This window comes from Bordetella tumbae (assembly GCF_965139195.1).
GTDB lineage: Bacteria > Pseudomonadota > Gammaproteobacteria > Burkholderiales > Burkholderiaceae_B > Bordetella_A > Bordetella_A tumbae.
Genome location: NZ_CBCSJH010000012.1, coordinates 57672 through 115342, shown reverse-complemented (window position 1 = coordinate 115342; position 57671 = coordinate 57672). Strand labels below are relative to the sequence as shown.

At 60.2% G+C, this 57671-nt stretch carries 51 protein-coding genes, 1 tRNA gene and 1 pseudogene (2 of these 53 cut by a window edge); 25 read left to right on the top strand and 28 right to left on the bottom strand.

Annotated elements, in window-relative coordinates; all coding sequences use genetic code 11:
- A protein-coding gene (locus ACNA0J_RS15005) for a hypothetical protein (protein WP_415819673.1) crosses the window boundary here: on the bottom strand, positions 1–43 show its start. Its footprint begins 275 nt before the window's first position; 43 of the gene's 318 nt are visible here — the first part of the coding sequence; it begins with the start codon at positions 41–43; its stop codon lies beyond the left edge, outside the window.
- A gap of 215 nt (positions 44–258) precedes the next feature.
- Here ACNA0J_RS15005 and ACNA0J_RS15000 point away from each other — a divergent pair, with 215 nt between their 5' ends.
- Positions 259–582, top strand: a complete 324-nt coding sequence (locus tag ACNA0J_RS15000; RefSeq protein WP_415819672.1) for a DUF2513 domain-containing protein — start codon at positions 259–261, stop codon at positions 580–582.
- Positions 583–666: 84 nt separating this feature from the next.
- Here the strand turns inward: ACNA0J_RS15000 and ACNA0J_RS14995 are convergent, their stop codons facing one another.
- The gene (locus ACNA0J_RS14995) at positions 667–957 is read right to left on the bottom strand and encodes a hypothetical protein (protein WP_415819671.1); all 291 of its coding nucleotides are present in this window, start codon (positions 955–957) and stop codon (positions 667–669) included.
- 108 nt (positions 958–1065) lie between these two features.
- On the opposite strand from ACNA0J_RS14995, the gene ACNA0J_RS14990 reads away from it, so the two are divergent.
- The gene (locus ACNA0J_RS14990; protein ID WP_415819670.1) at positions 1066–1689 is read left to right on the top strand and encodes a TetR/AcrR family transcriptional regulator; all 624 of its coding nucleotides are present in this window, start codon (positions 1066–1068) and stop codon (positions 1687–1689) included.
- 63 nt (positions 1690–1752) lie between these two features.
- A complete protein-coding gene (locus tag ACNA0J_RS14985; RefSeq protein ID WP_415819669.1) occupies positions 1753–2631 on the top strand; it encodes an NAD(P)-dependent oxidoreductase in 879 nt (292 codons plus the stop codon).
- Positions 2632–2664: 33 nt separating this feature from the next.
- Here the strand turns inward: ACNA0J_RS14985 and ACNA0J_RS14980 are convergent, their stop codons facing one another.
- Positions 2665–3201 (bottom strand): PaaI family thioesterase, encoded by a 537-nt coding sequence (locus tag ACNA0J_RS14980; protein WP_415819668.1) that lies wholly within the window; start codon positions 3199–3201, stop codon positions 2665–2667.
- 172 nt (positions 3202–3373) lie between these two features.
- Here ACNA0J_RS14980 and ACNA0J_RS14975 point away from each other — a divergent pair, with 172 nt between their 5' ends.
- Positions 3374–3925: a TIGR00645 family protein gene (locus tag ACNA0J_RS14975; RefSeq protein ID WP_415819667.1), complete on the top strand. Its 552-nt coding sequence runs from the start codon at positions 3374–3376 to the stop codon at positions 3923–3925.
- 252 nt (positions 3926–4177) lie between these two features.
- Here the strand turns inward: ACNA0J_RS14975 and ACNA0J_RS14970 are convergent.
- A tRNA-Leu gene (locus tag ACNA0J_RS14970) sits at positions 4178–4264 on the bottom strand.
- Between the two features lie 44 nt (positions 4265–4308).
- On the opposite strand from ACNA0J_RS14970, the gene dapC reads away from it, so the two are divergent.
- Genes dapC through ACNA0J_RS14945 form a run of 5 tightly spaced genes read left to right on the top strand, consistent with a single transcriptional unit; the run spans position 4309 to position 10343 of the window.
- A complete protein-coding gene (gene dapC, locus ACNA0J_RS14965) occupies positions 4309–5505 on the top strand; it encodes a succinyldiaminopimelate transaminase (protein ID WP_415819666.1) in 1197 nt (398 codons plus the stop codon).
- 28 nt (positions 5506–5533) lie between these two features.
- On the top strand, positions 5534–6355 hold the full coding sequence (dapD, locus tag ACNA0J_RS14960; protein WP_415819665.1) for a 2,3,4,5-tetrahydropyridine-2,6-dicarboxylate N-succinyltransferase: 822 nt from the start codon (positions 5534–5536) through the stop codon (positions 6353–6355).
- Positions 6355–7494, top strand: a complete 1140-nt coding sequence (dapE, locus tag ACNA0J_RS14955; protein ID WP_415819664.1) for a succinyl-diaminopimelate desuccinylase — start codon at positions 6355–6357, stop codon at positions 7492–7494. The genes dapD and dapE overlap by 1 nt, the downstream gene beginning before the upstream one ends.
- 6 nt (positions 7495–7500) lie before the next feature.
- The gene (gene prmB / locus ACNA0J_RS14950; protein WP_415819663.1) at positions 7501–8391 is read left to right on the top strand and encodes a 50S ribosomal protein L3 N(5)-glutamine methyltransferase; all 891 of its coding nucleotides are present in this window, start codon (positions 7501–7503) and stop codon (positions 8389–8391) included.
- A complete protein-coding gene (locus ACNA0J_RS14945; RefSeq protein ID WP_415819662.1) occupies positions 8388–10343 on the top strand; it encodes an ABC-F family ATP-binding cassette domain-containing protein in 1956 nt (651 codons plus the stop codon). The genes prmB and ACNA0J_RS14945 overlap by 4 nt, the downstream gene beginning before the upstream one ends.
- A gap of 133 nt (positions 10344–10476) precedes the next feature.
- Here ACNA0J_RS14945 and ACNA0J_RS14940 read toward each other — a convergent pair whose 3' ends face one another.
- The 4 genes from ACNA0J_RS14940 to ACNA0J_RS14925 all read right to left on the bottom strand — a co-directional run bounded on the left by ACNA0J_RS14940 (position 10477) and on the right by ACNA0J_RS14925 (position 18017).
- On the bottom strand, positions 10477–12453 hold the full coding sequence (locus tag ACNA0J_RS14940; protein WP_415819661.1) for an aconitase family protein: 1977 nt from the start codon (positions 12451–12453) through the stop codon (positions 10477–10479).
- A gap of 1 nt (position 12454) precedes the next feature.
- On the bottom strand, positions 12455–13429 hold the full coding sequence (locus tag ACNA0J_RS14935; RefSeq protein ID WP_415819660.1) for a Bug family tripartite tricarboxylate transporter substrate binding protein: 975 nt from the start codon (positions 13427–13429) through the stop codon (positions 12455–12457).
- Between the two features lie 117 nt (positions 13430–13546).
- Positions 13547–14449 (bottom strand): LysR family transcriptional regulator, encoded by a 903-nt coding sequence (locus ACNA0J_RS14930; protein WP_415819659.1) that lies wholly within the window; start codon positions 14447–14449, stop codon positions 13547–13549.
- Between the two features lie 73 nt (positions 14450–14522).
- Positions 14523–18017 (bottom strand): indolepyruvate ferredoxin oxidoreductase family protein, encoded by a 3495-nt coding sequence (locus ACNA0J_RS14925; protein ID WP_415819658.1) that lies wholly within the window; start codon positions 18015–18017, stop codon positions 14523–14525.
- A gap of 114 nt (positions 18018–18131) precedes the next feature.
- Between ACNA0J_RS14925 and ACNA0J_RS14920 the strand changes: the two are divergent.
- A pseudogene (locus ACNA0J_RS14920) lies at positions 18132–19038 on the top strand (LysR family transcriptional regulator).
- Between the two features lie 130 nt (positions 19039–19168).
- Here ACNA0J_RS14920 and ACNA0J_RS14915 read toward each other — a convergent pair.
- The gene (locus ACNA0J_RS14915; protein ID WP_415819657.1) at positions 19169–20026 is read right to left on the bottom strand and encodes a fumarylacetoacetate hydrolase family protein; all 858 of its coding nucleotides are present in this window, start codon (positions 20024–20026) and stop codon (positions 19169–19171) included.
- A gap of 34 nt (positions 20027–20060) precedes the next feature.
- A complete protein-coding gene (locus ACNA0J_RS14910; RefSeq protein ID WP_415819699.1) occupies positions 20061–20807 on the bottom strand; it encodes an SDR family oxidoreductase in 747 nt (248 codons plus the stop codon).
- Between the two features lie 263 nt (positions 20808–21070).
- Here ACNA0J_RS14910 and ACNA0J_RS14905 point away from each other — a divergent pair, with 263 nt between their 5' ends.
- The 3 genes from ACNA0J_RS14905 to ACNA0J_RS14895 all read left to right on the top strand — a co-directional run bounded on the left by ACNA0J_RS14905 (position 21071) and on the right by ACNA0J_RS14895 (position 25195).
- The gene (locus ACNA0J_RS14905; protein ID WP_415819656.1) at positions 21071–21916 is read left to right on the top strand and encodes an IclR family transcriptional regulator; all 846 of its coding nucleotides are present in this window, start codon (positions 21071–21073) and stop codon (positions 21914–21916) included.
- Between the two features lie 198 nt (positions 21917–22114).
- Complete coding sequence (locus ACNA0J_RS14900; protein WP_415819655.1) at positions 22115–23077, top strand: TAXI family TRAP transporter solute-binding subunit; 963 nt, start codon at positions 22115–22117, stop codon at positions 23075–23077.
- Between the two features lie 90 nt (positions 23078–23167).
- Positions 23168–25195, top strand: a complete 2028-nt coding sequence (locus ACNA0J_RS14895) for a TRAP transporter permease (protein WP_415819654.1) — start codon at positions 23168–23170, stop codon at positions 25193–25195.
- A 78-nt stretch (positions 25196–25273) separates the two neighbouring features.
- Here ACNA0J_RS14895 and ACNA0J_RS14890 read toward each other — a convergent pair whose 3' ends face one another.
- From ACNA0J_RS14890 to purN, 4 genes are all read right to left on the bottom strand, one after another.
- On the bottom strand, positions 25274–27571 hold the full coding sequence (locus tag ACNA0J_RS14890; protein WP_415819653.1) for a UvrD-helicase domain-containing protein: 2298 nt from the start codon (positions 27569–27571) through the stop codon (positions 25274–25276).
- The gene (locus tag ACNA0J_RS14885; protein WP_415819652.1) at positions 27568–28746 is read right to left on the bottom strand and encodes a DesA family fatty acid desaturase; all 1179 of its coding nucleotides are present in this window, start codon (positions 28744–28746) and stop codon (positions 27568–27570) included. The genes ACNA0J_RS14890 and ACNA0J_RS14885 overlap by 4 nt, the downstream gene beginning before the upstream one ends.
- A gap of 256 nt (positions 28747–29002) precedes the next feature.
- Positions 29003–30466: an RsmB/NOP family class I SAM-dependent RNA methyltransferase gene (locus tag ACNA0J_RS14880; RefSeq protein WP_415819698.1), complete on the bottom strand. Its 1464-nt coding sequence runs from the start codon at positions 30464–30466 to the stop codon at positions 29003–29005.
- A gap of 503 nt (positions 30467–30969) precedes the next feature.
- Positions 30970–31632, bottom strand: coding sequence for a phosphoribosylglycinamide formyltransferase (gene purN, locus ACNA0J_RS14875; protein WP_415819651.1), 663 nt, complete (start codon positions 31630–31632; stop codon positions 30970–30972).
- A 48-nt stretch (positions 31633–31680) separates the two neighbouring features.
- Here purN and ACNA0J_RS14870 point away from each other — a divergent pair, with 48 nt between their 5' ends.
- Genes ACNA0J_RS14870 through lspA form a run of 3 tightly spaced genes read left to right on the top strand, consistent with a single transcriptional unit; the run spans position 31681 to position 36067 of the window.
- Positions 31681–32646, top strand: a complete 966-nt coding sequence (locus ACNA0J_RS14870) for a bifunctional riboflavin kinase/FAD synthetase (protein WP_415819650.1) — start codon at positions 31681–31683, stop codon at positions 32644–32646.
- Positions 32636–35491 carry an isoleucine--tRNA ligase gene (ileS, locus tag ACNA0J_RS14865; protein WP_415819697.1) on the top strand — a complete coding sequence of 952 codons (2856 nt, stop codon included), beginning with the start codon at positions 32636–32638 and terminating at the stop codon, positions 35489–35491. Before ACNA0J_RS14870 ends, ileS begins: the two co-directional genes overlap by 11 nt.
- A 42-nt stretch (positions 35492–35533) precedes the next feature.
- Positions 35534–36067 carry a signal peptidase II gene (gene lspA / locus ACNA0J_RS14860; RefSeq protein ID WP_415819649.1) on the top strand — a complete coding sequence of 178 codons (534 nt, stop codon included), beginning with the start codon at positions 35534–35536 and terminating at the stop codon, positions 36065–36067.
- A 21-nt stretch (positions 36068–36088) separates the two neighbouring features.
- Here lspA and ACNA0J_RS14855 read toward each other — a convergent pair whose 3' ends face one another.
- Positions 36089–36796: a GntR family transcriptional regulator gene (locus ACNA0J_RS14855; RefSeq protein ID WP_415819648.1), complete on the bottom strand. Its 708-nt coding sequence runs from the start codon at positions 36794–36796 to the stop codon at positions 36089–36091.
- A gap of 160 nt (positions 36797–36956) precedes the next feature.
- On the opposite strand from ACNA0J_RS14855, the gene ACNA0J_RS14850 reads away from it, so the two are divergent.
- From ACNA0J_RS14850 to coaBC, 6 genes are all read left to right on the top strand, one after another.
- Positions 36957–37922, top strand: a complete 966-nt coding sequence (locus tag ACNA0J_RS14850) for a Bug family tripartite tricarboxylate transporter substrate binding protein (protein ID WP_415819647.1) — start codon at positions 36957–36959, stop codon at positions 37920–37922.
- An 8-nt stretch (positions 37923–37930) separates the two neighbouring features.
- Complete coding sequence (locus ACNA0J_RS14845; protein WP_415819646.1) at positions 37931–39073, top strand: mandelate racemase/muconate lactonizing enzyme family protein; 1143 nt, start codon at positions 37931–37933, stop codon at positions 39071–39073.
- A gap of 5 nt (positions 39074–39078) precedes the next feature.
- The gene (locus ACNA0J_RS14840; protein ID WP_415819645.1) at positions 39079–39990 is read left to right on the top strand and encodes a fumarylacetoacetate hydrolase family protein; all 912 of its coding nucleotides are present in this window, start codon (positions 39079–39081) and stop codon (positions 39988–39990) included.
- Positions 39980–40954, top strand: coding sequence for an NAD(P)-dependent oxidoreductase (locus ACNA0J_RS14835; protein ID WP_415819644.1), 975 nt, complete (start codon positions 39980–39982; stop codon positions 40952–40954). Before ACNA0J_RS14840 ends, ACNA0J_RS14835 begins: the two co-directional genes overlap by 11 nt.
- A gap of 8 nt (positions 40955–40962) precedes the next feature.
- A complete protein-coding gene (locus tag ACNA0J_RS14830; protein ID WP_415819643.1) occupies positions 40963–42105 on the top strand; it encodes a mandelate racemase/muconate lactonizing enzyme family protein in 1143 nt (380 codons plus the stop codon).
- A gap of 82 nt (positions 42106–42187) precedes the next feature.
- Positions 42188–43393, top strand: a complete 1206-nt coding sequence (coaBC, locus tag ACNA0J_RS14825) for a bifunctional phosphopantothenoylcysteine decarboxylase/phosphopantothenate--cysteine ligase CoaBC (RefSeq protein WP_415819642.1) — start codon at positions 42188–42190, stop codon at positions 43391–43393.
- Between the two features lie 58 nt (positions 43394–43451).
- Here coaBC and ACNA0J_RS14820 read toward each other — a convergent pair whose 3' ends face one another.
- Complete coding sequence (locus tag ACNA0J_RS14820) at positions 43452–44537, bottom strand: metal-dependent hydrolase (protein WP_415819641.1); 1086 nt, start codon at positions 44535–44537, stop codon at positions 43452–43454.
- Between the two features lie 123 nt (positions 44538–44660).
- On the opposite strand from ACNA0J_RS14820, the gene ACNA0J_RS14815 reads away from it, so the two are divergent.
- Together ACNA0J_RS14815 and ACNA0J_RS14810 are read left to right on the top strand one after the other, a co-directional pair.
- Positions 44661–45224 (top strand): hypothetical protein, encoded by a 564-nt coding sequence (locus tag ACNA0J_RS14815; protein ID WP_415819640.1) that lies wholly within the window; start codon positions 44661–44663, stop codon positions 45222–45224.
- 136 nt (positions 45225–45360) lie between these two features.
- Complete coding sequence (locus tag ACNA0J_RS14810; protein WP_415819696.1) at positions 45361–45993, top strand: dUTP diphosphatase; 633 nt, start codon at positions 45361–45363, stop codon at positions 45991–45993.
- A gap of 62 nt (positions 45994–46055) precedes the next feature.
- On the opposite strand, the gene ehuA is transcribed toward ACNA0J_RS14810, so the two are convergent.
- From ehuA to thrS, 12 genes are all read right to left on the bottom strand, one after another.
- Positions 46056–46826 (bottom strand): ectoine/hydroxyectoine ABC transporter ATP-binding protein EhuA, encoded by a 771-nt coding sequence (gene ehuA / locus ACNA0J_RS14805; RefSeq protein WP_415819639.1) that lies wholly within the window; start codon positions 46824–46826, stop codon positions 46056–46058.
- Positions 46823–47494 (bottom strand): ectoine/hydroxyectoine ABC transporter permease subunit EhuD, encoded by a 672-nt coding sequence (ehuD, locus tag ACNA0J_RS14800; RefSeq protein WP_415819638.1) that lies wholly within the window; start codon positions 47492–47494, stop codon positions 46823–46825. The genes ehuA and ehuD overlap by 4 nt, the downstream gene beginning before the upstream one ends.
- Positions 47491–48132 carry an ectoine/hydroxyectoine ABC transporter permease subunit EhuC gene (gene ehuC / locus ACNA0J_RS14795; protein WP_415819695.1) on the bottom strand — a complete coding sequence of 214 codons (642 nt, stop codon included), beginning with the start codon at positions 48130–48132 and terminating at the stop codon, positions 47491–47493. Before ehuC ends, ehuD begins: the two co-directional genes overlap by 4 nt.
- A 15-nt stretch (positions 48133–48147) precedes the next feature.
- A complete protein-coding gene (gene ehuB, locus ACNA0J_RS14790; RefSeq protein ID WP_415819637.1) occupies positions 48148–49086 on the bottom strand; it encodes an ectoine/hydroxyectoine ABC transporter substrate-binding protein EhuB in 939 nt (312 codons plus the stop codon).
- Between the two features lie 231 nt (positions 49087–49317).
- The gene (locus ACNA0J_RS14785) at positions 49318–50478 is read right to left on the bottom strand and encodes an ABC transporter substrate-binding protein (RefSeq protein ID WP_415819636.1); all 1161 of its coding nucleotides are present in this window, start codon (positions 50476–50478) and stop codon (positions 49318–49320) included.
- Positions 50479–50713: 235 nt separating this feature from the next.
- The gene (locus ACNA0J_RS14780) at positions 50714–50899 is read right to left on the bottom strand and encodes a hypothetical protein (RefSeq protein ID WP_415819635.1); all 186 of its coding nucleotides are present in this window, start codon (positions 50897–50899) and stop codon (positions 50714–50716) included.
- 153 nt (positions 50900–51052) lie between these two features.
- Positions 51053–52756 (bottom strand): phosphoenolpyruvate--protein phosphotransferase, encoded by a 1704-nt coding sequence (gene ptsP / locus ACNA0J_RS14775; RefSeq protein ID WP_415819694.1) that lies wholly within the window; start codon positions 52754–52756, stop codon positions 51053–51055.
- A gap of 61 nt (positions 52757–52817) precedes the next feature.
- Positions 52818–53087 (bottom strand): HPr family phosphocarrier protein, encoded by a 270-nt coding sequence (locus tag ACNA0J_RS14770; protein WP_415819634.1) that lies wholly within the window; start codon positions 53085–53087, stop codon positions 52818–52820.
- A 4-nt stretch (positions 53088–53091) separates the two neighbouring features.
- Positions 53092–53490, bottom strand: a complete 399-nt coding sequence (locus ACNA0J_RS14765) for a PTS sugar transporter subunit IIA (protein WP_415819633.1) — start codon at positions 53488–53490, stop codon at positions 53092–53094.
- Between the two features lie 10 nt (positions 53491–53500).
- Positions 53501–54457: a glutathione synthase gene (gene gshB / locus ACNA0J_RS14760; protein WP_415819632.1), complete on the bottom strand. Its 957-nt coding sequence runs from the start codon at positions 54455–54457 to the stop codon at positions 53501–53503.
- 149 nt (positions 54458–54606) lie between these two features.
- Positions 54607–55155, bottom strand: coding sequence for a translation initiation factor IF-3 (gene infC, locus ACNA0J_RS14755; protein ID WP_209156465.1), 549 nt, complete (start codon positions 55153–55155; stop codon positions 54607–54609).
- Between the two features lie 20 nt (positions 55156–55175).
- Positions 55176–57128: a threonine--tRNA ligase gene (thrS, locus tag ACNA0J_RS14750; protein WP_415819631.1), complete on the bottom strand. Its 1953-nt coding sequence runs from the start codon at positions 57126–57128 to the stop codon at positions 55176–55178.
- 377 nt (positions 57129–57505) lie between these two features.
- Between thrS and ACNA0J_RS14745 the strand changes: the two genes are divergently transcribed.
- A protein-coding gene (locus ACNA0J_RS14745) for a response regulator transcription factor (protein ID WP_415819630.1) crosses the window boundary here: on the top strand, positions 57506–57671 show its 5' end (the start). It continues 566 nt past the right edge of the window; the window shows 166 of its 732 coding nt (coding positions 1–166); the start codon lies at positions 57506–57508; its stop codon lies beyond the right edge, outside the window.

Genomic DNA, 57671 nt, shown 5'->3' with positions numbered 1-57671 from the left:
CGCCGCCTGTGATCTCGGCGGTCTTGGTGCTGATAATGTCCATGTGCGTGCCCCTCCTTCATGCTTTGGTACGCAAGGGACGCGACTATACCAGTCTCAGGCGGACTATGTAGTCATAATCGGCCTTTATATGGGGTTCGGATTTACCCTAATTCATCGCGGAATCTGTTTTTCCTGGACCGCCTTCGCCCCATACTTGGCTGTGTTGTCGCCCAAAGGGTTGGACAGCGCGTTCAATAACTAAAAGGACTTGAGACTATGCAACGTGATTTCGATCTGGTTGTGACCATTCTGGGCGAACTGCGTGACGCCGATACAGCGGCACTGTCGCAAGAAGACATCGAGGCCGCTGTGCAAGCCAGCATGCCCGATGCGCCTCCCGCCCCGCTGATCGCGCACCATCTGGATATCTTGTCGGACGCAGGATTGATCACGCTGGTGCCGGCCACCGATGGCAGTGATGCTGAAACCTACTGGCGCCTGACCTGGAAGGGCCACGATGCGCTGGAGCAAGAAGAAGACGATGAGGATGAAGACGAGGATGACTATGAAGATGAGGACGAAGACGACGACGAAAACTGACAGCGTCCCGTATTGACCCAATCAACACGCGCTGCACGGGTCCGCCCCGGACACGTGCATGACTGGATCGGCCCTGCGGCCGAATCAATCAATACAGGCCCGCCGTTCGCGCAATACGCGGCGGGCCAGCAAGGCGGCTGCCGTGCCGATCACTAACGAAAACATGGCGGCGGCAATGGCCAGCAGCGCCACCATGCCCCCTGCCCCGGCGTCAGCCGCCAAATAAGCCACTAGCGCCAACACAACCAGGGACTGCGCGGCCACGCCCGCCAGACTGTGCGTGACGCGGGCCAACCGCCCCATCAACGCGCCGCCAGCCAATGCCAGCAGCACCACAATCGCCATTCCCCAGAAGATGGATTCGTAAGACTGCACGATGGTGACTCGCCTTGTGAACGATAGTAGCGTCCAGAATAGCATGGGCGTTGCAAACGGCGGCGATTTGAACTAATTTAGAAAACGATCGTTTTCTAAATTACCGATATGACTGCAATCCGGCAAGCATCAGACACCTCGGCTCGTTCGCGAGGCCGCCCCCGCGAATTCGACATGGACCAGGCGTTGGATCGAGCTGTGCGCGTGTTCAGCAAACGCGGCTATCACGGCGCGTCGATCAGCGACCTGACGACAGAGATGGGCTTGACGCAAGGCAGTCTCTACAAAGCATTCAAGGACAAGCAATCGCTATTTCTGGCGGCGTTTGAGCACTATCGTGCGGCGCGCGCCCGCAAGCTGCAGGGTTTTGTTGGCGAGACGGGAAATGGCTTGGCGAGACTGCGCGGGGTACTGGAGTTCTATGTCGCGTCCTCGCAGGGTGCGGCTGGCCGCCAAGGCTGCCTGGTCGTCGCCAGTGCGACGGAATTATCAGCATTTGAGCGCGATGTCGCCCGGCATATCACGGATGCGCTCAGTCGCAATGAAAGCCTGTTGATGGGCTTGATTGAACTAGGGCAAGCCGATGGTTCGATTGCCGCGCACGTCGATAGCGCCGCGGCGGCGCGCATGCTGTTGTGTCTCGCACAAGGTATGCGCGTTGTCGGCAAGACTGGACGCTCGCGCCAGGACATGCAGGCCGTTGTCGACGTGGCGTTGAAAGCACTGGGCTGATAGCTGGCTCAATGGGCTAGCGAAGCGTTGAAAAATTTCCCAACTTCCACAAGGAACCCCCTAATGAAAATCGCCTTTCTCGGCCTGGGTACCATGGGCCTGCCCATGGCGAGCAATCTGCTCAAGGCCGGCTATACGGTCTACGCCTGGAATCGATCCCCTGCCCCGGTAGCGATGCTGGCTGAACGTGGCGCCATTGCGGCGGCGAACGCACGCGAGGCGGCCACGGATGCAGATATCCTGGTTTCCATATTGGCTGACGATGATGCGGTACGCGCAACGATTCTCGACGGACAAGTCCTCTCCGCCCTCAAGGCGGGAGCGTTGCATATCAACATGGCAACTATTTCGGTCGAGTTGGCCAGCAACCTGGCACAGGAGCATCAAAACAAGGGAGTGCATTATGTCGCCGCCCCTGTGCTCGGCCGGGTGAATGTGGCCGAAGCAGGCCAACTCAATATTCTGGCAGCCGGCGATGCACAGGCGCTGGCGACGGCGCAACCGCTATTCGACGTATTAGGTCAAAAGACCTGGAAATGCGGCGCTCGCCCCGAGCAGGCCAATGCCGTCAAGCTCGCTGTGAATTTCATGATCGCCAGCGCCATCGGCACGATGGGCGAAGCCGTCGCACTGGTGCAAGGCCATGATGTGGCCAAGACGGAGTTTCTGGACCTGATCACATCCACCGTATTCGCAGCTCCCGTTTACCAAGGTTATGGCGGGGCCATCGCTCAGGATCGGTACGAACCGGCAGGTTTCAAATTGTCGCTCGGATTGAAGGATGTGCGCCTGACCTTGGCGGCAGGAGAAGGTGCGAACGTCCCCTTGCCTATCGCCAGTGCGCTGCGTGACACACATATCGAGAGCCTGGCGCATGGAGAGGGACATCTGGATTGGGCCGCGCTGTCGCGCACGGCCGCTCGGCGCGCAGGCCAGCTATGACCCAAACCGCCTCATGCCGCGGACATCAGGACGCTAGGCCGCCTCGGGCTGATCAAAAATCAAACACGTAGTCGTGGCATGGGCGTACAGCTTGCCATCGGGGCCGACTAGCCGGCCCTCGGCCGTCGCCACCTGACGCCCGGCGTGGACGACTTTGCCTTCCGCCCGCACCAGAGGCACTCGGTCGCTCAAGGCCCGCACCATGTTGACCTTGAGCTCCAACGTGGTGTAGCCCTTGCCGGCGGGCAAGATCGAATGGACGGCGCAACCGACCGCCGAATCCAGCAATGTGGCAAACCAGCCGCCGTGCACGCTGCCCATCGGGTTGTAATGTTTGCGCTGGGGCCGTCCCTGGAATACGGCAAGACCCGGCTCGATATGGATGGGCACGAAATCCAGCGTCGCACCGATGGGGGCAGGCGGCAATTCCCCGGCAAAAATCGCCTGCAGCAGCGCCATCCCGGTCTTGCCGGCTATGGCCGTGGACGGTCGGCTGTCTTCGGGCAACAGACGCGCGCGCACGGCTTGTTCTTCGGATTCCCATTGGGCGATTTGTTGTTCTATGTCCATCGGCACTCCTGTTCATCAGCATCGTTAGATTTACAAGAGCTTAATCGACCTGGACGCCAGCCCGATGGCGCTCGGTCCCGAAGTGACTTTTCGCACACGGCGATCACACTACCGACGCTCGCGCTTGGTAGAATCGCTCCCTGCCTGTTTTCTTACAGATTCCTGAAACACCATGAATTCGTCCGATCGTACGTCCCGCCCCCTGACCCCCATGGCGGCATTGATTTTCAGCTCGCGCTGGCTGCAACTCCCGCTTTATCTGGGCTTGATCATTGCCCAGGGTGTCTATGTGATGCTTTTTCTCAAAGAGCTGTGGCACCTGGTCTCACACGCCTCAAGCTTTGGGGAAATGGAGATCATGCTGATCGTGCTGGGGCTGATCGATGTGGTCATGATCTCCAACCTGCTGGTCATGGTCATCGTCGGCGGCTATGAGACTTTTGTGTCCAGGTTGCGCCTGGAGGGGCACCCCGACAGTCCTGAGTGGTTAAGCCACGTCAATGCCAGCGTGCTGAAGGTCAAGCTGGCCATGGCCATCATCGGGATCTCGTCGATCCACCTGCTGCGCACCTTTATCGAGGCGGGCAACATCGGCTCGCCCAATTCCCGATTCACCGAGACCGGAGTCATGTGGCAAACCATCATCCATGTGACGTTCATTCTGTCGGCAATCGGTATTGCCTATGTCGACAAGCTGCTGGCGGCGCCTGTCAAGGAGCATTGAGCCTGCATTGCCTCGAAGGATCAGTAGTAAAAAACCCGCCAGGGCTGTGGATGGAAGCGCAGCCCTGGCGGGTTTCTCTTTGTTTGGGGCTGGCAGGTAGCCGGCATGAATGCCGAGGCTTCTCGGAGCAATGGACGAAACGACGCGCGGCCCCATCACGAGCGCACCAAAAGAAAATCCCCCAAAGACACCGAAATGCCTGGGGGATCACCAGAAAGTCAGCACAAGGCCAACCGAGTCGTACATAATTCGTGGTGCGAAGGGGGGGACTCGAACCCCCACACCTGTTACGGCGTCAGGACCTAAACCTGGTGCGTCTACCAATTTCGCCACCTTCGCGGTACCAAGCCCGCTATTGTAGCTTGCTTGTTAAAATCTTGCTTATGAATCCCCGATTACATTCCCTGCACCCCTATCCCTTTGAAAAGTTGCGGGCTTTGCTGGCCGAGGCCGGCACCCCGCCAGAGGGGCTGACGCCAATCAATTTGTCGATCGGCGAGCCCAAGCACGCGGCGCCCGCACGCGTGGGCGAAGCCCTGTGCGGCGCTCTGCAAGGCCTGTCGGTCTATCCGGCGACCAAAGGCGACGCGGCGTTGCGTCAGGCAATCGCTCAATGGCTGGCACAGCGCTACAGCATTCCCGCGCCGGACGCCGACCGGGAAGTCCTGCCGGTGCTGGGATCTCGGGAGGCCTTGTTTGCCTTTACGCAAACCGTCGTGGACCCGAATGCAGACGCACTGGTGGTCTGCCCGAATCCGTTTTATCAGATCTATGAAGGCGCGGCGCTGCTCGCCGGCGCGACGCCGTATTACGTCAATGCCGACCCGGCGCGCGATTTCGGCTGCGATTGGGGCAGCGTGCCCGAGGATGTCTGGAAACGGACACAATTGGTTTTTGTGTGCTCGCCCGGCAACCCGGCTGGCAACGTCATGTCTCTGGACGAATGGCGTGTGCTGTTTGAGCTGTCGGATCGGCATGGTTTCGTGATTGCCTCGGATGAATGCTATTCCGAGATCTATTTCGACGAGGGCAACCCACCGCTAGGCGGCATGCAGGCGGCGCGCCGCCTGGGGCGCGATGACTATGCCAATCTGGTGGCGTTTTCCAGCCTGTCCAAACGCTCGAACGTGCCGGGCATGCGCTCGGGCTTTGTCGCGGGCGATGCCAAGCTGATCGGGCAGTTCCTGCTGTATCGCACCTATCATGGCAGCGCGATGAGCCCGGTGATTGCCACGGCCAGCGTGGCCGCCTGGACGGACGAGACTCACGTTGCCGATAATCGCCGGCAATATCGGGCGAAATTCGAGGCCGTCGTGCCGATTCTGCAGCGCGTGCTGGACGTGCGCATGCCGCAGGCGTCTTTTTATCTATGGGTGCCGACGCCGGCGTCCGACACCAGCTTTGCACGCGACCTCTACGGCCGTACTGGTGTTACCGTACTGCCCGGCAGTTTCCTCGGCCGCGAGGCGCACGGCGTCAATCCGGGTGCGGGCCGTGTCCGCATCGCGCTGGTGGCTCCTTTGGCGCAATGCGTCGAGGCGGCCGAGCGCATCGCCCATTTTGTCAAAACCTCTGTTTGATCAACCCTTTCTACGTAAATAAAGCGTCATGACTCTCGACCTGCAAACCACTATCGAACAAGCCTGGGAAGCCCGGGCCAACCTGTCGCCCTCCGACGCAAGCGCCGAAGTGCGTGATGCGGTCGAGCACACCATCGCCGCCCTGGATCAGGGCCGCCTGCGCGTGGCCGACAAATCGACCGGCGAATGGATCGTGCATCAGTGGATCAAAAAGGCCGTGCTGCTGTCGTTTCGCCTGCACGACAACGCCGTCATGGGCCAAGCTCCGTTGACGTTCTACGACAAAGTGCCGACGAAATTCGCGGACTTCGGCAATACCGCCTTTCAGGCAGGCGGCTATCGCGTCGTGCCGCCGGCAGTGGCCCGCCGTGGCGCCTTTATCGGCAAGAACGTGGTGTTGATGCCGTCGTACGTAAACATCGGCGCCTACGTTGACGAAGGCACGATGGTCGATACGTGGGCTACGGTCGGCTCGTGCGCGCAGATCGGCAAAAACGTGCACCTGTCGGGCGGCGTCGGCATCGGCGGCGTACTGGAACCCCTGCAAGCCAATCCCACCATCATCGAAGACAACTGCTTTATCGGCGCCCGTTCCGAAGTCGTCGAAGGTGTCGTGGTCGAAGAAAACTCGGTGCTGGCCATGGGCGTGTTCCTGTCGCAAAGCACCAAGATCTACGACCGCGCCACGGGCAAGGTCACCTATGGCCGCGTGCCCTCGGGTTCGGTGGTCGTGCCCGGCTCGCTGCCCTCGGAAGACGGCTCGCACAGCCTGGCTTGCGCTGTCATCGTCAAGCGTGTCGATGCGCAAACGCGCGCCAAGACCAGCATTAACGATCTGCTGAGAGCCTAATGCATCAATCCGCCGTACTGGATCTGGTCAAAGACCTGATCGCCCGCCCCTCGGTCACGCCTGTTGACGAGGATTGCCAAAGCCTGTTGGCCGAGCGCCTGTCGCGCGTCGGCTTTCATTGCGAAACCATCGCGCAAGGCGGCGTGACGAATCTCTGGGCCCGTCGCGGCACCGAAGGTCCGCTCACCGTCTTTGCCGGACACACGGATGTGGTACCGCCCGGTCCGCGCGAAAAATGGAATAGCGATCCCTTTGTGCCGACCGAGCGTGACGGGTTTCTGTACGGCCGCGGTGCCGCCGACATGAAAAGCTCGATCGCTGCCTTTGTGGTGGCGGTCGAGGAATTCGTGGCGGCCCATCCGCAGCATTCCGGCTCGATTGCTTTTCTGATCACTTCGGACGAAGAAGGCCCTGCCATCGATGGCACGGTGATCGTCTGCGAAGCCTTGAAAGCACGGGGCGAGCAGCTCGACTACTGCATCGTGGGCGAGCCCACCTCGACCGATGCGATCGGCGATGTCTGCAAGAACGGCCGCCGTGGCTCGCTGTCGGGCACGTTGACGGTCAAAGGCATCCAAGGCCATGTAGCCTATCCGCATCTGGCTCGTAATCCGGTCCATCAACTGGCGCCGGCACTGGCCGAGATCGTGAATATCGAGTGGGATCAGGGCAATGAATATTTCCCACCTACGACGTTCCAGGTGTCGAATCTGAATGCCGGCACGGGTGCGACCAATGTGGTGCCTGGTGAGGCAGTGGCGCAATTCAATTTCCGTTTTTCCACGGCCAGCACGCCGGACTCGCTCAAGGCACGCGTGCACGAGGTGCTGGATCGGCATGGTTTGGAATACGAGTTGCAGTGGAATCTGGGCGGCGAGCCGTTCCTGACGCCACGCGGCTCGCTGACCGACGCGCTGTCTGCGGCCATCGAAGCCGAAACCGGCCGTCGGACCGAACTGTCAACGACTGGCGGAACCTCGGATGGACGCTTCATCGCCAAGATCTGTCCTCAGGTCATTGAGTTTGGTCCCTGCAATGCCACGATCCACAAGGTCAACGAGTGCATCGCACTCGATAGCCTGGATCCCTTGAAGAATATTTACCGGCGCACGTTGGAAAACCTGCTGCTGGCTCACTGAGGCGCTATGTCGTCATCTGATCGCCAAGAATTGCAGACCCTGCGTGACTTGATCCGCTATGGCGTGTCGCGCTTTAACGAAGCGCAAGTCGCGCTGGGCCATGGTTCCGATAACGCGTGGGACGAGGCCGTCTATCTGGTGTTGCACGGACTGCATTTGCCGCCCGACACGCTGGATCCGTTTCTGGATGCCCGTGTCACCAGCGACGAGCGTGCGAAAGTACTGCAATTGATTGATCGGCGCGTGACTGAACGCCTGCCTGCCGCCTACCTGACTCAGGAGGCCTGGCTGCGCGGCCATCGTTTTTATGTCGACCAACGCGTCATCGTGCCCCGCTCACCCATTGCAGAATTGCTGGATCAGGGGTTGTCGCCCTGGTTGCGAGATCCGTTTGAGGTCACGCGTGCATTGGATATGTGTACCGGCTCCGGGTGTCTGGCAATTCTGACGGCTCTGGCCTTTCCGAATGCCGACGTGGACGCTGTCGATGTCTCAACGGACGCGTTGGAAGTGGCCCGCCGTAACGTGGATGAATATGGCTTGCAGGATCGTTTGACACTGCATCACAGCAATCTGTTTGATGCGCTGCCCCACGCGGCCTACGACGTCATCGTCTGCAATCCGCCTTATGTGAATAGCCAATCGATGGATGAACTGCCTCACGAGTATCGGCATGAACCATCACTCGCGTTGGCAGGTGGCACGGATGGCATGGACTTGGTGCGCCGCATTTTGCAGGCCGCACCGAAATACCTGTCGCCCGAGGGTGTGCTGGTATTGGAAATCGGCTACGAGCGCGATCATTTCGAAGCCGCGTTCCCCGAGCTTGAACCCGTTTGGCTGGATACCGAAGAGGCGTCGGACCAGATCTTGCTACTGACCCGCGAGCAGTTGTGATACGAGCATCAGGATTGACGCTGCGACGCGGTACCAAGGTACTGCTCGATGGCGCGGAATTTGTAGTGAACCCCGGCGAGCGGGTGGGTTTTGTCGGCAAGAACGGGGCGGGAAAGTCCTCGTTGTTTGCTTTATTGACCGGTACTCTGGATCAGGATGCGGGCACGCTGGACGTGCCCGCAGGCTGGCGCATCGCCAGCGTGCAGCAGGAAATCGCCGCCGATGACCGCCCTGCCCGCGAATTCGTAATCGATGGCGACACGCATCTGCGTGCGCTGCAGGCCGAGCGCGCAGCGGTGCATGATGATCACGGCACCCGCATTGCCGAACTCGAGGCAGCACTGGCCGAGGCTGGCGTGTGGAGCGCGAATTCCCGTGCAGAACAGTTGCTGGCAGGCCTGGGGTTTGCGCCGGATGAATGGATGAAACCGGTCGCCAGTTTTTCGGGTGGCTGGCGTATGCGCCTGGCCTTGGCCCGGGCGCTGATGGCCCCATCGGAATTACTGCTGCTGGACGAGCCGACCAACCACCTGGATCTGGACGCCATGTTGTGGCTGGAAAAGTGGCTGGCGGCGTATCCCGGCACGGTGCTGTTGATCTCGCACGATACCGAGTTCCTGGATGCCGTGGCGCGGATCATTTTGCATTTTGATCATGGCAAGCTGGTGCGCTATCGCGGCGGCTATCAGGATTTCCTGACGCAACGCGCCGAGCGTCTGCGCCTGGTCAGCATCGCGCATGAACGCCAGTCTCGCGAAGCAGCACGGCTGCAGAGTTTTATTGATCGCTTCAAGGCTAAAGCGTCCAAGGCTAAACAAGCGCAAAGCCGGGTCAAGGCTCTGGCGCGCATGGAAACGCTGGCGCCGCTGCATGCCGAGGCCGGCATCGACATACGTATTCCTTCGCCTGAACATACGCCGGATCCATTATTGGTGTTGGAAAAGGTCGCGGCGGGCTATACGAGCACGGATGGGCAGCAAGTTTCCATTCTGAAAGATGTCACGCTGATGGTACGCGCAGGCGCTCGTGTCGGCGTACTGGGCGCAAACGGCGCGGGCAAAAGTACGCTGATCAAGACCTTGGCCGAGGAAATTCCGGTACAAGCCGGAGAGCGTCGCGCCTCCAAAGGTCTGGCAATTGGCTATTTCCACCAGCATCAATTGGATATGCTGGACCTGGACGGCACGCCGCTGGAGCATCTGGCCAGATTGGCGCCTGACGCACGCGAACAGGAACTGCGCAATTATCTGGGGGGCTTTGGTTTTTCCGGCGACACCGTCAATGGCAAGGTCGGCCCCATGTCGGGCGGCGAAAAAGCACGCCTGGCGCTCTCGTTGATCGTATGGCAAAAGCCCAATCTGCTGCTGCTGGACGAACCCAGCAACCACTTGGATGTGGAAACACGCGAAGCGCTGGCCGCAGCATTGGCCGAGTTTTCGGGCAGCATGCTATTGGTCTCGCACGATCGTCATTTGTTGCGCACGACCGTAGATAGTTTCTGGATCGTTGCCGATGGGCAGATGCGCGAGTTCGATGGTGATCTGGAGGATTATCGGGACTGGTTGAACGCACGTCAGGCCGAATCACGCGCGGAAACTCGGGCGCAAGCGCGCGGGGAGGCCGCATCGAGCGGCGCAGACAATGCAAATGTAGACCGTAAAACCCAGCGCCGCCTGGAAGCCGAACAACGCCAGAGACTGGCCGCGTTACGCAAACCCCTGCAGGGCAAGCTGACGAAAGTGGAAAGCGAGATGGACAAGCTGCGGGCACGGTTGCAGGTGTTGGATGCACTGATTGCCGATGCAGACCTGTATTCCGACGCGCGCCGTACCGAGCGCCAACAGGTGATGGCCGAGCACGGCGAGCTGGGCAAACGGATGGACACTCTCGAAGAACAATGGCTGGAGATCCAGACGGAGCTCGAAGAGATTGAGCAGGGAACGAGCGACTAGGCAGGCTCAACCTGTCCGAGACCGCATCGACCTAGGACCATATCATGCTCGTGTCGATAGCCAACTGCGGTGAGGGCGTCTAGATTGACGCACTCGATCTGATGGATTTTTCATCAATCGCAGTTGCTGCAGCTCAAGCCGCCTGGTAACGTGCCTTGATCTCGTCAAAGGATACCAATTCCCCAGCCAACGCACTGGCGATCACCGTCGGCGGGCTAGCCAGCCATACGCTGCCGGGTCCCGAGCGGCCCGGAAAGTTGCGATTGATCGCACTGACGGTGATTTGGTTCGCATCGGTGGATGAGCCTGGACCACAGTTGGCACACGCGCCACAGGATGGCTGCAGAATGCGCGCCCCCATGCGGGCAAAAGTCTGGTCATAGCCTTTTGCCTGGCAGTAATCGCGTACGGCCGTCGTCCCGTACTGCAAAAAAAGCGTCACGCCCTCGGCGATACGTACGTTGTTTTCCAAGGCCCACGCCAGCACTTCGTGATAGTGGTCGAAATCCTCGCGTTTTCCGGCCGTGCATGAGCCACCATACGCGATATCCACGTGCGGGCGTTCTCTGAGTTCGGTCAATGGCACGCCATTGCCGGGATCACCGGGCGCGGCAACATAGGGCGATAGCGCCGCACAATCGACGGTGAACGTCGCAGCATACTCGGCGCCCTCGTCGCTATGCATCCACGATTCGAGCTCTGTTTGCACGCCTCGACGCTCACGCAGAAAGGCACAGGTCACCTCATCGGGGGCAACGATTCCAGTCAGACCGCCCAACTCTGCCGTCATATTGGTCAACGTCGCACGTTCATCGATCGACATGGCCCGGACAGCAGGCCCTGTGAACTCGAATACTTTCCCTACCCCTGCCCCGGTCCGGATTTCCGGCAGCGCCAATAGATGCAGTACGACATCCTTTGCCGTCACACCGGCTGGCAAACGGCCGCGCAAGTCGATCTTCAGACTCGCCGGCATCGTCAATCGGATGGTGCCGGTCATAAAAGCGTTGGCCATATCCGTCGTACCGACCCCAAACGCGACGCAACCCAGCGCCCCGCTATGCGGCGTATGCGAATCGGTCCCCACGACTACTTGCCCCGGCGAGGCGTAATGCTCGGCCATCATCGCGTGCGAAATACCGGCAACATTCGTGCCCGGATCCAGGGCGGCCTCGGCATCAGTCAAGGTGCGATGCTGTCGCAAACCATAGTCATGGATGAAGTCACGTTGTGCCTGGCACATGAAGCGCACCTTGGGCACAAAACCCATACGCACGTGATTCGGGCTCTCGTCGACATACGAGGTGTGGTCTTCGAATACGACGATGCTGTCGGTATCGATGAGCGTCAATGGACGGCCGAAACGCGCGTGCAACATATGCGCGGCCATCCCGGTGTAGTACTCGTGGATGAATCGCCAATCCGCACGAACGAAGACGCCTTCGCCGGTCGACAATGCCGTCGACGTCACGGGCGTACTCAACAAGTGGCGTCGAATGATTTTTTCGAACAGGGTTTGTGGCGCCGGATCTATCGAATCCACCCGCGCTGCTGTCCGCAGATGCTGTTGCCCAAAGGCCAGCAATCCACCCTCGCGCACAATCGCTGCCGCCAACTGGTCGCGATCCGCGACGATGTCATCGACAGTAATGCGCTCACCGCGTTGCAGGCGTTCCACCAGACTCATATCGGTGCTGGTGTACAGGCCTATGTTGTCGGCGTTCTGCCGATAGATACGCTCGAAACTCTCGGCAATGACCAGACGTACCCCCGCTGACTTTTCTGCCATGGGGCTGTGTTCGCGGGATGAGCCCTTGCCGTAGCGGTTGCCTCCGACGACGACGTTGACGCCTGACTCCCGAACCGCATTCTCTGCAATGGGGCGCTGGCCCGCGACCTGCAGCCCGGTGTACGGAAACTGTCCCAGGCTCTCGTCAAAGTGCGTGAGGATAGTCACCGGCGTGATCTCGTCGGTGGACACATCGTCGCGCAAAGGGCTCGCCTGACTCAGGGCCACGGCATTCCCCGCGAGCTGCGCGGTAATTAACGCAGGGTCGCGCGACAGAAATAGAAACCGCGCAGGACGATCTAGTACCAGAGTTTCAGACATACTATTCAACAGAGATCCCCGCGGCGGATACCAGCCCTTGGGTCTTACTGATTTCATCGACCAGGACTTTACGAGCCTGCTCTGTCGTGCTGCCTTGTGACACGAATCCGAGGGGTTGCAAGGCTTTCAATACGGCGGGGTCTTTCATCACACGCGCCGTGGCGGATTGCAGTTGACTGACTTGCTCTGGCGCCATGCCCGCGGGGCCGATCAAGGCGATCCAGGCATCATACGAATAATTTTTCACCCCGGATTCGGCCAATGTCGGCACATTTGGCAGTACCTCCAAGCGCTCAGGTGTGCTGACCGCCAAGGCACGGAGCTTGCCCGCTTGAATCTGTGCCAATACCGAGGGCACAGCCAGGAACGCCGTTTGAATCTGGCCGGACATCACATCGGTAATCAAGGCGTTACCGCCGCGATATGGGATGTGGGTCATATCGACGTTCGCGTGTGACTTGAGCAGTTCACCGGCCAGCTGCAAAACGCTGCCCGTGCCCGATGAACCGTAGTTGATCTCTTTGGGATGGGCTCGGGCAGCCGAGAGCAGAGCCCCGATATCGCGATACGGCGAGGTGTCTGATACGACAACGACGAGCGGCGTGGTGCCGATCATCGAGATAGGCGTGATGTCGCGCACGCTGTCGTAAGGCATGTCTTTGTACAAGCTGGGATTGATGGCGTGATTCGACGACACAATCGCCAGGGTATAGCCATCGGGTTTGGCGGACACCAGTTGTCGGGTACCTGGAATACCGGCAGCGCCTGACAGGTTTTCAACGATCAGGGGCTGGGCCAACGCCTTGCCCAGATTTTCCGCTACCACCCGCGCAACGACATCCGCCGTGGAACCAGGCGAGGTCGGTACGATCAGCCGTATCGGGTGATCGGGATAGTTCGCGGCCTGCGCGGCGGGCACGTGAAACAACGTGGTGGCGATGGCGAGCGTACAGGCCGCCAAAGTTCGAGCGATCATCAAGCGAGTCTCCTCATTTGGTGCAAACGGGGTCTATTGCCCTGTGGCTGAGACTATAAGGAGACGATGAGGGGATCCGAAGTGCCGTCTCGGCATGACCGACATCTTGAACCGAGATTACGCGTCCTGCGCCAGGAACCGCAGCAATACCGAGGCGCTGGCCGATAATTGCTCTGGATCGATACAGACGATGCGCATTTCGCGCCGCGCCCAGGGATCGGACAAGGGCTTTACCACCACATCCAACGCGGAGAGATATAGCTCTGCCACCTGCTGCGGCATGATGGCGATGCCCAATCCGGCATGCGCCATCCGGCACAATGCATCCAGGCTGGTGACGCGGATCTTGACTGCCAAAGTCGTGCCCATGGCTTGCGCTCGAGCGGTCAACATCTGCGTCAATGCGCTGTCGGGCCCCAGGCCCACAAAGGGTTCTCCCGCAATATCCTGCAAACTCAGTTGCCGGGCCGCGGCCTTGGGATGCGAGGCTGGCAACATGACGGACAGTCTGTCGCGACGGTACGGCAACGAATGCAGGCCCTCGATATCGGCCGTCTTATTACAGATACCGAAATCGACGTCACGCTCTCGTACGCGCCGCAACACATCGGGACTGTGGCGTTCCTCGAGCTCTATATCGATGTCGGGAAACAGCCGCTGAAAGGCAGCGACGTCCTCAGGCAAAAATTGCACGATGGCCGACAGGTTGGCTGCGATGTGCACATGCCCCTTGGCGCCGGAGTACAACCGCGAGAGGTCCGCCCCCATGGCCTCGACGTCACCGATGAGCTTGCCGGCATGGCGCAGGACCGTCTGCCCTGCCTGTGTAATGGTCACACCGCGCGTATGCCGTTGAATGAGCGGCAGGCCGATGAGGGATTCGAGTTCTGCGATGCGGCGGCTGACCGCCGAGGGCGCGATGAACTCACGCTCAGCCGCTCGCGCGATGCTGTGTTCTTGGCAAACGGCTACGAAGAGCCGCAACGACGTCAGGTCGAGTTTGCGTAGTAAATTTTCCATGCCGTTGCCAGGCGTGCGCCGTCCTCGTCAGAGGAGATGATCGTACTACACAGGCAGCGGCTTTCTCGATGACCTATGCCGCCTTTGCGACGCTTGAACCCTCTCGATATTGCCTCAGCAAGGTCTCGCGCTGCGCAGCGGCCCGCTCTGCGTTGCGCGCCTTGACATGGCCATAGCCGCGGATGCTATCGGGCAGTTCAGCCAACTGGACAGCGGCATCACGATTCAGCGCATCGAGGCTCTGGGCGAACTCATTGACCAGGTCGAAATAATCGCGCACTAATGCTTGTTCCATGCGGCGCTCGGCCGTTTTGCCAAAAAAGTCCAGGCCTGTTCCGCGCAAGCGCTTCATTGGCGCCAACGCACGAAACACCCATTCCACCCAGGGCCCGAAAGCCCGTTTCTTGCCGCCGGAGAGTGCGGGGGGAGCCAAGTGGTAAATCACACGGTAGTCCTTGCCCGGCTCACCCTCGAACTGTTCCCGCAAACGTTGCTTGAATGTGGGATCGGTGTGCAGGCGCGCGACTTCGTATTCGTCTTTGTAGGCCATCAATTTGGCCAGGTTCTTTGCCACTGCGCGCGTCAATATCGCCTCGCCCGGCAAACGGGACTCGCGATCACGAAGCGCGGCTACGGCATTCATATAGCGTTGTGCATAGGCCTCGTCCTGATAGGCACGCAAATGATCGGCCAGACGGCGAATCGTGGTGTCCAGCGACTCGGGCAATACCGCTACCGGCTGGGCGGGACGCAGTGCCGCTACGCCATGATGCGCTGCCTGACGGCCGAGCTCAAAGGCTGCGAGGTTCTTTTCTACCGATACCCCATTGAGTTTGATGGCCTGGTGCAGACTGTCGCGCGATAGCGGGATGCTGCCCTTTTGCCATGCATAGCCCAACAACAGAGGATTTGCATAGATGCCGTCGCCCAGCAAAGCCTCTGCCAGGGGACCCGCCTCGATGAAATCGCATTGCCCCGAGGTGCTGCGGCGCAAAGCGGCCTCGGCCTGGCCACCAGGGAATGTCCACGCGGGCTGAGAAAGCAGCGAGGCCGTCGGTGCAGCCGTGCTGTTGACCACGGCTCGGCCGCCATCTGGGCGTAAACGGGACAAGACCTCGGGCGAGGCCGCGACCAAAGCATCACAACCGATCACCAAATCCGCTTCGCCCAAGGCAACACGCGTGGCCTGCAGGTCCTCGGGTGTTGAGGCCAACTGTACATGACTGAGCACGGCGCCACCCTTTTGGGCGAGCCCGGCCATGTCCAGTACGGTGACGCCCTTGCCTTCGATATGAGCGGCCACGCCCAGCAATGCGCCGATGGTGACCACGCCTGTACCGCCAACGCCAGCCACCACCAGGCGATGCGCATGGCCGGCTTTCAGCGGCACGATGGCAGGCTCGGGGGCCTCGGCCAACGCCGTCGCCGTCTTTACCGGACGGGGCTTGCGCACCGTGGCACCCTCTGCGGTGATAAAGCTCGGGCAGAACCCCTGTACACAGGAAAAATCCTTGTTGCAGGACGACTGGTTGATGCGCCGTTTACTGCCCATCGGCGTCTCCAGGGGCTCGACCGACAGACAGTTGGATTGCACGGAACAATCGCCACAGCCCTCGCATACGGCCTCGTTGATAAAGGCGCGGCGCAGCGGATCAGGATAATCGCCACGCTTGCGGCGGCGGCGTTTCTCAGTAGCGCACGTCTGATCGTAGATCAACACCGTCGTGGCCAAGATGTCGCGCAATTCGCGCTGCACGGCGTCGAGTTCCTGGCGATGGTGGACCGCCACATTGGCGGGCAGTTGCAGCGCGCCATGATATTTACCGGGCTCGTCGCTGACGACCACGACACGGTTGACCCCCTCGGCCAGGACCTGCGCGGCAATCTGAGGCACGGTCAATGTGCCATCCACGGGTTGGCCGCCCGTCATCGCAACGGCATCGTTGTACAGGATCTTGTAGGTGATGGGTGCGTTGGCCGCCACTGCGGCGCGAATGGCCAACAGCCCCGAATGGAAATACGTGCCGTCCCCCAGATTGGCAAAGATATGGCGCTCGCTGGTGAAGTCTTTTTGCCCTAGCCAGGCGACGCCCTCGCCGCCCATCTGGCTGAAGGTATCAGTATTGCGATCCATCCATATCGCCATGTAGTGGCAACCAATGCCGGCCACGGCGCGCGAGCCCTCGGGAACGCGCGTCGAGGTATTGTGCGGGCAGCCCGAGCAGAACCAGGGCTTGCGCTCCTCGACCATGATGGGCTTGGCAGCCTCGCGCTCTTTGGCATCGATGATGGCCAGGCGTGCGGCGATGCGAGCTTTGAGTTCATCGGGCAAGGTTGCCTTGTCCAGGCGCGCAGCAATCGCGCGGGCGATCAATGCGGGGGAAAGCTCGTATTCCGTGGGCAATAGCGGTGTGCCGCGCGGCATGGACCACTCGCCGCCGCCATTGTCGCGCTCATCGAATTTGCCGAATATGCGGGGCCGCACATCATCGCGCCAGTTGTAGAGTTCTTCTTTTAGTGCGTATTCGAGGATCTGGCGTTTTTCTTCGACCACCAGGATTTCTTTCAGGCCTGTCGCAAACGCGCGCGCGCCCTGGGCATCGAGAGGCCAGACACAGCCGACCTTCATCAAGCGAATGCCCGCGATCTGACAGGCCTCGTCGTCCAGCCCCAGGTCGGTCAGCGCCTGACGCACGTCGAGATAGGCCTTGCCCGCAGTCATGATGCCAAAGTGTGCATCCGGCGCGTCCAGCACTACCCGGTTCAGTCCATTGGCGCGCACGTAATCCAACGCGGCATACCATTTGTGATTCAACAAGCGGGCTTCTTGGGCCACCGGGGTATCCGGCCAACGAATGTTCAGGCCGCCGGCTGGTAACTCGGTATCAGGCAACACCACGCGCACACGTGCCGGATCGAGTTCGACCGAAGCGCTGGATTCAACCACGTCCGTGACACATTTCATCGCCACCCACAAACCGGTATAGCGGCTCATCGCCCAACCGTGCAGGCCGTAGTCGAGATATTCCTGCACGTTCGACGGATACAGCACGGGAATGCCTGCAGCGATCAAGACATGTTCGGATTGGTGCGCCACGGTGGACGATTTGGCGGCATGATCATCGCCCGCCAACAGCAGCACGCCTCCATGGGCTGCGGTACCCGCGGAATTGGCGTGCTTGAGCACATCAATAGAGCGATCGACGCCCGGCCCTTTGCCGTACCACATGCCGAATACCCCATCTCGCGTCGCGTTGGGGAATAGATTCAACTGCTGCGTTCCCCAGACGGCCGTCGCGGCCAGGTCTTCGTTCAGGCCAGGCTGGAACACGATGTCGTTCGACTGTAAATGGCCTTTGGCCTTCCAGAGCGCCAGGTCCAGTCCACCCAATGGCGAACCACGGTATCCAGAGATATAACCTGCCGTGTTCAATCCCATCGCCTGGTCGCGAGCCCGTTGCAGCATGGGCAGCCGTACCAGGGCCTGGGTGCCGCTCAGATAGATGCGGCCGCTTTCTTGCGTGTATTTATCGTCCAGCGTGACATGGGTGGGCAATGGGGCGTTCACTGTGTCTCCTGATGCCTATTGATTGGCTTGATAGGAGTGTAGAAAGCCCGCTGGTTATCGTATATTCATATATTCAGTTAGCTGGTATATATAAAATTAATACCCGGAGACCGCATGACTAAAGACGTCACCGTACGGCAATTGCGCTATTTCACCGCGGCGGGCCCGCACGGGCCGCCTGTCGATGGCGGCGACTGACGAACATGTGTCGCAGTCGGCCGTGACCAACGCCATTCTGGCGCTGGAGGCTCAATTGGGTATTCGGCTGTTTGATCGTCATCCTCACGGCGTCACGCTGACACCCGAGGGTCATCATTTTCATCAGCGCGCGCGGGAAATCCTGGACGCCCTGGATGATGCCCTGCGTGAGCCTGGATTCCAGCGTTATACCCTGCGCGGCTCGGTACGCATCGCCGCGTCCTATACGGTGCTGGGCTATTTTCTGCCCGAGTTGCTGGCGCGCTTTCGCCGCCGCTATCCGGATATTGTGCTGGACCTCGTAGACATGGACCGGCCCGAGATCGAGACTGCCATTGCCAGCGGCGATGTGGAGCTCGGCGTGACACTGCTGTCGAATTCGGATACGCGCAACACGCTGAGCAAACATGTATTGGTCAAATCGCGCCGGCAATTGTGGGTGCCGGCAGGCCATCCGTTATTGGAACAAGCCGCACCGTCGCTGGCCGATGTGTCCAAGCTACCGTATATTTTGCTCGAGATGGATGAGGGCGAACGCTCTACGCTTGGGTATTGGCGGGCCCATGGCCTGCAGCCCGATATCGCGTTTCGCACGCGATCCATGGAGGCATTGCGAGGCTTGGTGGCGCATGGATTTGGCGTCACGATTTTGTCGGATATGGTTTATCGGCCCTGGTCGCTAGAGGGCAAGAAGATCGAAGCGATTCCGTTGACCGATGCGGTGCCGCCAATGGATGCCGGGCTGCTCTGGCATCCTCGCGCGGCCATGGCCCGGCCGGCCAGCGCGTTTCGGGATTTCATGATTCATGCGGCGGGCAGTTGACCGGCGTGCGCACGCATCAATGAAATCAACAACCATCCTGGAAAACGCCAGGGCACGAAGCAACGCGAGCGGCATTGCTTCGTGCCGTACAGCTTTCACCACAGACACATGCCTGCGGTGAAAACATCCATCAATCCAGCAACTCGGCGTTCCACGCATGGACGCGTTGCGTTTGCTCGCCCAGCCCTTCGATTCCCAGCCGGACCACGTCGCCGTCCTTGAGATACACCGGCGGCTTTTGACCCAGGCCGACACCAGGCGGCGTTCCGGTCGAAATCAGATCACCGGGGTACAAGGTGATGAATTGGCTGACGTAGTGAATGAGATACGCCACGTCGAAAATCATGGTCTTGGTGCTGCCGTTCTGGAAGCGCTTGCCATTGACCTCGAGCCACATGGCCAGGTTTTGCGGATCGGCAATCTCATCGGACGTCACGAGCCACGGACCGATCGGGCCGAACGTATCGCAGCCTTTGCCCTTGTCCCAGGTACCGCCACGCTCGATCTGATATTCACGCTCGGACACGTCGTTGATCACGCAGTAGCCGGCCACGTGTTTGAGCGCATCCTCTAGCGTGACGTACCGCGCCTTGGTGCCGATCACCACGCCCAACTCGACTTCCCAGTCCGTTTTCACGGAACCTTTGGGCAGCACGATGGGATCGTTGGCGCCCGACGCTCGCGACCATTTGTTGAACAGGATGGGCTCGGCCGGCGGCTCGGCGCCAGTCTCGGCGGCGTGATCGCTGTAGTTCAAGCCTATGCAGACAAACTTGCCGGGATCGGCATAGGGCGTCCCGATGCGACCGGGCTGAGCCACAACGGGCAGATTGGCCGGATCGACCTTGCGCAACGTGTCCAGCGCCTGGGGGGACAAGGTCTGGGCCGTGATATCCAGCAGCACGCCCGACAGATCACGGACGGCGCCCTGAGCATCCAACAGACCGGGCTTTTCCTGGCCCACAGGGCCGTATCGCAACAGTTTCAACACAAACTCCTTATCAAGATGCAGGACTATCTACTCAGTTCGACCAGCCGCCGTCAATGATCTGCGTCGTGCCGGTCGTGAAGCTGGACTCGTCTGACGCAAGATACAACGCCAAGGCGGCAATCTCTTGCGGCTTGCCTACTCGCCCAATGGGTTGGCGGGACACGAAATCTGCCCGCACCTGTTCTACGGATTTTCCATATTTGTCCGCCTGCCCGGCAATGCGCTCTTGCAAGGACGGGGACTCGACCGTACCGGGACAAATACTATTGCAGCGGATACCCTGCCCGACAAAATCCGCGGCGATGGATTTGGTCAGGCCGACCACAGCGGCCTTGCTCGCGCCGTATGCGAATCGATTGGGCACCCCTTTGACGCTGGATGCGGCTGAGGCCATGTTGATGATAGAGCCACGGCCCTGGCGCAGCATACCCGGTAAAAATGCACGGATCGTCTCGTACATGGCAGTGACGTTTAACGTAAAAGAAAAATCCCAAGCCTGGCGATCGCAACTCAGAATGTTGCCGTCATGCACATAGCCCGCGCAATTGAACAGCACGTCGATATCGCCCAACTCGGCCGCCAACGCGCTAATCGCCTGGGAATCCATCACATCCAGCTGCCGTGTTTCGCAACCGCGGAGATCACTTAACAACGCTGGCTTGATATCGGTGGCGATGACGCGTGCCCCCTCAGCAATGAACAACTCCGCCGTCGCGCGGCCGATACCCCGCCCCGCAGCCGTCACCAAAGCAATTTTTCCTGCCAAACGATCAGCCATCATGTCTCCGGTCTATTGATTGAATAGATTTTATTTTTATATATGAAAAATGCTTTCTATCATATATTGCGTGTTATCACGTTATTACTATAGTATTTTTTTGTTTTCCTTGGGAGAAAAACGCATGTCCTCCATCAAAATTTCCCTCTATTATTTTTACATATAAGATATATTTTTAAATATAAAATATCGTTCCAGACTCACATCCGCACATCGATAAAGCAGTGCCGTTTTCCGCTCCCCTGCCACTTCGTTCCCCACAGATGAATACCTCCATCCCTTCCGCAGAGACCTTGCCGACGCACCACGCCGCAGATGAAGCGCTGGCCGAAAAGGCCGCACGCTACAGCGCGCCCGCGCTGGAAAAAGGCCTGGACATCCTGGAAGCGCTCAGCGCCAGTGCGCAGGGCTATACGTTGAATCAGCTCAGCCAGGTCCTCGGACGCAACGTCAACGAGATTTTCCGCATGGTCGTGACACTGCAGCATCGCGGCTATATCCAGGCCGACGAAAACGACCGCTACACGCTGACGCTGAAAATGTTCACCCTGGCAAACCGCCAACCGCCACTCAAATCGCTCGTGAGTGCGGCATTGCCGTTGCTGCAAGAGTTGGCCGAGCGCACACGTCAATCCGCCCATCTGGCCATCTATCAAAACGGCCGCGTCGTCGTCGTGGCGCAGGCCGACAGCCCGGAACGCTGGTCGTTCGGCCTGAAGGTCGGTGTCGTGATGGGGCTGACCGATACGTCCTCCGGCCACGTCCTGTTGGCCCATCAAGACGAGGTGACGCGCACGCGCATGCTGAGCAGCCACATCCATGTTGAAGGCGAGCTCGACATGGATCCGGGGCAATTGTTCTCATTGCTGGAGACGGTGCGCCAGACGGGCTACGCCATGATGCCCAGCATCCAGATCCAAGGCGTGACGAATATCGCTCATCCTGTGTGGGGCCAAGGGCAACGCGTGGTCGCCGCCATCAATATCCCGCATATTGCCCGCATCGACGGTACGCCTACACCGAATACCGAGCAGATCAAACAGATGCTGGCTGAGATTTGCACGCGCCTGTCTCAGCGGATCAGCGACGCGTCGGCTCCTCAGTCCTGAAGCAGGCTGCAAAAATGCGGCGCTCGGGGATATCTCCGCGTTGTTGTGACACCCTTCGGCGAGAAAGTCCCGATTGACGCTTCGCTTGCACGCGAGTTAAACAGGGGCAGGACTCGCCCGAGTCCACACAAGCAAAAAGCGCAAACAGGCAGGCATTCCTCTCGCGACGATGCCTGACCCAGCGCACGAGGAGACCACATGAAGCTTTCAGTAAAGAGGTTTGCATGTATCCTGGGTTTCTCGTTGCTGGCCGTGCAGACGGCCGGGGCCGAGAACCTCTCCATTGCAACAGGCGGCACGGGCGGGGTTTATTACCCGATCGGCGGCGGCATGGCGTCCATCCTGTCCAAGAAGGTCCCAGGCCTGGAGGCGACGGCAGAAGTCACCGGCGGATCGGTGGACAATCTCAAATTGGTGGGCTCAGACGACAGCTATATCGGCATGACCATGTCCGATGCCGCACTGGACGCCTACCAGGGCAAAGACAAATTCAAGGGCAATAAACAAGCACTGCGCACACTGATGATCATGTACCCCAACAGCATGCACGTCGTCACGCTGCAGGGTAAGAACATAGAAAAATTCGCGGATCTGAAAGGCAAGCGCATATCGACGGGATCGCCCGGCAGCGCAACCGAAGTGATGGCGTTTCGCGAGCTGGAGGCCGCTGGACTGGATCGCGACAAAGATGTCCAACGCGAACGCCTGAGCGTGGCCGAATCGGTCAATGCCTTGAAAGACAACAAGATCGACGCGTTCTTCTGGGTGGGCGGCCTGCCCACTGCAGCAGTGACAGACCTGGCCAACACGCCGGGGACAACGTTGCTGATGATAGACAACGCCGATCTGGTGCCGGCCATGAACGAGAAGTACGGCAAACTCTACGTGCAATCGGTCATCGGCAAAGACGTCTACCGCGGCATGAAGACCGACAACAAGAATGCCAACGTGATGAACCTGCTGGTGGCTAACGAGGAGATGGACGACAAAACAGCCTATAACATCGTCAAGACCATCTTCGAAAGCCGTGACGATCTGATCGCCGTACACAAGATCACGGCGGATTTTGCGCTCGACAAGCAAAAATCGGCCGCCAGTCCTATTCCCTTTCACCCCGGGGCGGCCAAGTATTTCCAGGAACGCGGCGCCTCGCTCGATTAAGCAGGCTCCGCCTCATGCCGGTCCCGCCTGCGGCGGGACCGGCGTCGGCACACCATTGCCGCAACCGCATCCTGGAAGAGAGACCCCGGCATGACCGAATCCAACGAACAGAATTCCGCACATGTCAGTGACGAAGCCTTGCGCAAGGCCGAGCAATACATCGAGGAAGAAGAAGGCGCGATCAATCATATCGGCGGCACGCTGGGTGTGTTTCTGGCGGTGCTGGCGGTATTGATGTCGCTTTTCCATCTATATGCCGCCTACGCGATCGTGCCCACTCAGGCGCTGCGCCCCTTGCACGTGAGCATGGTGCTGGCGCTGTGTTTTCTGATGTTCCCCATCGCCAAACGTTATCGGCATCGCATCATGTGGTGGGATTGGCTGATGTCGGCATTGGCGGTGGCCACCGTGGTCTATCTGCTGCTGGGAGGCGACGAATTCACCGACCGCAATACCTTTCCCAATGCCTGGGACATCGCATTCGGCTCGGCCTTGATTCTGTTAGTCATGGAGGCAATGCGCCGTACCATAGGCTGGATTCTGCCCGTCATATCCAGCTGCTTTCTGCTGTACGCCTTTCTGGGCAACTATCTGCCTCATCCCTGGACGCATCGAGGCTATGACCTGGGCCGTCTGGTGGGCTTCATGTATATGACGCTCGAGGGTATCTACGGGGTGGCTGTCGATGTGTCTTCGTCGTTGATCATTCTGTTCACGATTTTCGGCGCGTTTCTGCAGTTTTCGGGTGCCGGCAAGTTCTATATCGATTTCTCTTTTTCGGCGATGGGCGGCAAACCCGCGGGAGCAGGACGCACCGTGGTGCTGGCCTCTTTTCTGCTGGGTGGACCATCAGGCTCGGGCGTAGCCACGACCGTGACCCTGGGTACCGTAGCGTGGCCGATGCTGGCTAAAGTCGGCTATGCGCGCAACGCGGCAGGAGGTCTGTTATCAGCTGGAGGTCTGGGGGCGATCATCTCACCGCCGGTGATGGGGGCTGCGGCTTTTATCATCGCCGAGTTCCTGCACATCTCGTATCTGGACGTGCTGCTGATGGCAGTCATCCCGACGCTGCTTTTTTATCTGGCGCTGTTCTTCATGGTCGAGATCGACGTGCACAAGTACGGAATGCGCAACGTCGATATCAAGCGCGTAGACACAGTCTGGAACCTGACGCGACGCTATTGGTACCACTTTCTGTCGCTGGTTTCCATCATCGCTTTCATGCTGCTGGGTTTCTCGCCGGTACTGTCCGTGTTCTGGGCCACGGTGGTGTCTTTCTTGACGAGCTTTCTGCGTCCGGAAACGGCGATGATCTCTCGCGATCTGTTCCGCGGCAAGGGGCGTATAGCCGAGCATTTGTTCAACTCACCGCTGATACAGGCGTTGAAAGCGGGCTCGCTCGGCATGTTGAGCGTGGGCGCGACCTGCGCCGGCGCAGGCATCATCGTCGGCGTCGTCACGCTGACCGGGCTCGGGCTGAAATTCAGCGGCATTGTGATCGACTACGCAGCCGGGTCGCTGCTGTTGACGGCGATTTATACCGCGCTGGTCGTCTGGATCATCGGCTTGGCCGTGCCCGTGACCGCTTCCTACATCATCTGCGCCGTCATCACGGCGCCTGCATTGATCAAGCTGGGCGTGCCGGATTTCGCCGCGCATATGTTCATTTTTTACTACGCCGTATTATCGGAGGTTTCACCGCCCACGGCCCTCTCGCCATTCGCCGCTTCGGCGATCACCGGCGGAGATCCCTACAAGACCACCATGCAGTGTTGGAAATACACCATCCCGGCATTTTTGGTGCCCTTTATTTTTGTGCTGGATCCGGGTGGCCAGGGATTGCTGCTGATGGGTTCGACCAAAGCGCTGGCGGGGGCTGACTGGTGGAGCATCGCCGCCGCCACGTTCACCGCAGCAAGCGGCATTTTCGCGTTGGCGATTGGCTTTCAAGGATGGCTGCTGGATCGAGTCAACGCGGTCGAGCGCACGATGTTGATCGTCGCTGGTTTCGCGTTGGTCTATCCCGATCCGGTATCGACCACGATAGGCTTTTCGTTGGTGGTAATTGCGTTGGGACTATATGCATGGCGCCGACGCATGGCGGTGCGGATGAGTTGATCGCCCACTGGCAAAACAGGCCGACGATGTGTTGGGTGGCAGATCCATTGATCCGCATCCTATCGTCGGCCCACAATATCAGCCTTGGACGATATCCAGCTTGGCAATGCCCAGTGCCAATGTCTTGGCTCCCACATCGCGGAACTGGATTTGCGCCTGGGCATCCTGGCCTGAACCGCTCAGGCCGATGATGGTGCCATCACCGAATCGGGCATGATGCACGCCCTGGCCGATGCGGAATTGCTTGTCGCCCACGGTCACTCCCGAGGTCACGCCGCGTGGCGTCCGCGGTGAGATCGTTCCGGTCGAACGGCGTCCGAACGCGTCGCCGTGACTGACACGAGCCGCCGATTCGCCAAAGCCGGCGTGCGCATGGCCCACACCACCTCGCGGGGTCAACCATTTCAGGTGTTGCTCCGGAATCTCGTCCAGGAACCGCGACCGCATGGCGTAGCGCGTCTGGCCGTGCAACATGCGGCTCTGCGCCAAGGTGAGGTAAAGACGCTCGCGCGCGCGCGTGATGGCCACATACATCAGACGGCGCTCTTCCTCGAGCCCGGAGGCCTCGAGAATGCTGTTCTCGTGAGGGAATAAGCCTTCTTCGAGACCGGTGATGAACACCGCGTCGAACTCCAACCCCTTGGCGGCATGTACGGTCATCAGTTGCACGGCGTCCTGACCAGCCTGAGCCTGATTGTCGCCCGCCTCCAGCGAGGCGTGTGACAGGAACGCGGCCAATGGCGTCATGCCTGTCGAGATCTCGGCCGGCGCATCGACCACGCCGGGCATCAAGGTACTGTCGACGGCGCCTTCGGGCACGATACCGGCAGGCAAACCGTCGAAGTTTTCCTCCGAGGCGAACACCGCCGCGGCCGTGATCAACTCGTTCAAGTTTTCGAGACGCTCGGCACCATCGCGATCGGCCTTGTAGTGCTCAATGAGGCCGCTGGTCTCGAGCATGTGCTCGACCAGCTCTGGCAGCGGCAGTTCGCGAGTTTCGTCAGTCAAACGGCCGATCAGTTGCGCAAACTGAGCCAGATTGGCGCCGCCCTTTCCAGGCACGCGGGCCACGGCGCCATAGAGGCTCGTGTCGAGCGTACGGGCCGCATCGGCCAACTGTTCCAGCGTGCGCGCACCGATGCCGCGCGTGGGGAAATTGACAACGCGCATCCAGGACGTGTCGTCATGGGGATTGGCCATCAAACGCAAATAGGCCAACGCGTGTTTGATTTCCTGGCGCTCGAAAAAGCGCAGGCCGCCGTAGACCTTGTACGGAATGCCGGCCGAAAACAGCGCATGCTCGATCACACGGGATTGTGCGTTGCTGCGGTACAGAACGGCGATCTCGCGACGCAGGCTGCCCTCGTTGATGAGCGAGCGCATCTCGTCGACCAACCATTGGGCCTCCATGCCATCCGAGGGTTGCTCGATGACGCGGATGGGCTCGCCCTCGCCTTGTTCGGTCCAGAGGTTCTTACCCAGGCGGCCGCTATTGTGGCCAATGAGGGCGTTGGCCGAATCCAGGATGTGGCCGTAGGACCGGTAGTTTTGTTCCAGCCGAATGACGGTGCCGCGCGCATAGTCGCGCTCGAAATCCGCCATGTTGCCCACGTTGGCGCCACGAAAGGCATAAATCGACTGATCGTCGTCACCCACGGCAAAAATGGCAGCGCCGCCCCCGGCCAGCAGCTTGAGCCACTTGTATTGCAGGGTATTGGTGTCCTGGAACTCGTCGACCAGGATGTGACGAAAACGACGCTGGTAGTGTTCGCGTACCGGTGCGTTGCGCGTCAATAGCTCGTACGCACGCAACAGCAACTCGGCAAAGTCGACCACACCCTCGCGCTGGCACTGCGCCTCGTACAACTGATAGATCTCGATCAAGCGGCGGCGATGGCTGTCGTAGGCCTCGATATCGCCGGGACGCTCGCCCGCCTCTTTGGCGCCGCTGATAAAACGCTGGACGTCGCGAGGGGGATATTTTTCGTCGTCGATACCGTTGGCTTTCAAGAGGCGCTTGATGGCCGCCAATTGATCGGTAGTATCGAGAATCTGAAAGGATTGCGGCAGACCCGCATCACGATGATGCGCACGCAGCATGCGATTGCACAGCCCGTGAAAGGTACCGATCCACAGACCGCGCGTATCGATCGGCAAGATCGCCGACATGCGCGACAGCATCTCGCGCGCAGCCTTGTTGGTAAACGTGACAGCCAGCAGCCCAAATGGACTGGCCTGACCGGTTTGAATCAGCCAGGCCATGCGGGTCGTCAAGACCCGTGTCTTGCCGCTACCCGCCCCGGCGAGAACCAGGGCGTGCTGCGGATCAAGCGTTACTGCGGCGCGTTGTTCGGGATTGAGTTGCTCTAGCATCATGCCGCGTAGCGGCTGAGACGTTGCGCAAATTGCTCGAGCCCGGCGATGCCGCTTTGCTGGGCGCGCTGGCACCAGGCCTGCAGGTCATGTAAAAGTTGCTCGCTGCTGGCGCTGGAGCTTTCCCACAAGCGGCCCAACTCACGGCGCATTTGCACCAGGGTGGACAACGACTTGTTGTGTGCGATGGCCTGATCGACCTCGGCGCGCTGCTCGGGATGCAGGACATCCTCGTTGCGGTGCAGCCAACGGCGGACACGCTGCAAACGCGATGCGCTGTGGTCCTTGCCGAGCTCTTCGCGCAGCGTGGTCTTGATGATCTCGCCGTAACGAGCCATGACCTCGTAACGGTGCGTGATCACGCCTTGCAGCGTACGCAGATCGATGGCCTTGGTGTTCGTTTCGAGCTTGAGCTTGGGCGCGACCTTGCGGACCTTGGCCAAGCCGAAGAACTTCAGCACCTGGATGTAGCCCCAGCCGATATCGATCTCGTACCACTTGGCCGAGAACTTGGCCGACGTGCCATGAGCGTGGTGGTTGTTGTGCAGTTCTTCGCCACCGATCACGATGCCCCAGGGAAATACGTTGGTGCTGGTGTCCGGGCTGTTGTAGTTGCGATAGCCCCAGAAGTGGCCGATACCGTTGACCACCCCCGCCGCCCAGAACGGAATCCAGGCCATTTGCACCGCCCAGACCGTCAAGCCGATCGCGCCGAACAGGGCCACGTCGATCGCCAGCATGGTGAGCACGCCCCACAGGCTGTGCTTGGTGTAGACGTTTTGCTCGAGCCAGTCGTCCGGCGTACCGTGGCCGAATTTAGCCATGGTTTCCTTGTTGGCAGACTCTACGCGATACAGATCAGCGCCACGGAACAATACCTTCCAGACACCGAACAGCATCGGCGAATGAGGATCGCCCTCTTTTTCGCATTTGGCGTGGTGCTTACGGTGAATGGCGACCCATTCCTTTGTGACCATGCCCGTCGTCATCCAGAGCCAGAACCGGAAGAAATGCATTACTGCGGGGTGTAAGTCGAGACCGCGGTGCGTCTGGCTGCGGTGCAGGAAGATCGTGACCGCCACGATGGTGACGTGCGTCATCACCAAGGTGAACAGAACAATCTGCCACCAGCTGGCTTGGGTAAACCCGCCGGAGAGGAAGGAAAGGAATTGATCCATAAAGCTTTTTGCGACCCTCGCGTAAAGGAATGGAACGCAGTTTAGCGTACCTGACTTGCTTATGACAGCGGGATTTCAAAATAGTTTTTGTGATAAATCAAGGACTAAGCTGCGATACCCGGCCCGGGGGGAGAATTTCGACCCGCGGAGCGGGCCTCTGCCCCGGGCGAGGCGGCATGTCGATGATGCCACGCCAAAAACACATTTTGCAACAAGCTGCCAGACGAACTGTGGCTTTTCCGTCCTAGTGGCAGGGTTATTCGGCAGACGGCTTGGTTTCGGCAGGAGCAAGTTTGGCTCCCGCGGGGCCGGCGCCTGTGTCAACGGAGGCAGGCTCGGTCTGACCGGCAGTGGACCCACTATCAGCGACGAGCTCGCTCTCAACAGCCACAGATTCACTATCCGCGGAGGCAGACCCAGCTTCGTCAGACGTAGACGCCGTCTCATCGGACACCGGTGCCGCAGCCCCCGTCTTTTTACGCTCTAACACGGCAGCGAAAAAACCATCCGTGCCGTGTACGTCGGGACGCAACTGGACGTAGGGGCCCTCGAGATCGAGTTCCGGACAACGGCTGGCCAAAATTTCAGCAGCATCCAGGCGCTCGAAATCGGGGTGCGTGTCCAGGAACTGCTGCACCTGGATCTCATTTTCCTCGGCCAGCAAGCTGCAGGTGGCATACACCAGGCGCCCGCCCGGGGCAACGCAACGTGCGGCGCTATTCAGGATACGCGTCTGCAGCGCCCCCAATTCCGCCAAGGCCTCGGGATGCTGACGCCATTTCAGATCGGGATTGCGGCGCAATGTGCCAATCCCGCTGCAAGGGGCATCGACCAGTACGCGCTGAGCTTTGCCTGCCAGGCGTTTTACGCGCGCATCGTTTTCGCTGTCGATCGCCACCGGCACCACGTTGGATAGCCCGCTGCGGGCAAAACGGGGTTTGGCGCGCGCCAACCGGGCGGCCGAGACATCAAAGGCATACAAACGCCCGGTAGAACGCATCAGCGCGCCCAAGAGCAACGTTTTACCGCCCGCCCCGGCGCAGAAATCGATAATCATCTCGCCGCGGCGCGGGCCGACCAGCAAAGCCAGTAGCTGGCTGCCCTCATCCTGGACTTCCAGGCTGCCGTTCTCGAATAACGGCCACCGATTGACCGCTGGCCTGCCGGCCAGCCGGATACCCCACGGGGAATACGGGGTGGCCTGGGGCTCAAAACGCGCCGCGGGACCGTCGCCCAAGGCAGCCAGCGCCGCCTCGCGTTCCATCTTGAGGGGGTTGACCCGCAAATCGAGCGCTGCCGGGCGGTTGAGCGCCGACATCAGCGATTCTGGATCATCCAGTTTGCCCAGACGTTCGTCCAGCCAATCGGGCATGCTGGTACGGACGGCACGGGGTAATGTGGCGGGGTTGATGCGGCTGACGCGTTGCAGCCAATCGTGCTCGGAGGGATCCAGACCGTCTTCTAAAAACGCCGCACCCAAGGTAGCCGCCAAGCCCAGGATTGCCAGGCGGCGCGAGGCCGGGCCGCTGCCGCTTTCGGCGAGTTGACGATAGCGGCGCAAGTGGCGCAGCACGTCGTACACGGCCTCGGCCACCTCGCCACGGTCGCGCCCACCCAGCGTGGGATGAGCACGGAACCAGTGCGACAAGGTGGCATCGGCGGGGTAGGTCCATTGCAGGATCTCGCCCAAGACACGCTGAACCTGATCGATACGGATCACGGCGCGCGGCGTGCGAGGCTGCGTGTCGGGCTGAGACCGGGGCTGGCCGGGGCGCCCCTGGGAGCGGGACCGATCCGAGTCGCCCGAGCGCCCTTCAGGCCGAGGCCGGTCCGAATAGCCAGGTCGTCCTTCGGAGCGAAACCGATCCGAGCCACCCGAGCGTCCTTCGGGCCGAGNCCGGTCCGAATAGCCAGATCGTCCCTCGGACCGAGACCGATCNGAGNCNCCCGAGCGTCCTTCGGGCCGAGGCCGGTCCGAATAGCCAGATCGTCCCTCGGACCGAAAGGGCCCGCTGGAGGTGCGACGGGCTCCACCACGAGAGCCTGTTTCAGAACGGTTCGTGGAAAAAGCGCCTGCGGGACGCTGCCGAGAGGCGGGATTCTTGCTCATTGTGGTTCCATGCGTGGCCAAGGCGGCGCCTTGACCGGTCAAAATTCAGGGCCGAGACAAACTGCCTCGGCGGATGATAACGAGAGATTTCGCTGGGGGGTATGGTCAGGCCGTCAGACCTCGCCCCCGATAAACAAACGTTGCGGATCGCCATCGACCTCGACACGATGATCGACCGTCATATGCACCCTGCCCTCGACCAGCCAGCGAACCGCTGCGGGATAGGCCTGGTGCTCAACGGCCAGTACGCGATCAGCCAGGATATCAGGTGTATCACCCGCCCGGACAGGGACGCAGCCCTGCGCGATGATGGGTCCGTGATCCAGCACCGGCGTCACAAAATGCACGGTACATCCGTGCAGTTGCACTCCCGTCGCCAACGCCTGAGCGTGCGTATGCAAGCCAGGGAACATGGGCAGCAACGAGGGATGAATATTCACCAACCGGCCGGCGTAGTGATTCACAAACCCCGGGGTCAGGACGCGCATGAAACCAGCCAACAACACATAATCAGGCTGGTACCGGTCGATTTCCTCGGCCAGGGCCGTATCGAAAGCTTCCCGGCTAGGGAAATCCTTGTGATACAGCGCGCCGGTGGCGATGCCCTGTTCGCGCGCCCATGACAGCCCGGCCGCATCGGGGCGGCTGGCAATGACGGCGCAGACCTCGGCGGGCCATGCCTCGTCGCGACAGGCGTGAACCAGGGCTTGCATATTGCTGCCCCGCCCCGAAATGAGGATAACCAGGCGACGTTTTAAAGTTGAGGATTCCGGCAAGATGAGATATTCCAAGGCAAACCAACCTAAAATTGTAAACTCTCGGTTGTGAAAACCTTGCTGCAACTCTATCGATCGGTCCCGCCGCCTGCGCGGCGATCCCCTTGCGCGCTGACAATCGGCAATTTTGACGGCGTTCATCGCGGTCATCAGGCCATTCTGGCGCGAGTACGGCAGGCGGCCCGCGAACGCGGACTGCTGCCCTCGGTGCTGACATTCGAGCCACATCCCCGTGAATATTTCGCCACGTTGAACCAACGGCCGGAATTGGCGCCGACGCGCATCTCGGGTTTGCGCGACAAACTCGAAGCGCTCGCCAGCCAGGACATGGCGCAGATCATCATCGAGCGATTCAATGCGCGATTCGCGGATATGTCTGCCAACGCCTTCATTGAGGAACTCTTGGTGGGCGGCCTGCAGACACGTTGGCTGCTGGTGGGAGAAGACTTCCGCTTTGGCCGCAAGCGCAGCGGCGACGTAGATCTGCTGCGCGAGGCGGGCATGGTGCACGGGTTCGAGGTGCAGACGATCGCTGACGTGACCGACCGCCAAGGGCATCGGGTATCGAGCTCGGAGGTCCGCACCGCACTCGCGGTGGGCGACCTGGATCGAGCCGAGCATCTGCTGGGACGTCCATTCCAGATCAGCGGACACGTGATTCACGGCCAGAAACTCGGCCGTACGCTCGGTTTTCCCACTCTGAACCTGCGCGTTGCGCCACGCTGTGCCGCGCGCTCGGGGATTTATGTAGTGCGAGTACATGGATTGGGCGAGCAACCGCGCCCCGCCGTCGCCAGTCTGGGAGTCCGTCCCACCGTCGAGGACCACGGACGTGTGCTATTAGAGTCACACCTGCTCGATGGCCCGGCTGACGCATACGGTAAACTCATACGCGTTGAGTTCCTGCACAAATTGCGGGACGAAGAAAAATTTCCCGATCTGCCTTCCCTGACAGCCGCCATCGCCGACGACGCGCAAAACGCGCGTGCCTATTTTGCCGTTCATGGACTATAAAAAAACCCTCAATCTGCCCGACACCTCCTTTCCGATGCGAGGTGATCTTGCCAAACGCGAACCCGCCTGGGTCACCCAGTGGGAAGAAAACCACGTGTATCAAGCCATACGCGCCGCCAGCCGTGGCCGGCCGCGCTTTGTGCTGCACGACGGACCGCCGTATGCCAACGGCGACATCCACATTGGTCACGCAGTCAACAAGATCCTGAAGGACATTATCGTCAAGAGCCGCAACATGGCCGGCTACGACGCGCACTACGTGCCGGGCTGGGACTGTCACGGCATGCCGATCGAGATCCAGATCGAAAAGAAATTCGGCAAGCACCTGCCCGTGACGGAGGTCCAGTCCAAAGCACGGGCTTACGCGCTGGAACAAATTGATCGCCAACGCAAGGACTTCAAGCGTCTGGGGGTATTGGGCGAGTGGGATCGCCCCTACCTGACCATGAACTACAGCAACGAGGCGAACGAGATCCGTGCGCTGGGCGGCATCCTGCAAAAGGGCTACGTATTCCGTGGCCTGAAGCCCGTGAATTGGTGTTTCGACTGTGGATCGGCGTTGGCCGAGGCCGAGGTCGAATACGCCGATCGCGTGGATCCGGCGATCGACGTCGCGTTCCCCTTCGCAGATAAGCCGGGCGTGGCAAAGGCCTTTGGCCTGGATTCTGTCGATGATGGCGCAGTGGTGATCTGGACCACGACGCCGTGGACGATTCCTGCCAACCAGGCGTTGAATGTGCACCCTGAGCTGGAATACGCGCTGGTGCGCGTCACGCCGGCAACGGCGCATGGTTCGCTGCTGCTGTTGGCCAGCGAGCGCGTAGAGGCCTGCCTGAAAGCCTGGAATCTGCAAGGCGAAATCATCGCCACCACCACGGGCGCTGCGCTCGATGGATTGCGTTTCCATCATCCGCTGGCCTCGGCGGATGCAGGGTATGCCCGCACCTCGCCGATCTACCTGGGCGACTATGTCACGATCGACACCGGTACCGGTGTCGTGCACTCGGCCCCCGCCTACGGTATCGAGGACTTTGTGTCGTGCAAGGCGCACGACCTGCCCGACGATCAGATCCTGAATCCCGTGTTGGGCGACGGCAAGTATGCCGAGACCCTGCCCCTGTTCGGCGGCCTGTCCATCTGGGATGCCAATCCGCGCATCGTCGAGGCCCTGAGGGCCGCGGGCTCGCTGATGGATGTGCAAAAACTGTCGCACAGCTATATGCACTGCTGGCGCCACAAGACCCCCGTCATCTACCGCGCCACCAGCCAATGGTTTGCCGGCATGGACGTCAAGCCTGCCGATGGCGGTCTCACGCTGCGCGAGAGCGCCTTGGCCGGCATCGATGCAACGGCGTTCTATCCGTCCTGGGGCCGTGCCCGCCTGCACGCCATGATCGCCAACCGGCCCGACTGGACCTTGTCGCGCCAACGCCAATGGGGTGTGCCCATGGCGTTTTTCGTGCACAAGGAAACCGGCGCCCTGCATCCGCGTACCGTCGAATTGCTGGAACAAGTCGCGCAACGTGTTGAACAACACGGCATCGAGGCTTGGCAGTCGCTCGATCCGCGCAACCTGCTGGGTGACGAGGCCGATCAATACGAAAAGAACCGAGACACCCTCGATGTCTGGTTCGACTCGGGCACCACGCACGCTACCGTGCTGGGCGGCAAAGACCAGGTTCTGGGCGGCTCGCACGGCGCGGAATTGGCTTGGCCGGCTGATCTGTACCTGGAGGGTTCCGACCAGCACCGCGGCTGGTTCCACTCGTCGCTGCTGACCGGCTGCATGCTGTATGGCCAACCGCCGTACAAGGCCCTGTTGACGCACGGTTTCGTGGTCGATGGCCAAGGCCGCAAGATGAGCAAGTCGGTGGGCAACGTCATCGCCCCGCAAAAAGTGTCCGACTCGCTCGGCGCCGAGATCTTGCGATTCTGGGTCGCCTCGACGGACTACTCCGGCGAGCTGTCGATTTCCGACGAGATCCTCAAACGCGTGGTCGAGGGCTACCGCCGCATTCGCAACACGCTGCGCTTCTTGTTGGCCAATCTGGCCGACTTCGATGCCGTCAGCCAGGCAGTGCCGTATGACGAGCTGTTCGAAATCGACCGCTACGCATTGGCCATGACGGCGCAAATGCAGGCTGAAGTCATCGCACAGTACGAACGCTATGACTTCCACCCCGCTGTCTCGCGTTTGCAGACGTTCTGCTCCGAGGATCTGGGCGCGTTCTATCTGGATATCCTCAAGGACCGCCTGTACACCACCGCCACCGATAGCGTAGCGCGCCGTTCGGCACAGACGGCGCTGCTGGAAATCACGCAGACACTGCTCAAGCTGATGTCCCCCATCCTGTCGTTCACTGCCGAAGAAGCCTGGAAAGTCCTGGTCGATTCGGCGCTGAAACACCAGGCCGATGCACCGCGCGTCACGATTTTCACCGAGGTGTTCCACACGCTGCCGCCGTATGCCGAGGCGTTGACCGGCAAGTGGGCGCGTCTGCGCGCCATCCGTGCCGACGTACAGCGCAAGCTCGAAGAAGTCCGCACGGCAGGCGGTATCGGCTCGTCGTTGCAAGCCGAAGTCGATCTGCATGCCGACGGTGACGATCGCGCCATCCTGGAAAGCCTGGGCGACGATCTGCGATTCGTGTTGATCGTCTCGCGCGCTACGGTCCATGCAGGTACAGGCGATTTGCGCATCGAGATCACGCCGTCCACGAACAAGAAATGCGAGCGCTGCTGGCACTGGCGTCTGGATGTAGGCAGCGATGCGGACCATCCCGAGATCTGCGGCCGTTGCGTGTCCAACTTGTTTGGCTCGGGTGAGCCGCGCGACAAGGCCTGACACATGTCGCGTGAGGTATCAAGCCAATCCTCGGCGGGCTCCATGAACAATGCGAGCTCGCAGCCAGGCCGTGGGCCAGGAGAGCCGATCCAACCAGCGCCGCGTACCACCGGGCGCTGGTTATCGATCGCCTTGCTGCTGATCGTCCTGGACCAGATCACCAAGCTGTATTTCGACTCGGCTTACACGTACGGCCAACGCGTCAATGTGCTGCCGATTTTTGATTTCACGTTGATGTACAACCGCGGCGCGGCGTTCAGTTTCCTGGCTTCCGAAGCCGGTTGGCAACGGTGGCTGTTCACCGGACTGGGCATCGTCGCGTCTGTCGTCATTGTCTGGATGCTACGCCGGAATACGGCGCAGCCGCGCTTTTGCCTGGCGCTCACGCTGATACTCGGCGGCGCGCTGGGTAATGTGATCGATCGCGTGGTCTACGGTCACGTCATCGATTTCCTGTTGTTCTACTGGAACGACTGGTACTACCCCGCTTTTAACATTGCCGACGTCTGCATTACCTGCGGTGCAGTGCTGCTGGTACTGGACGAACTGCTGCGCGCACGCAAGCCGCGCAACTGAGGCCTGCACAGGCGGCGGCCCTCACCCCGCCTGTGTGTCCACCGCCGCAGCCTCGCGGCTGCACAGCAATTGATGGATATATGTCCCCGCCTCGGAAATATCGCGGCGGATGGCATCCGCTACGCCCTGCGCATCCTGACGCTCCAGGGCATCCAACGCCGCGGCATGGTAGTCCGTCTTTTTCAAGTACGGCACATATTCCGGCAAGACGATGGTCAAGACCGGTCCGCAGCGCAGCCACAGCGTCTCAATGGCATCCTGGATGATGGGCATGTGCGCCAGTGTGTAGATACCGAAATGAAAGCGGCGATGCATCTCCAGATAATGATCTCGCCGTTCCTCATTGATGTGATCCGTCATCTGCGCCAGGTGCTGGCGCAACAACGCGACATCCGCATCGGTTGCATGGGCCGCGGCCTCGTAGGCGGCACGTGACTCCAGATCTGCACGCATGATGGTCAACTGGCGGAATTGATCAGGATCGATGGGCGGCACAATGGCGCCACCTCCCTGCCCCCCGGTACCGCGCTCGAGCACACGCTCGGCGATCAAATGATTCACCGCATCACGCACGGGCGTCAGGCTGATCCCCAATTCGCCAGCCACGTCGCGCAGCAAAATGCGTTGCCCCGGCACGAAACGCCCGGCCAATAGCGCGCCCCGCAATTCGGCATACGCCCGGTCCCACAGCGTGTATTTCTCGATTTGCTTCAGGCCGGTTGCACCCACGTAGAACTCCTTTGTTACAACGAATAGCGAACCAGGATGTTCGCACTGTCCGCCTCGCTTGGCAAATTGGCATTTCCCTATTGTTGTTTGTTATAACGAATGCTAGCATCACTGCAAAACAGCAAGCCGAAAATCGGCCAACTCCAAGGAGGAGACAACCATGTCCTTGATAAAAAAAGCGTTTTTTGCTGTCGCGTTGACTGCTGTATCTCTGCCGGCCTGGTCAGCCGATGCTTACCCAACGAGAGATGTGCGATTCATCGTGCCCTGGAATGCTGGGGGTTCGAACGACATCGCCGCCCGTGCGCTGCAGCAGATCCTGGCGAAAGACGGGTTCAACATCGTGGTGGAGAACGCCCCTGGCGCCACCGGTGCCATTGGCCTGACCAAGGTTGCCAATGCTCCGGCTGACGGCTATGTCATAGGCATGGGCACGAGTTCGACGCTGGCTCAGATTGCCCAGAAAATGACACCGCTGCGCAACGATCAATTCACCCATATCGCACGCGTATCGACCGATCCGCTCATCCTGCTGGTGCCAGCATCAAGTCCCGCGCAGACCCTGGAAGCGTTCCTCGACTACATGAAGAAGAACCCGGGCAAGGTCTCTATCGGCACCCCAGGCACCAATAATCTGAACCATATTTTTGCCGAGATGACGGCTCGCGTCGCAGGCGTGCCTTACGTCAATGTGCCTTACCCTGGCGGGTCCAAAGTCATCGCGGATTTGTCCGGCAAACAAATCCAGGCTGCGGTGCTAAAGCCCTCGGAAAGCCGCGGCCAGATCGAAGCCGGCTACGTCAAACCCATCGCCGTCTTTGACACCCAACGCCTGAAGGTCATGCCCGACGTACCGACCTTCAAGGAAAAAGGCTACGACGTGTTTCCCTATGGCCCCTTGGTGCAGATGGCTTATGTCGTCGGCCCCGCCGGCCTGCCCGGTCCCGTGCGCGACAAGCTCATCCAGGCTTTTGAGGCCGCGATCTTGAGCCCTACTTTCAAATCCTTTTCCGAACAGAACGGTTTTCTCGTGGACGGCCTTTCTGGCGACGCCCTGGAAAAAGAAGTATTGGCCGTCCAGAAAACACTGGATGACGTTGGAACCAAAGTCTTCAAAGCAAAATGAGGTCGGATGTGAGCACCATCAAGAAAGTTACTTGCCATGTTGTCAGCGCGCCTGTCGAGCGTCCCTTTACCTCATCGCGCGGATGGTTGTACAAGTCGCGCGGCTCGTGCATTGTCGAAATCGAAACCACGGACGGTGTGGTCGGTTGGGGCGAATGCTATGGCCCCGCCCAGGTGGCACGCGCCTATATCGACTCGCAATACGGCCCACGCATCGTGGGACGCGATGCCTTCGATGTAGAGGTGATCTGGGAAGACCTCTACAACCGTATCAAAGACTACGGATCCAAGGGCATGGCGATCTCTGCCCTGAGCGGTATCGACATCGCATTGTGGGACATCATCGGCAAGGTCTGCGGCAAACCGATCCATAAACTTATTGGCGGTGCTCACCGGACTGAAGTCTCGGCCTATGCGACCGGCCTGTATTTCATCGATATGGACCGGCTCATCGAAGAAGCCGTCGAAGAAGCGCGCGGCTACGTGGAAGAAGGCTTCACCGCCATAAAGATGAAAATCGGCCTGGGTTCGCCCAAGCTGGACATCGAACGCGTAGCCGCGGTACGCAAAGCCATCGGCGATGATGTGCGGTTGATGGTGGATGCCAATCATTGTTTCACCGTGCCGGCCGCGATACGCCTGGGGCGCGAGCTGGAACAACTGAATGTGGAATGGTTCGAAGAGCCCATTTCGCCCGAAGATGTCGACGGCTATGTCGAGGTCACGCGCGCGCTGGACATGGCTGTCGCAGGTGGAGAAAACGAATTTACCCGATGGGGTTTTCGCGATCTGGTCGTGCGCAAGGCCATGGACATTGTGCAGCCCGACGTATGCGCCGCCGGCGGCATCAGCGAATGCCGCAAGATCGCCACGCTGGCGGCCGCGCATGGCGTCGAATGCGTGCCCCATGCATGGGGTTCGGCCATCGGGCTGGCGGCCACGCTGCACTTTTTGGCGGCCCTGCCGGACCAACCGCCGAGCTTTCGCCCCATGCCGCCGCTGCTCGAATTCGAACAGTGCGAGAACCCGTTCCGCGATCATTTGTCGACCGAGCCTATCGTGCAGAAGGCAGGCATCGTACAGGTGCCGGCCGGCGCGGGACTGGGTATCGACATACGGCGTGAAATCCTCGATCAATATCGCGTGGCCTGACGACTATGCGCTTCGTTTCCTACTATGACGCAGCCGGGCGTATCGTGCCCGGCATACTGCCAGGCGATCCCACGGCCCCGGACGCCTGGGTGGCCGACGTCCGGCATCCCGCCTGCTCGGCGCATTACGCGGACTTGCCGGACACGCTGATGGGCTGGGTCGAGTACGGGCTAGCCAACATCGCCCAGCGTGTTGCCGCTGCGCCGCTCATCGATGAAAGTGCGCGGCTGCCTCTACACTCGTTGCGCCTGGCCGCCCCCTTGCCTCGTCCCGGCAAGATCGTCGGTGCCGCGTTCAACTACCATGATGCGCTAGCCGAACGCGACATGGCCTCGCCTGCGGAGCCTGTGATCTTCGTCAAATCCGGGCGCACCGTGATCGGTCCGAATGATGTCATTCGCGTGTTCCCCCATGCAGGCAATGTCACCTACGAGGCCGAGCTGGCAGCCGTCATCGGCAAGCCAGCCTTGCGCGTGTCGCGTGAACACGCCATGAAACACGTGGCCGCCTACACCATCATCAACGACGTCAGCGCCACGACACTGGTCAAAGCCGACAGCGGCTTTGTACGCGGGAAAAATCAGCCTACGTCTGGTCCTCTGGGCCCATGGCTGGTGACACCCGATGAGATCCCGGATCCCTATGCACTGGATATCCATCTGGACATCGATGGACGTGTCCTGCAACAGTCCAGCACGCGCAGCATGCTGTTCAACATTGCCGAACTGATCGAGTATGCCTCGGCACGCATGCCTTTGGATCCAGGCGACATCATTGCCACAGGCACGCCTGCCGGTGTGGCGGGCGCCCATCAACCCCCGGCATGGTTAAAAGCCGGCGATACCGTGTCGATTTCGCTCAGCAAGCTGGGCACATTAAGCAATCCCGTCGCCGCCGGAGCATCAGATGACAGCTAAGCCTCGTGTCCTGCTCACCAATCCTATTCATCCCGATATCCAACCGAAACTCGCAGCGCAGGTCGATCTGATCATCGCGCCCGACACGTCCGCGGACACACTGCGTCGATACGTTGCGGACGTACACGGTCTCGTCGTCCGCGCCCAATTGCCCGCAGATATCTTTGATCATGCTCCCCATTTGCGGGCTGTGGTGCGACATGGTGTCGGACTGGACATGATCCCCATGGAGGCAGCCGATCGACATCGAATCCCCGTCGCCAATGTTCCCGGATCGAACACGTCTGCCGTGGTCGAGTATTGCCTGGCGGCCATGCTCACTCTGCGCCGGCCACTCGCCGCTATCGACGCCGAGCTGCGTCATGCCGGCTGGAGCGCCGCACGGCCGTTGGCGGACCACACCGCCGAACTGGAGGGAATGACTTGCGGCATCGTAGGGGTAGGCGCAATCGGCAGCCGGCTGGCGCAGGCCGCAGCGGGCCTGGGCATGTCGGTGCTGGGCCTGACCCGCCGTCCGGAATCCTTGCCGCCGGGCGTACAGCCCGCTGCGCGAGAGGCCTTGTTCGCCAACGCTGACATCGTTGTGCTGTGCTGCCCGTTGACCGATGAGACGCGCGGGCTGGCGAATGCCGGCATGATCAACAGCATGAAGCCTGGCGCAATACTCATCAATGTGTCGCGCGGCCCCGTCGTGGAGACCGCTGCGTTGTTGGATGCCTTGCGCCGCGGCCATTTAGGCGGAGCCGCGCTGGATGTACATGACATTCAGCCGCTCCCTGCGGACAGCCCGGCACTCGATGTCCCGAATCTGCTGTTGACGCCGCACATTGCAGGCATCACCGATTCCAGCATGCGGCGCATGAGCGAAGGCGCGATTGCCAATTTATTGGCGCTATTGCGTGGCGACCCCGCACCCAACATCGTCAACCCTCATGTGCTGTCCTCCCCTCAATCTACCTCGTGAGATCCGTCATGCGAATTGCCGACATACGCGCCGTGCCCATCTCCTTTCCTGTTCCTGCTGAAAAATCAGTACGCCTGGGCATCGGCCGCAGCGTCAAACGCGACGCGGTGCTGGTACGCGTCGAAACCGACGACGGCCTGGTGGGCTGGGGCGAGGCCCATCACGGACGGTGTCCCGGTGCGATCGCGCGTTTGATCGACACCACTCTGCGCGAACTGGTGCTGGGCATGGACGCCACGGACGTCGCGGGCGTCTGGCATCGCGTCTACAAAATGCAATTGGCCAGCCACGGCATGGGCGCCGCAGCAGCGCTGGCGCTCAGCGGACTGGACCTGGCGTTGTGGGACATCCGCTGCCAAGCGACCCAATGGCCGCTGTGCCAATTGCTCGGCGGCACACCCAAACCGATCAAAGCCTATGCGGGCGGTATCGCATTGGGATGGCAAGCGCCGGAATCCCTCGTTGACGAGGCTCGCGCCTTGGTGGAGCTGGGTTTTCGCGCGTTGAAGCTGCGTGTGGGCGACACGGCACGCCAGGACGTAGAACGCGTGCGCGCCGTACGGCAGGCGCTGGGCGATGAAATCGATCTGCTGGTGGATGCCAACACGGGCTACACCTTGGATGATGTGCGCCGTGTCATGCCGGCCTACGAAGAACTCGGTGTCAGTTGGCTGGAGGAGCCTTTTCCCGCCTGGGACCGGCACGCCTATGCCAGTGCCGCACGGCTCGGCCGTGTCCCCCTGGCGGCAGGCGAAAATCACTACACCCGTTATGAATTCGGCCCGTTGTTAGAAGACGGCAGTGTGGGATTTTTGCAGCCGGACCTGTCCAAGACTGGGGGCATCACAGAGGGGATGCGTATCGCCGCCATGGCGTCGGCCCAGAAACTGACCGTCAATCCCCATACCTCGGCCACGGCCATCAATATGGCGACCTCGATCCACTATTTGTGCGCGGTCGACAATCCCGGCTATTTCGAAGCCGACGTGACCCAGTTGAATCCATTTCGCGACCACCTGGCGGACGTCTTGCCCTATCGCCTGGATGCTCAAGGCTGCGTTGAACCGCTGGCTGGACCGGGCATAGGCTTGCGCCCCGACCCGGCGTTCCTGGCCAAACATCCCCTGATCGAGGGGCCTTGCTACGTCTGAGCACCGCCCGCCCCCAGGCAGCCGGGCGAGCCAGAGGGTTTTTGCCGCATAATGGCGGAATTCGGAATTTTCATATATCCCCATGCTCGACCTCGCCCGCAAACGCATCGTCCTCGGTCTGACCGGCGGTATTGCTTGCTACAAGATTGCCGAACTGGTGCGGCGCCTGACAGAACAAGGCGCCGTCGTCGACGTCGTCATGACCGAGGCAGCCACGCACTTCATCACGCCTGTCACCATGCAGGCGCTGTCGGGGCGTCCGGTGTTCGTGGACGCATGGGATGCCCGTATCGGCAACAACATGGCGCACATCGAACTGACGCGCGGTGCGGATGCGGTCTTGATCGCTCCCGCCAGTGCAGACTTCATGGCCAAACTGGTGCACGGCCTGGCCGACGATCTGCTCTCGACGCTGTGTCTGGCGCGTGCCTGTCCGCTATTGGTAGCGCCCGCCATGAATCGCGAGATGTGGGCCAATCCAGCGACACAGCGCAATGTGGCCCAGTTACGCGCCGATGGCGTCAGTGTGCTGGGCCCGGCATCAGGCGAACAGGCCTGCGGCGAGACCGGAGACGGCCGCATGCTGGAGGCTCACGAGCTGTTGACGGACCTGGTGGCCTTTTTCCAGCCTAAAGTCCTGGCTGGCCGCCATATTCTGCTGACGGCCGGCCCAACGTCCGAGCCCGTCGATCCGGTACGTGTGCTGAGCAACCGTTCGTCCGGCAAGACCGGCTATGCCCTGGCCCGCGCAGCACGCGAGGCCGGTGCGCGCGTGACCTTGGTGACGGGCGCGACCGCCCTGCCCTTGCCACGCGGCGTGACGGCTCTGTCCGTCAACACGGCGCGCCAAATGCATGATGCCGTCATGGCCAATGTACATGATGCAGACGTCTTTATCGCCGTCGCGGCAGTGGCCGATTGGCGGGTAAAAAACGTCAGCGATCAAAAATTGAAGAAAACCAGCGAAGGCGGCGGCGCGCCGGTCATGGAGTTCGAGCCCAACCCCGACATTCTGGCCGAGGTCGCCAAGCTGCCCAAGGGCCCCTGGTGCGTGGGCTTTGCCGCCGAAACGGAAAAGCTCGCGGAACACGCCGAGGCCAAGCGCGTACGCAAAGGCATTCCGCTGCTGGTCGGCAATCTGGCGCACAAAGTCATGGATGCCGACACGACAGAACTGGTGCTCTTTGACGCCCACGGGTCTCATCCGATGCCGGCGGGATCCAAGCTGGACGCCGCGCGCAGGCTCATCGCGGAAATCGCCGCGCGACTGCCTGCGGCCCGACGATAAGAGCGCCTCACACAGCGTCACCAGACTGCCGTCTGCGTTTCAATCAGGCTCAAGGGGGCTACTGCACTTCATCGGACTGACGACGGCCCTCAACGGCCTGCCCAGGCTGAATCGCACGCTCGGCCCATTGCGCCAATGGCAGCGGCGTCGCGCTATCGACGATACGGGCCAGCACGATTTTCATTTGGGCCCATCCGCCACGCTCACTCGGCCAGATGTACGGCGTGACAGGGTGCCAAACGCCATTGGTGGCTCGCTCGGCCATGACAAAGCGAAAGGTGTAATAGCCTGCCATTCCCATACGCAAGTCGGTCACGACCAATTGATTGCCCAGTTCGTCGTAGCGCAGCCAATCATTGGTGAACCAACGCAAGCGCTCATGCAAGGGCACGCCCTTTAAAACACCGGCTTGAGACACATGCAGCGGCAAACGCACCATCTCGGGGCGATCGCGATCGAACCAGCCACTGACGGCCTCGTAGTAGTTGTTCGCACCGTCCTTGGCGATGACACGCCACAGCAGCGTATTGAAAGGCATCGGCGTTGCCAACACTGCCGTCGGCTGCACGCCCTGCTCTCGCAACGCTTGTTCGACCCGAGCCTCCGCATGCCAACGCCCCACCAACGATATACCGAGATAGGCCGTACTGAACACCAATGCAGCAGCCAGCACCGTTCGGGCTCGCGCCGTGCATCCGATGATTGTTGCCACCAGCACCGCGACGACCAATGGCACCGTATACACCGGGTCAATGATGAACACTGCAGACCAGCTCTCGGGTATACGAGCCAATGGCCAAAATAGCTGTGTGCCGTACACCGTGAACGCATCCAGCACCGGATGCGTCACCAACACCAGCCATAGTGTGAGAAACAAGCGCCTGCCACTATAGGGCGCGTCCGGCCACTTTTTACGTACCAGCCACGCCAACACCCCGGCCAAGGCCGTCAGCACAAACACCGAATGAGAAAACCCCCGGTGAAACGTCATTTGCGACACCGGATCGGCATAACGCACCAGCACGTCCATATCCGGCAAGGTGCCCAGCAAAGCACCGTAAAACAGAGCCTTGCGGCCCTGACTGCGTCCCAGCAATGCGCCCTGAATGCCTGCGCCCAGCACAGCTTGTGTAATTGAATCCATATTTTCAGGATATTGTTCTACAAAACGAGGCGCCCGCGCGCCGACTCGCCCCGACCATCCCGCGGCGACAAGCGTTAAGATACCGCACAGATCCTTCCGCCTGCATTTCACCGGACACATTCCATGGCCATATACGGCGAACCCAAGAACGGCGATTTCGTACGCTATATCGAGACGCTGAATCGGCAGAGCGGCAGCCCTGGCCAGGTCTTGCCGCGCCAGCGCAATGCCAAGCCGAATGCACGGCAGACCGAGACGACACCAGCCGAGGCACCGGAATCGATTTATTCCTACGCGCCGCGGAACAAGTCGACGGCGCCGGCCTATTCGCCAGACTCAGATACATCGTCAAGCGCTTATACGCGCAATGCATCCCCTGGCTCAACGAGAGACAGTGACGACGACGAGCCATCGACCACGTTGGCAGCACGTAGCGGCCAGCGGCATCTGTCGTTAGGGTTGGGCATCGCAGGCGCTGTCGCGCTGTGGAACGCGGCACATAGACTGCTCACGGCCATCAATACCCGCAGCCTCGACCTCGACAGCATGGTCCCGGTCGTTTTTCTATTGATATGCGCATGGATGCTGTTCAAGGGCGCTCGTGGTGTGCGCCGGAAACAGAACCGGCCCCTGGCCAAGCTGCCGCCGCTCACGACCGTCCACATGGGCCGGAAACCGCAGAAATAACGTGAGCGGACACGGGGGTTCGGCGCTCAAACAGTTGGTGCTAACATTTCGGGCCTACGGCCCCCGGGCCAGTTGATTTTACGGAGCGAACGTGAGCCACACCCCAGCCGGATTGACCGCTGCCCAGGCAGCAACGATGCTGACCCTGCAAGACCGCCTCAACAGCATCATCAACCCTGACTGGGTGAATGGTGGTGCACGTTTTCTACGGGCGGCCTTTGTCGAGTCCGCCGAAGCCCTGGAACACCACGGCTGGAAATGGTGGAAAAAGCAGACGATCGATCTGCCTCAGGTGCAGATGGAGTTGATCGACATCCTGCATTTCTATTTGTCGCACACACTCGTGTCCGCAGCGGGCTCCGCCCCGGATGCCACCCTCATGCTGGTGGCGGACCTCGCCTCCCCCGAAGCGATTGCACTGGACGGCCACACCTATCGCCTGCCCGATCTGGATGTGCCCCAGCTGCTGGAGCTGATCGGTGGTCTGGCCGTCTGCGGCCGTGCCAGCTATAAAACGCTGGAACACACCATGGCGCGTTGCGAACTGACCTGGCAGGATGCCTTTACCCAATACGTGTCCAAGAACGTGCTGAACCTGTTCCGCCAGGAAAATGGCTACAAGACCGGCACCTACGTCAAAATCTGGCAAGGCGAAGAAGACAACGTCGTCCTCGCTCGCCTGATGTCGGCGCTGGATCCCACCCGCCAGGATTTCGCCGACGCACTGCATGCGGGGCTGCAACAGGCCTACGCAGAAGCGACGCGCTGATCGCTAGATCGGTGTCGTAAAACATACGACCTGTCGGATCACGCCGACAGGTTTGCGCCTCATCAATCCGCCTCGATCACCGTTTGCAGGAATTGCTGCGTGCGTTCTTCTTTGGGGCTGGAAAACAGCACGCTGGATTCTGCGTCCTCGACAATGTTGCCCTGATCGAAAAACAGCGTGCGATCCGAGCTGCGCTCGGCAAAACCCATCTGGTGTGTCACGATGATCATGGTCATTGTGCGCTTGGCGGCGAGGTCTCGCAAAATCTGCAAAATCCCGCCCACCAGTTCTGGATCCAGCGCCGACGTGACCTCGTCGAACAGCATGATCTCTGGATGCATGGCCAAGGCTCGGGCAATCCCCACGCGTTGCTTCTGCCCGCCGGAGAGCTGGGCCGGATAAGCGTCAAGCTTGTCGCCCAGGCCCACCAGCTCCAGGTATTCCTTTGCGCGTTGCGCTGCCTCGTCACGAGGCACGCCGGAAACGTGGACAGGCGCCTCCATGACATTACCCAGCGCGGTCTTGTGCGGGAATAGATTGAAATGTTGAAACACCATGCCGATCTTGCCGCGCACGCGCCGCACATGGGCCGAATTCGGCCCCATCTCACGTCCTTGCGCATCGGTCCACATCGACTCATCATCGATCAGAATCTCGCCACTGGAGGGACGATCCAGCGTCATCAGCAATCGCAGCAAGGTAGATTTTCCCGAGCCCGATGGCCCGATGACCGACACGGTCTGCCCGGCAGGAATCTCCAGATCGATGCCGCGCAATACCTCCAGCTCGCCGTAACGTTTGCATAGTTGCTTCAGGCGAATGCTCGCGCTCATCTTGATCCTCCGAATTTCTTCAACCACGCCTCCAGGCGCCGGACACCCCAGGCGGCAATCAGGCTCAACAGCAAAAACAGCACCCCGACCAGCGTCAATGGTTCGGTATAGCGAAATGTCGCTGAGCCAATGATTTTGCTTTGCTGCAGCAACTCGACCACCGTGATCGCCGACAACAACGGCGTGTCTTTGAACATCGCGACGAGATAATTCCCCAACGCGGGCACGACAGGAGGAATCGCCTGCGGCAGGACGACCCCGACCGCCGTGCGCCACGGCGATAGATTCAGCGCGGTCGCCGCCTCGATCTGTCCACGCGGCACCGACTCGATGCCGGCGCGATAGACCTCAGCGCAATAGGCCGCGTAATGCACACCCAGCGCCAGAATACCCGTGACCAACGGCGACAGCTGCATGCCGCTTTGCGGCAAGACATAGAACAGAAAATACATCTGCACCAACAACGGTGTGCTGCGCACGAACTCGATCAACACCGCAACGGGCATCGAAATCCAACGCGAACGCACACGCCGCAACATGGCCAGCACCAACCCCAGCACGACGGCCAACGCCATGCCAAGTGCGGTCGCTTGTATCGTGATGATCAATGCCGAGCCTAAGGCAGGCAGAATTTCCCAGGCAAATGCCCAATCGAAAATAGGAGTCATCGGACGCGAAACCTCCGCTCCAACAAGCGGATGCCCGCCGTGATCACCAGCGCCACGGCAAAATACAACAGCAGCAGCAAAAGGAAAATCTCAGTCGTACGCAACGTCTCCGCACGCAGCATCTGACCGCGGAAAGTGAGATCGGTGATCGTGATCAACGATACCAACGCCGTGTTTTTCAGCAATTCGATCAGCAAATTGCCGGCGGGCGGCAACATCGCGGGAAACGCCTGCGGCAGCACGATGCGTCGCAGGGATTGTGCGGAAGTCATATTCAATGCAGTTGCCGCCTCGCGCTGCCCGGATGCCACCGCCAAAATCGCGCCGCGCACTACCTCGGCGCCATAAGCGCCCGCGTTCGCAGCCAGCACCACGATGCCAACCGTCACCGCAGGCAATTTCAAGCCGAACAACGGCAGCACGTAATAAAACCAGAACAACTGCACCAAGGCAGAAGTCCCCCGGAATACCTCGACATAGACCAGCGCGATGGCGCTGACGATACGGTGCGTGGACAACCGCGCCAGGCCTGCCGCCAGGGCCAACGGGACGGCCAGCAATGCCGCCCCTGCCGTGATACGCAACGTCATCCACAAGCCGTCGAGCAGCGGCGGCAATAGCGTGGCGAACCCTTCCATTGAAAATGCCACGCCTTATTTGCCAGCGGCCGGTTCACCCGCGCAAAGTTTGGCTGCCGTCACGTCGCCGGGCAATTCCGCTTTGGTAAAGCCGAACGGCTCGACGATCTTGGCGTGCTCCTCGGTACCGATGAACTTGGCCAACTCAGCATTAAAGGCATCGACAAACGCTTGATCGTCCTTGCGGAATGCAAAAGCTCCATAGCCCCGCACGCTCTTGCCATCGATGACCGGATCCGTGAATGGCTCGGCTTTTTCCAGATCGCCGGTGGCCGTCTTGTTCATCAGATCGTTCACCGTCATCGCGGTCGCAGCGTAGGCATCGGCACGGCCGGCCTGCACACCAGACAGCGCGCTCACCACATCGGGAAATACGACGACGCGATCCAGCGGGATATCCATCTTGCGGGCGTACTCGCTTTCGATAGCCCCTACGACGACGCCGAGTTTCGTGTCGTCCTGCTTTGCGATGTCCTCGTAGCTATGCAGTTTTTTGGGATTCCCCTTTTGCACCAGGAACGATTCGCCCACCCCATAGGTGGGATTCGAAAACGCCGCCTGCTGGCAACGCTCCGGCGTGACATACATGCCCGCGGCAATGATGTCGAAACGTTTGGCCTGCAAGCCGGGGATCAACGAGCCGAACTCGGTCAACACGCCTTCGACCTCGTTGATGCCCATGCGCTTGAGCACCACGCGCGCAATCTCCACCGCCTCGCCAGTAATGCGATTGGAATTGCTATCCATATACGCATAGGGGGCTTCGTTCGCGTAGCCGATGCGTATTGTCCCTGCGGCCTTGGCGGCCTCCAGCGTGCTTTGCGCAGCCGGCGGGTTATTAGCGGCAGAGGGTTTCGCGGCAGAGTCATCGGAGTCCGAATCGGAGCATGCCGCCATCAACCCAAGACTGAGCGCCAATACAGCCCATTTGGTCGTCTTCAGAATGTGTGTCATGCGAGGCTCCCTCTCAGAATATTTATGTACAGAACTAATTCACACGAAATAGTACGTCAATTAATCATTTCAACACAAAGTATATGATGACAAAAATCGTACCCGCATCCCCGGCATTGACGCCGCAGTGGCCGTCTTGGGGCGAAAAAAAACGGCAGCGATTTTTCGCTGCCGTGCTTTATGGGGTAAAAACACGAAGCCGCCTGTCAGGCGGCAAGACATTCCTATCGCCTATTGCGCATAAGAAAAACGCCCGTCGCGAATGACGCCCATTACGCGGGCACGCTCATCAAAGCCCTGATGGTCGGTCTTGGAAATATTCAGCACTCCATTGGGGACCACCAAATCACGGGTATTTTCCAGAGCATCGCGCAAAGCCGCGCGGAACTCGGGAGTCCCTGGCTTGGCGCCCGTTTTCAGAGCGCGTCCCACCGCAGAATCCAGCAGCATCCATGCCCCATAAGCATCCCCGGCAAACTGCGTCAGGCTGTTGGAACCGTACTGAGCTTCGTATTTGTCAGCAAACGCCACTGCCACCGATTTAACCGGGTTGCTGTCCGGCAGCTCTCGCGCCACGACCCCTGGGCCGGTGGGAAACAGTGTACCGTCGACGTCTTTGCCGCCCACTTGCAGGAACTCCAGCGTGCCGATGCCGTGCGTCTGATAAATGGGGCCTTTGTAGCCGCGCTCGACCAAGGTTTTTTGTGGCAGCGCCGCAGGCGTCCCCGAGCCGGCGATCAAAATTGCATCGGGTTTTGCCGCCATCGCCTTGAGCACCTGTCCCATCACTGACGCATCGGTGCGCTGAAAGCGCTCTTGAGCGACGACCTTGATATCGTTGCCCGCGGCCGCGTTGAATTCCGTCCACCAGCTATCGCCATAGGAATCGGCAAACCCGATAAACGCGACGTTCTTGATACCTTTCGCACGCATATCGTCCACCAGCGCCGATGCCATCAGCGAGTCGTTTTGCGGCATCTTGAAGGCCCAGCGGCGCTTGGGATCGTCGGCTGGCTCCACAATGACCGCCGAGGCGGCCAGGGCGACCATGGGCGTGCCCGTTTCAGCCAGGACATCCAGGCCGGCCAGGGCGGATGCCGTGATGTTAGGGCCGACAATCGCGTCGACCTTGTCTTCGGAGGTCAGCTTGCGGAAATTCTTTACCGCGCGGCTCACATCCGTGCCGTCGTCCAAAATGACATACCGTGCGGGTTCTCCCCCCAACGTCGCCGGCCACAGGCGTACTGCATTATTGGTCTGAATACCGATCGCAGCGGCGGGACCGGTCGACGAGATATCGACCCCGATCACGACCTCGGCATGAGCGGACCAAGATAGCAAAGGCGCAATAGTGGCGGCCAACGCGGCCAGGCGCAATAAACGGTTGGGCATGAAGGAGTCCAGCAGAGTAGTGAAAAATAATGAACGGGCGCACATCGGCACCACGCATGATATCCAAAACAAGACGTTATTTTGCCGGAACACAGCCCTCGCCCAGAGGCGGGTTCCACAAATAGGTGTTTTAGGACCCAAGGAAGGCCCAATGGACATCAGTAATGACTGGAGGCAATAAAGCAAAATGCCAGCGCTAGCGCTGGCATTTTGTCTAGCTGGCAGATAAGCCAGATTAGCGGCGTACGGTGCGGCAAGAGGAAATGATCGGATGAGCCTGGCGGGCCTCATCCATGCCGTGCAGTATTTCTCCGATGGCTTCCAGGAAATGGGTCACGCCATCCCGAAAACCACGCCAACCGCCTGGCGCCCCGCCGGCCGGTTTGCCCGGCCCCGTAGCCCTGCTTGTGGAAACTTCCATGACCTACTCCTTGAGAAGAATGAAAGGGAACCACAAGAGTCATCTTACGCCCAGTTTTGTTGCAGCACAACATAAGCCATATTCCACTATGGCAAACCAGCAACATCACCAGGATTTAGGATTTTGTGCAATGCAACAAAATCTGCCGTATCGCTATCCCAGGCGATCCAGATCGACGCGCAGCGCGCGATTTAACGGCGTAGCCACCTTGACTCGCAGGTCATTGCTATGAGCACGCAAAATCTCGCGTTTGACGTCCAGAATCTGTTGGGAATGCATGGAAAACTCGGTCAAGCCGAGTCCCAGCAATAGACGCGTCAGACGCGCGTCTCCCGCCATTTCGCCGCATACCGCCACGGGCTTGCCCATACGGGCACCGACGTTGATCGTATTGGCGACCAGCCGCAATACGGCAGGATGCAGGGGGTCATATAGGCTCGCCACGTCATGGTCCCCCCGATCAACGGCCAGGGTGTACTGGATCAGGTCGTTGGTGCCGATGGACAGGAAATCCAGGGCCTCGGCAAAAGGCTCAATCGCAATCGCAGTGGCGGGCACCTCGACCATGGCACCGACTTCGATCCGATCGGCGTAGGCCTGGCCACGTGCGTCCAGCTCTCGTTTGGCCGCCTCGATCGCAGCGAACGCTGCCCGGACCTCGTGCATATGCGCCACCATGGGCAGCAGCAGCCGCACATGACCATGCGCCGACGCCCGCAAAATGGCGCGCAATTGCGTCGCGAACATGTCAGGGTGAGCCAGGCAATAGCGAATCGCTCGCAGTCCGAGCGCGGGGTTCATCGCGACCGTGGCTTCTTCGTCCAAGGTCTTGTCGGCGCCAATGTCCAGCGTGCGGATGGTCACGGGCCGCCCCGCCATGGTTTGCACGACAGAGGAATAAGCCTGGTACTGTTCTTCTTCGTTGGGCAGCGTATGACGTCCCATGAACAGGAATTCACTGCGGAACAGGCCGATGCCATGCGCCCCCGCAGCCAACGCCGCCTCCGCCTCATCGGGCAACTCGATGTTGGCATGGAGCACAATGTCGATACCGTCCAGCGTGACGGCGGGTTCATCGCGCAGCAGCGCCAACTCGGCGCGTTCGGCGGCATAAGCCACCTGACGGTCGCGATATTCCTGCAGCATCCGCGGCGAAGGGTTCACCAGCACGGCGCCCGTGGCGCCGTCCACAACGACCGTATCGCCGTCGCGCACCAGTTCTCGCACGTGACCCAAAGCGACTACCGCCGGCACGCCCATGCTGCGCGCCACAATAGCAGTATGCGATGTCGGGCCACCCAGATCCGTGACAAAGGCCGCAAAACGACCGCCCCGCAGACGCAGCATGTCGGCCGGAGAAATGTCGTGCGCCACGACGATCAAAGGATCGTCGCCATCCAGGTCCCCGGCGTCGGGCAAGATCACCGGGTTACCAGACAAGACTTGCAGCACGCGCTCGATCACCTGGCGCACATCCGCGCCACGCTCACGCAGATACTCGTCCTCCATGGCCTCGAACTGCTCGCCCAGAATCTGCCCCTGGGCAGCCAACGCCCATTCGGCGTTGTAATGACGCTCGCTGATCAGTGCTCGGGTCTGCTCGGCCAACAAGGGATCGGCCAGCAACAAGCAGTGCACGTTCAACATCGCACCCAGCTCGCGCGGCGCATCTGCCGGCAGGCTATCGGCCATTTGCTGCAGATCCGCCAAAGCAACTGTCAGCGCCTGTGTCAGGCGCTCGCTTTCTGCGGCAACGTCTTCTGGGGCAATACGGTAATGAGCAACCTCTAGAGAGGCGGCTCCCATCACCACCGCACGCCCTATCGCGTATCCTCGCGCCACGCCCTTGCCCTGCAAGGCGACCACGGCACTATTCACGGCAGCAGGAGCCGCCGTCACGGGACATTCCAGGCTAGGGTTATTCGTGCTCACCGAATTTGCTGTCGAACAAGTTCTGAATTTCAGAAAGCGCCTGCTCGGCATCGCCTCCTGAGGCCTCTAGACGTACGGTAATCCCCTTGCCTGCAGCCAGCATCATGACGCCCATGATGCTTTTGGCGTTGACACGCTGCGCACCGCGGGAAATGAAAATCTCACTGCCGAACTTGCTGGCCAATTGCGTCAATTTGGCGGCAGCTCGTGCGTGCAGGCCCAGCTTGTTAGAGATGATGATGTCAGAAATCGGCATAGAGTCAGTCTACCTGTAAACAACCTTGCACGCCGCCGGCCAATGCCTTGGCTCGCGCCTGCGCCAGGCCTTGATCACGCGAGGTCAAGGCCCGCAACAACATCGAAGTATTCAACCCAGCCACCACACAGCATTGCGTGCCCAGCGCCTGGGCCTCCGCGACGGCACGCTTGGCAATATTGGCAGGGGTAGCGCCAATCAAATCGGTCAGCACCAACACACCCTGCCCCTCGTCCGCAGCCCGGATGGCACTCAACAGGGAAGGCACCTGCTCCTCGGGCATGTCCTCTGGCTGGATATCGTGCACAGACATCCGGTTGCCTGCCTCGCCCAGCACGTGGACGGCAAACTCACGCATCGCCTCGCCCAATGGTGCATGCACGACAATGACAATACCCGTCATGACTGAGCCTCTATGCCACCGCGCGTTCGAGGGCCGCCGCAAACATGTCGGCCACATCAAAACCGGTTTGCTCGGCGATCTCGACGAAACAGGTCGGACTGGTGACGTTGACCTCGGTCACATAATCGCCAATGACATCCAGCCCCACCAAGAGCAGGCCCCGCGCGGCCAGCTTGGGAGCGACCTGCGCGGCGATCTCTGCGTCGCGCGCCGACAGCGGCTGGGCAACACCTCGGCCGCCGGCCGCCAGATTGCCGCGCGTTTCGCCCGCCAGGGGAATGCGCGCCAGCGAATACGGCACCGCCTCGCCACCGATCAGCAAAATGCGCTTGTCGCCCTGGACGATTTCAGGGATGTAGCGCTGTGCCATGATGGTGCGCTCGCCGTTGTCGGTGAGGGTTTCCAGGATGGCGTTCAGATTGGGCTCGACCGCCTGCAGGCGGAAGATACCTGTGCCACCCATGCCGTCCAGCGGCTTGACGATGACATCCTGGTGTTTGACATGAAACGCCTTGATCCGCGCCATGTCGCGCGTCACCAGCGTGGGCGCAGCCAAATCGGCGAACTCGGTGATCGCCAGTTTTTCCGGATGATTGCGGATTGCGGCCGCGTCGTTAAAGACCTTGGCGCCCTGGGCCTGGGCATACTCGAGCATGTGCGTCGAATAGACGTATTCCATGTCGAACGGAGGATCCTTGCGCATCAGCACAGCGCCGAATTGCGACAGCGGCACGTCGCGCGCCTCGCCATTGTCACGCCACCAATCGTGGCCGTGCAGATCGGCGCCTTCGACCAGTTCGATCGCGGTGCTGCGAGCCGACACAACACCCGCGTCGATGAACAGATCGCCCTGTAGCGCCACGCTCAGCGTATGGCCGCGCGCAACCAGGGCGCGCATCATGGCAACCGAACTATCCTTGTAGGCCTTCAGGCGCGGCAAGGGGTCAATAACGAATAAGACATGCATAGAGATATCCCGGTCGCGCGTGGAACACAACCCCACGCGTCATACCGCCATCGTAGCGTAAATGACCCGCCCGCGCCGGGCGGCTTGATGATCTTTTTGCGGCACCACGGGCAGCCGCGCAAAGCGGCTGCCCGTGGGCTCAAGCATCCTCAACCGGCGGCGTCAGCCTTGCCGGGCGTGCTCTTTTTGCGAGGAGCAAGCACCATGACCATCTGACGGCCCTCGAGCTTGGGCATGGCTTCGACCTGGGCCAATTCGGTCAGATCGTCGCGCACGCGTTCGAGAACGCGCATGCCGAGCTCCTGGTGAGCCATTTCGCGGCCACGGAACCGCAGCGTGACCTTGGCCTTGTCGCCTTCTTCCAGGAAACGGCGCAGGTTGCGCAGCTTGACTTGGTAGTCGCCTTCGTCGGTCGCCGGACGGAATTTGACTTCCTTGACCTGGATGACCTTTTGTTTGGAACGAGCTTCGGCCTGGCGCTTTTGTTCCTGGTACTTGAACTTACCGTAGTCCATCAGACGGCAAACTGGAGGATCCGCGTTGGGCGCGATTTCGACCAGATCCACGTCGGCTTGTTCGGAAAGACGGAACGCGTCGGCCAGCTTTACGATGCCCAGCTGTTCTCCGTCCAGACCTATCAGGCGCACCTCGGGGACACGGATTTCACCGTTGATGCGATTGGCTTTTTCAGTGGCGATGTTGACAACTCCTAAAAGATTTAAGCAGCACTGCTATCGGTATTGACGACGTCCCGGCGAGCGGCGACGTCTAGGGTCAAGCGGTCGGAGAAGGCTTCCAGCGTGATGACGCCGAGGTCCAGCCCGCCCAAACCACGCACCGCAACAGTGCCATTCTGCTTTTCCTTGTCGCCCACGACAAGGATGTATGGCACCTTTTGCAGGCTGTGCTCGCGGATTTTACGGGTGATTTTTTCCCCACGCAAATCGGACTGCACCCTAAAGCCTTGTTTTTTAAGGTTTTGCGTAATTTCGGCGGCATATTCGGCCGAAGGCTCGGAAATACAACACACGACGGCCTGCACCGGCGCGAGCCAAGGCGGCATCGCACCGGCGTGGTTTTCGATCAGCATGCCGATAAAACGCTCGAGCGAACCGAGGATCGCCCGGTGCAGCATCACCGGCGGACGGCGCTGGTCCTGCTGGTCGACGTATTCAGCACCCAAGCGGACGGGCATAGAAAAGTCGACCTGAATCGTGCCGCACTGCCAATGACGGCCGATCGCGTCTTTCAGCGTGTATTCGATCTTAGGGCCGTAAAACGCACCCTCTCCGGGCGAAACTTCGAACTCGCAACCCGTGCGCCGCAGGCTTTCCATGAGGGCGGCTTCTGCCGTATCCCAGACCTCGTCAGAGCCGATGCGCTTTTCGGGGCGCGTCGCGACCTTGTACAGCACCTCGGTGAAACCGAAATCGCGGTACACCTTTTGGAGGAGTGCCGTGAAATCAGCGCACTCATCCTGCAATTGGTCTTCGGTACAGAAAATATGGCCGTCATCCTGCGTAAAGCCGCGCACGCGCATCATGCCGTGCAACGAACCGGAAGGCTCATTGCGGTGGCATTGGCCGAATTCACCATAGCGCAAAGGCAGCTCACGATAGGAATGCAGGCCGGCGTTGAAGATCTGCACGTGGCCCGGACAGTTCATAGGCTTGAGGCCATACACGCGGTTTTCGGACTCGGTCGTGAACATGTTTTCACGATAGTTGTCCCAGTGGCCGGTCTTTTTCCAGAGCGAAATGTCCAGGATCTGCGGCGCCTTGACCTCTTGGTAGCCGTTATCCTGATAGACCTTGCGCATGTATTGCTCGACTTGCTGCCACAGGGCCCAGCCCTTGGGGTGCCAGAAAATCAGGCCCGGCGCCTCGTCCTGGAAATGGAACAGATCCAACTCGCGGCCGATCTTGCGATGGTCGCGGCGCTCGGCTTCTTCGAGCATATGCAGGTAGGCGTCTTGCTCGTCTTTCGTCGCCCAGGCGGTGCCGTAGATACGCTGAAGCATCTCGTTGTTGCTATCACCGCGCCAATACGCACCAGCGACCTTCATGAGCTTGAAGACTTTCAGCTTGCCCGTGGACGGCACGTGGGGCCCGCGGCACAGATCGATGAATTCGCCCTCACGATAGAGGCTGAGCGTCTCGTTGGACGGGATCGAGGCGATGATCTCGGCCTTGTACGCCTCGCCGATGCTCTTGAAAAAAGCCACCGCATCGTCGCGCGTCCATTCCTCGCGCGTCACGACCTCGTCCTTGCGGGCGAGCTCGGCCATCTTTTTCTCGATAGCCGCCAGATCCTCCGGCGTAAAGGGACGCTTGTAGGAAAAGTCGTAATAAAAGCCGTTTTCGATGACCGGACCAATCGTGACCTGCGCATCGGGAAACAAGGACTTGACCGCATACGCCAGCAAGTGCGCTGTCGAGTGACGAATCAAATCCAGGCCGTCGGGGTCCTTGGCCGTGACGATGGCCAGTTGCGCATCCTGATCGATGCGAAAGCTCGTATCGACCAGCTTGACCTCGCTGTCTGGCAGGGTGACACGGCCGCCCAGCGCGGCCTTGGCCAGCCCGGTGCCGATGGACTGCGCAACCTCGGCCACCGTGACCGGTGCCGGGAACTGACGCTGCGAACCATCGGGCAATGTGATCTGTACCATCGAAAATTTCCTGGGGGAAGAAACAACAAACGCGGCTATCGGCCGCGNTTTGTCTGGTTGCTTGTTGGGGTCTGCCGTCTACCTGACGAGAACCCGACGCTGATAAAACTAACGCGGCATGGGGCGGAAGTTTCCGGTCGTAGTTCGTGTCGGGCGAATCATCATGTGCTGGCCACCTGAGGCGGGCACGCAAAACAGGTAACAACAATCGGGCGCGTGCCGAGATACCACTATTGTATCACTCGACATCCAACAATACTCAATTTCAGATAAGTCTTATTTCTTGACCAATTCAGCTGCTTCATCTCAAAGCTGGCGTCGTTTTGGATAAGGTCGGCAATGGAACGTTTTGCCACCACTGGCCACACACCAGGACTATGTCAGCCATTACGACTTCGACCTCCCCCGAGCCCGCCGCGACCTCGCCCTACGTAGAGCGGCGTTACCTGCTGCTATCAGGTAGCAACCATCGAGTCCGTATCGCCATTCTGGACGACCATCCGGTCATCACGCTGGGCGTCGCCGCCTATCTGCGGGCCCAAC

Coding starts and splice junctions, on each gene's coding strand:
- ACNA0J_RS14835 (WP_415819644.1), top strand. CDS start 39,980: ATGACAGCTAAGCCTCGTGTCCTGCTCACCAATCCTATTCATCCCGAT.
- ACNA0J_RS14785 (WP_415819636.1), bottom strand. CDS start 50,478: ATGCCCAACCGTTTATTGCGCCTGGCCGCGTTGGCCGCCACTATTGCG.
- ehuC (WP_415819695.1), bottom strand. CDS start 48,132: ATGGAAGGGTTCGCCACGCTATTGCCGCCGCTGCTCGACGGCTTGTGG.
- gshB (WP_415819632.1), bottom strand. CDS start 54,457: ATGCATGTCTTATTCGTTATTGACCCCTTGCCGCGCCTGAAGGCCTAC.
- ACNA0J_RS14765 (WP_415819633.1), bottom strand. CDS start 53,490: ATGACGGGTATTGTCATTGTCGTGCATGCACCATTGGGCGAGGCGATG.
- ACNA0J_RS14885 (WP_415819652.1), bottom strand. CDS start 28,746: ATGGATCAATTCCTTTCCTTCCTCTCCGGCGGGTTTACCCAAGCCAGC.
- ehuB (WP_415819637.1), bottom strand. CDS start 49,086: ATGACACACATTCTGAAGACGACCAAATGGGCTGTATTGGCGCTCAGT.
- ACNA0J_RS14980 (WP_415819668.1), bottom strand. CDS start 3,201: ATGGACATAGAACAACAAATCGCCCAATGGGAATCCGAAGAACAAGCC.
- ACNA0J_RS14905 (WP_415819656.1), top strand. CDS start 21,071: ATGAATACCTCCATCCCTTCCGCAGAGACCTTGCCGACGCACCACGCC.
- ACNA0J_RS15000 (WP_415819672.1), top strand. CDS start 259: ATGCAACGTGATTTCGATCTGGTTGTGACCATTCTGGGCGAACTGCGT.
- dapE (WP_415819664.1), top strand. CDS start 6,355: ATGCATCAATCCGCCGTACTGGATCTGGTCAAAGACCTGATCGCCCGC.
- ACNA0J_RS14900 (WP_415819655.1), top strand. CDS start 22,115: ATGAAGCTTTCAGTAAAGAGGTTTGCATGTATCCTGGGTTTCTCGTTG.
- ACNA0J_RS14910 (WP_415819699.1), bottom strand. CDS start 20,807: ATGGCTGATCGTTTGGCAGGAAAAATTGCTTTGGTGACGGCTGCGGGG.
- lspA (WP_415819649.1), top strand. CDS start 35,534: ATGAACAATGCGAGCTCGCAGCCAGGCCGTGGGCCAGGAGAGCCGATC.
- ACNA0J_RS14780 (WP_415819635.1), bottom strand. CDS start 50,899: ATGGAAGTTTCCACAAGCAGGGCTACGGGGCCGGGCAAACCGGCCGGC.
- dapC (WP_415819666.1), top strand. CDS start 4,309: ATGAATCCCCGATTACATTCCCTGCACCCCTATCCCTTTGAAAAGTTG.
- ehuD (WP_415819638.1), bottom strand. CDS start 47,494: ATGACTCCTATTTTCGATTGGGCATTTGCCTGGGAAATTCTGCCTGCC.
- ACNA0J_RS14815 (WP_415819640.1), top strand. CDS start 44,661: ATGGCCATATACGGCGAACCCAAGAACGGCGATTTCGTACGCTATATC.
- ACNA0J_RS14820 (WP_415819641.1), bottom strand. CDS start 44,537: ATGGATTCAATTACACAAGCTGTGCTGGGCGCAGGCATTCAGGGCGCA.
- ACNA0J_RS14895 (WP_415819654.1), top strand. CDS start 23,168: ATGACCGAATCCAACGAACAGAATTCCGCACATGTCAGTGACGAAGCC.
- ACNA0J_RS14770 (WP_415819634.1), bottom strand. CDS start 53,087: ATGCCGATTTCTGACATCATCATCTCTAACAAGCTGGGCCTGCACGCA.
- ACNA0J_RS14840 (WP_415819645.1), top strand. CDS start 39,079: ATGCGCTTCGTTTCCTACTATGACGCAGCCGGGCGTATCGTGCCCGGC.
- ACNA0J_RS14810 (WP_415819696.1), top strand. CDS start 45,361: ATGCTGACCCTGCAAGACCGCCTCAACAGCATCATCAACCCTGACTGG.
- ACNA0J_RS14940 (WP_415819661.1), bottom strand. CDS start 12,453: ATGTCTGAAACTCTGGTACTAGATCGTCCTGCGCGGTTTCTATTTCTG.
- ACNA0J_RS14850 (WP_415819647.1), top strand. CDS start 36,957: ATGTCCTTGATAAAAAAAGCGTTTTTTGCTGTCGCGTTGACTGCTGTA.
- ileS (WP_415819697.1), top strand. CDS start 32,636: ATGGACTATAAAAAAACCCTCAATCTGCCCGACACCTCCTTTCCGATG.
- ACNA0J_RS14985 (WP_415819669.1), top strand. CDS start 1,753: ATGAAAATCGCCTTTCTCGGCCTGGGTACCATGGGCCTGCCCATGGCG.
- ehuA (WP_415819639.1), bottom strand. CDS start 46,826: ATGAGCGCGAGCATTCGCCTGAAGCAACTATGCAAACGTTACGGCGAG.
- ACNA0J_RS14935 (WP_415819660.1), bottom strand. CDS start 13,429: ATGATCGCTCGAACTTTGGCGGCCTGTACGCTCGCCATCGCCACCACG.
- ACNA0J_RS14890 (WP_415819653.1), bottom strand. CDS start 27,571: ATGATGCTAGAGCAACTCAATCCCGAACAACGCGCCGCAGTAACGCTT.
- thrS (WP_415819631.1), bottom strand. CDS start 57,128: ATGGTACAGATCACATTGCCCGATGGTTCGCAGCGTCAGTTCCCGGCA.
- coaBC (WP_415819642.1), top strand. CDS start 42,188: ATGCTCGACCTCGCCCGCAAACGCATCGTCCTCGGTCTGACCGGCGGT.
- ACNA0J_RS14830 (WP_415819643.1), top strand. CDS start 40,963: ATGCGAATTGCCGACATACGCGCCGTGCCCATCTCCTTTCCTGTTCCT.
- ACNA0J_RS14975 (WP_415819667.1), top strand. CDS start 3,374: ATGAATTCGTCCGATCGTACGTCCCGCCCCCTGACCCCCATGGCGGCA.
- ACNA0J_RS14990 (WP_415819670.1), top strand. CDS start 1,066: ATGACTGCAATCCGGCAAGCATCAGACACCTCGGCTCGTTCGCGAGGC.
- prmB (WP_415819663.1), top strand. CDS start 7,501: ATGTCGTCATCTGATCGCCAAGAATTGCAGACCCTGCGTGACTTGATC.
- dapD (WP_415819665.1), top strand. CDS start 5,534: ATGACTCTCGACCTGCAAACCACTATCGAACAAGCCTGGGAAGCCCGG.
- ACNA0J_RS14930 (WP_415819659.1), bottom strand. CDS start 14,449: ATGGAAAATTTACTACGCAAACTCGACCTGACGTCGTTGCGGCTCTTC.